A 46,527-nucleotide genomic window follows, 5' to 3' on the forward strand; every position below is an offset into this window, starting at 1 on the left:
TCAATGCTAGAAGCTGGACTCGAAACACTTAACAACTCAGCAACCTGCTTCGCTCGTTTCCGTGTATCTCGTCGGTATGGGGTGCATTCTAGAGCATTTCGAAATCATTGCAAGTGCTTTTAACCTCATGTTTTATTGAGTGTTCTATTTTTATGCACCATTATGATTCATTAATAATCACATTTACACTTAACCCTATAATATTGAAGCAAAAATATTAATTTAATATTTCTGCTTCTTTTTTTAATCACTATTTCGCTTTTGAAGGTTTTATATTCACACTTAAAATTTTAATAGGATTTTTTGGCACATCTTGATGCATACCAAATCTACCAGTAGGCACTTTTGCAATTTTATCGACAACGTCCATGCCTTTAGTTACCTGACCAAACACAGCATAACCAGGATTCATTGGCGCTTTATTTAGAAAATCATTATCCGCAATATTGATAAAAAATTGGCTTGTTGCTGAATCAGGCTGGTTTGTACGTGCCATGGCTAAAGTGCCACGGTTATTCTTTAAGCCATTATAAGACTCGTTCTTGATTGGAGGTCGATTCGCTTTTTCTTTCATCGATACATCTAATCCTCCACCTTGGATCATGAACCCTGGAATAACCCGATGGAAGATTGTGCCGTTATAAAAATTAGCTTTCGCATAAGTTTCAAAGTTCTTTACTGAAATCGGAGCTTTATCATTAAATAACTCGATTTCGATATCTCCTGCTGATGTTTTGATTTGCATATGCGTATTTGCTGCCAAAGACAAAGTACTCATTGCCGCAACAGAAGCACCTAACATCATTTTTTTTAACATACGCTATCCTCTTATTGATGTTTTATCTTATCTATTATTCACGAATCAATCGCCAGAAAAGATTCAATTTTTTGTTAAGCATCAAAGTATTTTTATTCGATTACTGTATATAAAGAAAAAATCCTGAGTTTCGTTTGAATCTCAGGATTTGAAAGTAAGCATCTATTAACTATTTTTATCCCAAAATCTTCTAAACTCTTTACTCATTTCAATCAACAATTTTTTAGAACGCCCTGAGACTAGCGTTAGATTAATAAATCCGTGTGTTTGATCTTCAAAATCTTGATACAACACTTTAGTGCCATTTTGACGTAATTTGTGGGCGTAAATTTTGCCTTCATCATGCAATACATCATGTCCCGCTGTAACAACATAAGCTGGTGCCAATTTTTTTAGATTACCGTATGTTGGGGAAATTAGTGGATTATCCAAAGCAACTTTATGTCTTGTCGCGTAGTATTCTGTCACATAGTCAATATCGCTGTTGGTTAATACTAAACCATCTTTATACGCAAAGAATGATGGATGACGACTTTTGAAATCTACCGCAGGATATATTAAAAATTGAGCTTGAGGCGCATAACTGGCATTCAATGCACGTTGAGCAACGACAGCACTAATATTACCGCCAGCACTATCTCCTGCTACAGCAATACGATTTTTTAAGATTTTAAAGTGACGACGATTTTGATATACCCATGCCAATGCATCTTCACATGATTGAATCAATGATTGTGGAGAAACTTCTGGTGCTAAAGGATAATCAATACTGATTACTTGTGCTTTTGCATAATTCGCAATGATTCGGCACGCTTCATCATGTGTATTCACACTTCCGACAACAAACCCACCACCATGATAAAATACAATCATTGGTAGTTTTTTATTCGGAGCAGGATGATAATGTCTGGCAAATACAGTACCACTTTGTAAAGGAAGACGAATATCTTCTACATATTGAACATGAGATGATTTATGTGTGATGGATTGGATTTGATTTTCAAATTCTTTTCTTGATTTATCAATATCAGCGCCAATAAAGCCTGATTTTCCTTGTTTCAACTGTGCAGCCATCAAGCATTTTGTAAAACTATCGAGTTGAGGATAGTCATAGGGATAGCCAAGTAACTTCACTAGAGATTCTTGAACGATCTTTGGGAGTCGATCTAATGCACGTCCTGCAGAACCCTGACCATTTTCAAGTAATTGTTGTATTTTTTGATTCACGATTCCGATCCTTTTAAAAATCCGTATTCTTCATAATTTCTACACGATCAGCCATTTCATGACTATTTTGTTAACTAAGTCTACTGATCAATATACAAACTTCAATTCCATTTACGCTAATCTGACTATAGCAGTCTTGTCATTGACTATTTAATCCAACATCAGGAATTTTTTGGTTGTCCTGATTCAACATATAAAGGTGAAAGCTATGGCAATAAAAGTAATGATAATGTCATTGGCCACAGCAGTTCTTGCAGTCGGTTGTGTGGCCTTCCCTGACGATGGCCCTTATTATAATGGTAATTATGACCATCGTTATGATCGTGATTATGATCGCAACTATGACCGTCAACGTTGGGAGAGAGAACGCGCACAACGTTTACATCAACAGCGCCTTGAACAAGAAAAGCGCAAACGTGAATATGAACGTCAACGCCAACAACGTGAATTAGCAGATCGACGTAATAAAGAACGTGCTGAGCATGATCGTCGTAAACAGATTGAACAACGTCAAAAGGAAATTTTAAAACAACGTCAAGCTGAACGTAATCGTTGGAATCAAGATAATCGTAAAAAAGCGATTGAAGAACAACGTAAGCGCTTAGAACAGAATCGCAAGAAGCGAGAACAAGAACGTCAACATGATCGCCGAGATCGTTAAGCTTTCTTGGACTCAACACAATTGATTTAAAGTTACCTCACAAACCTAACATTCACATTTGAATGTTAGGTTTTTTTAAGTGCTATGACTCTAAAAATAGACAGTAAAGGCATCCTATTTACTCTCTATTCTCTGCATTTTCATAAAATTTAACCCATTATAAGCAGTTTAAATGAATTAAATTTCATTGCATTTTACTCAACAACTTGAGGGGCTTCTGCACCTTCAGCTGGGACAGCTTGAACCGGTTCAGCAGACTCTACACTTGGGTCAGCTTGTACAGCCACACCATTTTGGGTATCCATTTCAGTAGTTGCCGCTTGCGCTATTGAAGCATCTGTTTGTGTGGTCGGTTGAGTCGCTTGAGCAGTTTCAGCAGATTGGTTTGAAGTACAACCTACAGTAGTAAAACCAATAGCTGCAAATGCCAGGGAAATGAGACCTAATTTTTTCATTGTTTAATTCCTTACTTGAAACATTCAAAGTCAGAGTTAACTTTGAAGGCTTATCATTCCTGACTTTTTTATTTCATGCGTCAGTTCTTGGTTCAAGTTTCGATGACTTCAGGTTGAACTTATGAAAAAAGTGTAAAGAAAATGCAATTCAACTTTTATAGTTGAATATATCTCCTAAGTCATTTATTTAATTTATTTTTTAGTGAATATGTGGTGCGATATAAACCCTTTTTGAAGGTGACTGAATCACAGTGTAGCTACACGGTATATCGGTTGCTTAACATTGTTACTCAGATCTCGACAAGCAAAAAAAAACTCATCCAAGGAGGTTGGATGAGCTATTAAAAAGCAAAAAAAATAAATAGAAACTACAGCGTTAGTATCTGGTTAAAGATAATACAGATTTGATTCTTTAAAAGGAAAGACTTGTTTTATCTGAATCTATATATTTTATATATAAAATATACACTAAATCATATTTTTATAATCTTTCTCCAGTTCATCTCCTCGTCTTATTCTAGACTTTAGATTTCTCTAAATGAATCGAAAAATTTTCATTCCTTGTTGTAAAGATGAATTTAGTAGAAATAAACATCGTTTAAGCTTGAATTATTTATAGTCGCCCACATTACCTTTGTATTGATGAATTACACACGCATGGCAGTTCAGATTAACGCAGTTAACACTGATGCCAAAGGACTGTACATGTTTAAAAACCCATTTAAGCGGAGATCTTCCATGGCAAATGAGCAAAACGAACAAACTCAGGACGTTCAAACGGAACAAACTGAACAGCAAGTTGAAAATCAACAAGCTGAAGTCGAAGTTTCTGTAGAAGACCTTCAAGCGCAAATCGCAACGCTGACTGAAAACTTAAAATATGAAAAAGCAGTTGCTGCAAATGCGAAGTATGAAGCAGAAAAAACTAAAGAACGTTTAGAGCGTGAAGCGGATACTGCGAAAAAATTTGCTTTAGAGAAATTTGCAAAAGAATTATTGGATTCAGTTGACAACCTTGAACGTGCAATTGCTGCTGCAGGTGATGAAAAAACTCCTTTATCAGAAGGTGTAGAACTCACACTGAAGTCATTATTAGCAACATTAGAAAAATTTGGTGTTGTGGCAGTTGACACTGAAAATGGTTTTAATGCTGATTTGCATCAAGCAGTAGGTATTGCTCCAGATGCAAAAGCGGGTGAGATTGGTACGGTACTTCAAAAAGGTTACACCCTTTCTGGCCGTTTACTTCGTCCTGCAATGGTCATGGTAGGCCAATAAGTCAAGAAATACGGGAGTTTGTAAAAATTTTTTAAGTTTTTAACTTGAAAAATAATGAATGGCTCTCATATCGGATAACAAGTGAAAGATCACAACAAAATTTTCGAGGAACACATCAATGGCTAAAATTATTGGTATTGACTTAGGTACTACAAACTCATGTGTTGCAGTACTTGAAGGCGATAAAGTTAAGGTAATCGACAACGCTGAAGGCGCTCGTACAACTCCGTCTATTATTGCGTATAAAGATGGTGAGATCCTTGTTGGTCAATCAGCTAAACGTCAAGCAGTAACAAACCCGAAAAATACATTATTCGCGATTAAACGTTTGATCGGTCGTCGTTACGAAGATCAAGCAGTTCAAAAAGATATTGGTCTTGTACCTTACAAAATCATCAAAGCTGACAATGGCGATGCTTGGGTTGATGTGAACGACAAGAAACTAGCACCACAACAAATCTCTGCAGAAGTTCTTAAGAAAATGAAGAAAACTGCGGAAGATTACTTAGGTGAAACAGTTACTGAAGCGGTAGTTACTGTTCCTGCATACTTCAACGATGCTCAACGTCAAGCAACGAAAGATGCTGGTAAAATTGCTGGTTTAGATGTTAAACGTATCATCAACGAACCAACAGCTGCAGCGCTTGCGTTCGGTATGGATAAGAAAGAAGGCGATCGTAAAATCGCGGTTTACGACTTAGGTGGTGGTACTTTCGACGTATCAATCATTGAAATCGCTGACCTTGATGGCGACCAACAAATCGAAGTGTTGTCTACAAATGGTGACACATTCCTTGGTGGTGAAGACTTTGACAACGCGTTGATCGATTACTTGGTTGAAGAGTTTAAGAAAGAACAAAATGTGAATCTGAAAAATGATCCACTTGCGCTACAACGTTTGAAAGAAGCTGCTGAGAAAGCGAAGATTGAACTTTCTTCTTCGAATGCAACTGAAATCAACCTTCCATACATCACTGCTGATGCGACTGGTCCTAAACACTTAGTGATCAACGTAACACGTGCGAAATTAGAAGGTTTAGTTGCTGACTTAGTAGCACGTACAATCGAGCCATGTAAGATTGCACTTAAAGATGCTGGACTTTCAACATCTGACATCTCTGACGTAATCTTGGTGGGTGGTCAGTCTCGTATGCCACTTGTACAACAAAAAGTACAAGAATTCTTCGGTAAAGAGCCACGTAAAGACGTGAACCCTGACGAAGCTGTGGCAATGGGTGCTGCGATCCAAGGTGCTGTACTTTCAGGTGACAAGAACGACGTTCTTTTACTTGACGTAACACCGTTGACACTTGGTATTGAAACAATGGGTGGCGTGTTAACTCCAATCATCGAGAAAAACACAACAATCCCTGCGAAAAAATCACAAGTGTTCTCTACAGCTGCCGATAACCAGCCTGCAGTAGACATTTCGGTTTACCAAGGTGAACGTAAAATGGCTCAACAAAACAAATTGTTGGGTAACTTCCAATTGGGCGATATCCCACCTGCTCCACGTGGCGTGCCGCAAATTGAAGTATCGTTCGACATCAACGCTGATGGTATCTTGAAAGTATCTGCGAAAGACAAGAGCACTGGTAAAGAGCAATCAATTCAAATTAAAGCAAACTCAGGTTTGAGCGATGCTGAAATTGAAGCGATGATCAAAGATGCTGAAGCGAATGCTGAAGAAGATCGTAAGTTTGAAGAACTTGCTAAAGCACGTAACGAAGCTGATGCATTAGTTTCTTCTGCTCAAAAAGCAGTAAAAGACCTTGGTGAACAAGTGACTGCTGATGAAAAAACTGCGGTTGAAACTGCTGTTTCAGAACTAGAAGCTGCAACCAAAGAAAATGATGTTGACGCGATCAAAGCGAAAACTGAAGCACTTCAAAACATCATCATGCCGATCACTCAACGTGCTTATGAAGCTGCGCAGGGTGCTCAAGGTGGTGCGCAAGGTTTTGATCCAAATGCATTCCAAGGTGATGCTGCTGGTCAACAACAAAAAGCGGACGACGGCGTTGTAGATGCTGAGTTCACTGAAGTGAAAGATGACAAAAAATAATTTGTCCTCTTAAATAAAAAACCGCGCGAAAGCGCGGTTTTTTTCGCTAGTGAAAAATTACCTAGGAATATAAGTTGATACTATTGAGAACAATAGACTACTAAATGAGATCCAAAGATTTGGATCTTTAAATTTATCTTTTATGCCTGATTTCACCAATTCTTGATGAAATTCTTCTGTATTTTTTGAGTTCAAAAGTACTTCAATTATTGATTTTAATTCTTGAGGTTCAATCGTTTCAGGTAGTTTTGGAGATAATTGATTTAAAATAGTTTCTAAAGGAGTGGTACGAGGTGAGCCTATTGTAATTCCATTTCCTTTATTATTTGAAAAAACTCCGTTAGAAATGTTAATACTGCGAAAGTTTGCAGCATCATTTATTCTCAGCCCATCTCCATCATTAAATGAAGAGTTAATTCCATCCAAATTTAAATCTTGTTTAGGTTTTATATCACTCATTTAGTTCCCCTATTAATTTTCTATTATGATTTAAAACATTATAAAACATAACATCAAGTTATAGTCTGAAAATAGAGCTCAATAAAAAAGCCCAATTTCCATTGGGCTTTTTTATTGACATCATTTACTCATCAAACGAACTTTCTAACTCTTCAAGTTCCATCATGAGTTCAAGCATTTTTTCTTCTGCTTGTGCTAATTTTCCTTTAAGCTCAGTTTGTTCATTCATCAATTTTAAAAGATCATCTTTCCGAGATGCATCATAAAGTGAAGCATCCCCTAAAGCATCCTCAATTTGAACTAAACGTGGTTGGATTTTCGCAATCTCAGCTTCCAGTTTTTCAATATTTTTACGAATTGGTCGGCTCATTTCACGGCGACGCGCAGCTTCTTTACGCTGTGCTTCTTTATCTACTTTAGAAACTACAGGCTTATCAATCACTTGAGATTTTACTGGCTCAGGTGCTTGCTGCCCTTGCTTCATCAACTCTGCACGTGCTTGACGTAACCAGTCTGCATAAGCGACCAGATCACCTTCAAACTCACGACATTTACCGTTATGCACTAGGAGTAATTCATCACAGACACTTGCAATCAATTGACGTTCATGTGACACCAGCACCACTGCCCCTTCAAAGTCTTGTAATGCCATAGTCAATGCATGACGCATATCCAAGTCTAAATGGTTGGTCGGTTCATCTAAAATTAAAACATTTGGACGCTGCCAGACAATCAAAGCCAATGCTAAACGTGCACGCTCACCCCCAGAGAAGCTTTCACACGGCGTATCCATACGCTCACCAGAGAAACCAAAACTCCCTAAGAAGGCGCGTAAAGTCGCTTCACTAATCTTCTTATCTGCAATACGAGACAACTGCAACATTGGACTCGCATTACCATCTAATGCATCCATTTGATGTTGGGCGAAATAACCAATATTAAGTAATTCGGATGCTTTGCGTTGACCTTGAATTAAAGGTAAATCACCCACCAATGATTTAATTAATGTGGACTTACCTGCACCATTCATTCCCAGTAAACCGATACGGCTGGTTGGCGTGATTTGTAGTTTCACATTGGTCACAATCAGTTTGTCACCATAACCAATATCAGCACTATCCAGTTGTAACAACGGAGAACTCATTTTGGTCGGCTCACGGAAGCTAAAGGTAAAAGGCGTATCGACATGCGCAGCAGAAAGCTCTTGCATTCGTTCAAGCTGTTTAATACGACTTTGTGCCTGTTTCGCTTTGGTTGCCTTAGCTTTAAAACGATCAATATATTTTTGCAGATGTGCACGTAGCTCGAGCTGTTTCTCATAGGCTTGTTGTTGCTGAGCTAAACGTTCACTTCGGGTACGTTCAAATGTTGAATAGTTGCCGGTATAAAGCATTAATTCTTGGTTTTCGATATGCAAAATATGGTCGGTAATGGCATCCAAGAAATCACGGTCATGCGAAATCAGTACCAATGTGCCTTCATATGCTTTTAACCAATCTTCTAACCATAAAATAGCATCTAAATCTAAATGGTTCGTCGGTTCATCAAGTAAGAGTAAATCTGAACGACTCATCAAAGTACGTGCAAGATTTAAACGCATACGCCATCCACCAGAGAAACTTTTTACACTAAGTTCTGACTGATGTTCAAAGAAGCCTAGCCCAGCCATCAGTTGTGATGCTTTAGACGGCGCTGAGTAGCCACTAATTTCATCAAAACGACCATATAGATTTGCCAAATCTTGATCAGATAATCCCTCAGGATGCTCAAGTTTGTGTTGGATATCCCAATACTCTTCATCACCGGATAGAACGAAATCAATCGCTTTCATATCCAGCGCTTTAATCTCTTGCGCCATATGCGCCACTGTCCAAACCGATGGTCGTGTTAATGAGCCACCATCTGATTCCATGCCTCCAAGTAATGCTGAAAACAACGTCGATTTTCCTGCACCATTGACACCTGTTAAACCAATCTTCCAACCAGGGTGAAGTTGCATAGACGCTTTTTCAAATAAAATGCGACCGCCGCGGCGAATGGTAAGTTGGTCTAACTGAATCATAGATATTCAAACAAATAAGTATTGGATGGCGCATTTTAATGGATTTCAACCAGAACAACCAAAAATTAATCCATCTTTCATCTTCATTTCATTCTTGACATAAAAAAGCCATCACTTAGGATGGCTTTTGAATCATTCAAAACTTTATGATTTAGTCAGTAAAAGTTACTTTAGCAATGGCCTTTTTACCTGCTTGAACAATCACTGTTTTATTTTCGTTAATTGAGAATGATGCATCCACCACCTCCCAATCGACTTTAACGGCTCCACGTGAAACAGCATCTTTGGCTTGCGCTGCATTTTTGGTTAAGCCCGCTGCACGAACAATAGAAGCAATAAACATTTCACCACCGAATTCACCACGTGAAATCGTCACTTCTGGCGTTCCTTCAGGAAGCTCACCTTCTGTGATGATATTCCCTGCACCTTTATGTGCATTCGCAGCAGCTTCGCTTCCATGGAAACGCTCCACTAACTCGAGCGCTAAGATACGTTTAATTTCTTGAGGGTTACGACCTTCAGCCATTTCTTTCAATAAGCCTTCGATCTCTTCCATTGACTTGAAGCTCAGCAGTTCGAAATATCGCTCAATTAAGCTGTCTGGCATTGAAAGTACTTTTTGGTACATCGCACCAGGTGCATCAAATACACCAATGTAGTTACCTAAAGATTTAGACATTTTGTTGACGCCATCTAAACCTTCAAGAATTGGTACAGTGATACACACTTGTGGCTCTTGATTATAACGACCTTGTAAAGTACGCCCCATCAACAAGTTAAAGGTCTGATCCGTACCACCTAACTCAACATCTGCCTCGAGCGCGATAGAGTCATAGCCTTGCACCAATGGATATAAAAACTCGTGAATCGCAATCGGCTGTTGGTTGTTATAGCGTTTAGTAAAGTCATCACGTTCAAGCATACGTGCAACCGTTTGCTGTGAAGCCAATTGGATCAGATCAGCAGCAGTTTTTTGAGCAAACCATTCTGAGTTAAACACCACCTTAGTTTTATTTGGATCAAGAATTTTGAACACTTGTTCCTGATAGGTTTTCGCGTTTTCTAAGACTTGCTCACGTGACAATGGTGGACGAGTTGCACTTTTACCTGTTGGGTCACCAATCATCGCAGTGTAATCACCAATCAAGAAGAATACTTCATGACCTAAGTCTTGGAACACTTTAAGCTTGTTAATTAATACCGTATGACCTAAGTGTAAGTCTGGTGCTGTAGGATCAAAACCCGCCTTAATTTTCAAAGGACGATTCAATTTTAATTTCTTCAGAAGATCTTCTTCTGAAATAATTTCATGTGTGCCTCGTTGAATGAGGGCAAGTTGTTCTTCAGCAGGCAGGAAATTTGACATCACAAAACCCAAATACATCTGTTGTTCAATTTGTGCGATATACTAACACTTTTTCAGCACAATGCAGGCTTAAGAATAATCATGACCACAATCTACATTGGTGTAATGACTGGCACGAGTATGGACGGCGTCGATTTTGTAGCCGCTTCTTTTGATCCATTACAGATCCATGCAACGCTGACATTAGCCTTTGATCCAGATTTACGTGATGAACTGATGGCACTTACTTTGCCAGACGATAATGAAATTGACCGCATGGGTAAAGCTGATGTCGCTTTAGCACAGATGATCGGTCATGGAATCAATCAACTTATACAAGAAAATAATCTCGATAGAACTCAAATAAAAGCTATTGGATCTCATGGTCAAACGATTCGTCATCGTCCCGAACATGGATTTACCCTGCAAATTGGTGATCCCAATATTATTACTGAAATCACTCAAATTCCTGTGGTATCAGATTTTAGACGCCGTGATATGGCTGCTGGTGGTCAAGGTGCACCTCTAGTGCCAGCATTCCATCAAGCCTTATTTCAGCATCCGACGATACACCGTGTGATCTTAAATCTCGGTGGAATTGCCAATGTCAGTATGTTACCTGCGGGTGATCCTAAAGGCGTATATGGCTTCGATACTGGACCAGCCAATATTTTGATGGATGCTTGGTGTGAACGTTACACAGGGCAGCCTTATGATGAAAATGGCAATTGGGCTGCTTATGGTACGCCTATTCGTGCTTTGCTTGATCGTTTGCAATCACATGACTTTTTCTCGAAAGAGCCGCCAAAAAGTACTGGTCGTGAAGACTTTAATTTGGAATGGTTGGATGAACAAATTGCGGATTGGCGTAGCGATGTTGAATACGATGAACTTGAAGATACGCCTGAAAATGTTCAAGCAACGCTGATGAAACTCACGACACGTGCCATTAAGAAAGCCATTTATCGCTCCCCTATGAACACAGGTGAAGTTTATGTCTGTGGGGGTGGTGCATACAACTCACAATTATTAGAACAATTACGTTGGCGTTTACGTAAACATGAGTGGAGTGTTCAAACCACAGCAGATTTGGGATTAGCACCGACTTGGGTGGAGGCGACCGCTTTTGCGTGGTTGGCTATGCGATTTGTAAACCAACTTGCTGGTAATTTACCTGAAGTGACAGGAGCTCAAGGAGATCGAGTTTTAGGAACGATCACTGCTGTTTAAATGAAGAATCGATGTATCCACTATCCTGAGTTGATACATCGATTTACCTAAACAGGTGCAAAATTCAATTTTGAAAGTGGCGAGTTTACAGCAAAAATTCGATGTCTACATTCAGTAAAGCCATTTTCCCTTAAACGCTGAAGATGCATATCTAGATAATCCTCTGCATCTGATTGGCTTTCAAATAAGTAAATTCCACCTGCTTCTTTGGACGCTTCATTTTCAGTCCAAATTTTCCAAATCAAGCCTTTCTCATTTGCTATTGAATCCGCGAGTGTTTTGAAACTTTCAAACATTTCATGACCCCAAGGTCCATCATAGGGAAAATCAATTTGTAGAATAATTGCCATTCAACTTTTCCTTATATACGCGCATCTTTGATTAAGTCATCAATAGCTTGTGTTAATTTTTCCAATGCCACATAACCAGAGCCTATGATTTTGACATTGTCTCCATGACGTATCACAAAACTTGGGAACCCTTTTATGCCCCAACTTCGGTTAAGCTTGAACTCTTCATAGGTCGCTGTTTGGGTCTCAGGTAATTCAAACAACGTTGAGAATACGTCAAAATCTAGCTCAAATGTTTCACATATACTTCGATAATATTCAAGCTCGTTCGGATCTTCACCATCCACATAAAATTTATATTGGATTGCTGAAAAAAATGCCAAAAGTTTTTCATCATGATGATCATGGTCTTGCCAAAGTTGTCGAGCAACGTAAATAGCACGTGCTGAAGGCTCAGTATCATAATTAAAATGTGCTCTTTCTAACAATTTTTCAGTGAAAGGTTGTTGAGTCAGTCTCTGAATATTTTTCCATTCGGTGCGTAAAAAATTCTTGAAAGTATCAGTCCAAGCATCACCTCCACCAGGTCTTAAACCACCGCTAATCACTTGAAAGCCAACACCATGCTGAATTGCATATTCACGCGCTTGTTTAATGATATTTGAACTTCCCCAACACCATGAGCACATTGGGTCACCCACATAAATCAGGCTGAGGTCAGATGCTACATTGACCACTGCATTTTGGCCTTTTTCCAATTCGGCTACTGAACAAGTACCAGTTTCTAAATCACAATTCATTGTCATTGCTATGTCCTCAATTTGCTAAATCAGATCATTTGCTACATCTGATCAATTGACTTAACTTAGCGGTTCTATAATGATGTGAATAGACAATAAAAATGAAAGGTGGTGTTCGATTTTATGAACAGCTTACCCTACTCAATCGATGACCTATATTGGTTCGTACTGATTGCAGATGCTGGAAGTTTATCCGCGGCAGCAAGACGTTATGATATTGCTAAATCCACGTTATCTAATCGACTTTCAAGACTTGAAGAATCCTTAAATATTAGATTATTAAATCGAAATACCAATTCAAGCTCACTAACTGATGCTGGTAAGATTTTCTTAAAAGAAATCTCCCCCCTATTTCATCAGATTGAATCGCTGACGAACGACCTCACACAATTAGAAATACAACCCAAAGGTCGAATTCGAATAGCTGCTTCGGGAACTTTTGGAAAATTGGTGGTATTGCCTTTAATCTCTCAATTTTTAATTGAATATCCACACATTGATATTGAAATTGATTTGAATGACACTAAAGTTGATTTGATTTCTGGAGGATATGACTTAGCCATCAGACTTGGTGATTTAGCAGACTCTACACTCCATGCTCAAAAGGTTGGACAAGTTCGAAGAATTTTATGCGCCAGTCCAACCTATCAAATGCGTTGTGGCATTCCTGAACACCCAGAGCAACTGTGTGATCATCATTTTATCTCACATAACCGCGAGCTGTCCAAAATCAAACTTTTCAAAAACGGTACGATAAAAAAAATTAAAATTTATACACATCTGATGGTGACACCATCCGAACATGCTCTTGCTGCTGTAGAAGCACATTTAGGTATTGCCGCCGTTGCAGAAATCCAAGTGGCCCATCAATTAGTCAACTCAACGTTGATTCATATTTTACCTGAATGGTCTCTAATCCCTGAAGATGTCCACTTGGTTACTCCGAGCTTAAGCTATCGGACCTTAGCTTTGAGACTTTGCTTAACGTTCTTACAAAAACAAATCCCAATACAAATACACCGTTTAATCAACCCATAATATTGTCAGACAATGAACGACCTTCTTTCACCTAGAACTGACCCGTTCAGCCCTAGTTCTATCATCCAAATTTGATAAAGATATGTAAAGGAAAGAGGATATTGATTATGGAAAAACAACAACGAATCACTGAGTTTCAAAAAGGTAATCTTATTTTTGATGTAATAGATAGCGGTCCAATTGATGGCACTCCAATTGTGCTATTACATGGTTTTCCTGAAACATCAAAAATTTGGCAGCATAGTGCCGAAATACTAAACCAACATGGTTTTCGCACCTATGCGTTAAACCAACGTGGATATAGCTTAAGGGCTCAACCAAAGAAACGTGCAGATTATGCCATTCAACATTTAGCAGATGATGTAAATGTTTTACTCGACTTAATTGGAGAGCCTTCATATATCGTAGGACACGACTGGGGCGCAGTCGTTGCTTGGGAAGTTGCTCTACGTTATCCTAATAAAATTAAACATTTGACCGCGATCTCCGTCCCTCACAAAGCAGCATTTATGCGGGCTTTTTACAGCAGTACACAACTTTTTAAATCCTATTATATGGGACTATTTCAGCTTCCATGGATACCTGAGTTGCTCTTTAATAAAACACCTCAAATTGGCGAGGCTTTATTAAAAAATTCTGGAATGACAGTTGAACAATTAAATGACTTTAAACAAGAAATGATTATAGAAAAACGGCTCAGCCCATCACTCAATTGGTATCGAGGTTTACCTTTTAGCTCTAATAAAACGCTATTCAATAAAGTCAAAGTTCCCACTTTATTTATTTGGGGCAAAGATGACGTTGCAATTGATGCTAAAGGTGTTCAGTTCAATCAAAATTATGTTGAAGGTCCATATACGGAAATTCATTTAGAGGCGAATCATTGGATTCCAGTTCAAAATTATCATGAGCTGACTGATTTAATTCTGAAAGAACAGCAAAAATTATCATAAAAAAAGCCCGCTTAGCGGGCTTTTTTTGCTGCATATTAAATTGAGAATGAAGATCCACAACCACATGTCGTTGTCGCATTAGGATTTTGCACGATAAAGCGTGATCCTTCCAAACCTTCAACATAATCCACAACTGAACCAACGAGATATTGATAACTCAGTGAGTCAACAAGCATCTTCACATCACCATTCACAAATTCAGCATCGTCTTCATTTTGAGATTCAGCAAAATTGAATCCGTAAGAAAAACCAGAGCAACCACCACCTGTCACATATACACGTAACATCAAATCTTGATTTCCTTCGCTCTCACGAAGTTGACGAACTTTATTCGCAGCATTGTCAGTCAGCTCAAGTGCTTGGGCAGTCATGATGGATTCCTCAAAAAATTAAATAGGCTTTGAAATTAAAAGACCATATATCAAGTATAACATACTCAATATATGGTCATAACTCGAACTTTAAAGTTTATTCAGAGTAAATTTATCGGATTTAAATGTAACGTCCTATGAACTTATTTGTAGTTCTCATCCTGCAAGCTACATTCGAAGTTTGTCGGTTCATTCTTACAACGGAACTGCCAAAGTAGTTTCATCATTTGTTTGTTGTAAACACCTTGTTTAGTAAGTGCAATACGAGATTCACGCATTAATTTTTGATAACCAGGTTTATCTCCAGCTGGAACATTCATCCAATATTTAGCCGGAATATCCGCTTTCATTTTGCCTAAAATTTGATTCGCACGTGGTAATTGTGTTTTCACCCAATCACGCGATTTCTGACCGAAACCTTCAGGGAATTTATCATGACGAATGATGATATTACCGGTCACTTGAAGAATTGGATAATTCACAATTGCACCTTTCGTTCCTAGCCCTTTATGAAGTTCTAAAGGACGGAATACCGCTGCTGGTGCACCAATAATATCAACTTGGCCATTATTGAATTTACTCCCAAAATTAGTGACATCAGAACTCACTGCTTGCGCACCAATTTGCTGTACCATAATTTTTTGTGCCTGATCATAATCAAGTACGGCGATCTTTTTACCCGCAGCTTTAGCAACCGTATTAATACTACGATCACGCACCATTAAATAAGCATCGCCAACAGGAATCACTCCTGCAACTTCATAGTTGCCATTTTTCATATGCTTTGCAAAGGTTGGACTTGCTAAACCTTGCATAACTTTGACAGCTAAATTGAGATTAGTAATCGCACCAATGGCATCTAAAGAGCCAGTGAAATTATTAAACTGACGACCGCGCATCCCTGTGATACTGACACCGTCACATTTACCTGCTTTGAAATCTTCAGCAATTACGCCTTCATTTTGTCCGACTTTAAGCTCAATATCAGCTCCCCACTGCTTAGCAGCAAGTTGATAATCTTTCATTAACGCATAGACATCGCCGTTTTTCCCGACGAGATCAAACACGCAGACGACTTGCTTTGCTTGTGAAGCCGTTGCAGCAGTCATTAAACCTGCTGATAATAATAATGTTTTGGTTAAATTCATTTTATTGTTTCCTATTCCTTCTTTCTTATAGTCTCGAATATCCCATATCGAACACCTTAAACTTCAGTGTCAGTGTGTTGAACTAAAATGAGATTACACGATCCAATTGTGTAGATACTGATCCTGAGATGCTGTATGTATATGGTTTTTAGATACAGATCATTTAAATACTACTTATTGTGATTAAAGCATACTTTTTTCTTATAAATGTGCATTGGCGAAAATGACATAAAATGAATAAAAAAAATCCTAGACCAGGTCTAGGATTTTTTCTTTAGAAATCAGAATTATTCACCACCAAGTGAACATTCGAAGTTGGATTTATCGACAGAGCAACGTGCTTTCTTAAGAACAGACATCATCTCTTTGTCATAAATACCTTGTTTAGTGAGATCCATACGACCATCACGAAGTAGTTTTTGATATTTCAGCTTTTCTTCAGCTGAGAATTGCATTTTGTACTTAGCAGGAATTTCACCCTCTAAACGCTTGATCATTGCGTAGCTTTTCGGCAAGTTTTTAACAAACCAATCACGTGATTTTTGACCAAACCCTTCAGGGAATTTTTCAGGCTTCATCACAAAGTTTGCTGTAATGTGTACCACAGGGAAATCAAACATTGCCCCTGTATTGCCTAAACCTTTATAAATTTCAAGAGGCTTATAGGCATATGCTGGTGCACCCACCATATCCACCTGACCATTATTGAACTTCGCAACAAAGTTCGAAACATCAGATCCTACTGCTTGAGCACCTACACGTTGCACCATAATTTTTTGTGCTGGATCATAGCTTAATACTGCGAATTTCTTACCAGCAGCTTTTTCGATTGAATCAATTTTTTTATCACGCACGAAAATATATGCTGCCCCTAGTGGTGCAATACCAGCAACTTCATATTTTTTCCCACCGAGATTTGTGACCATCTTTGCAGCATTACGTTTGTCTAAAGCAAAAGTAATCGCACGTTGTGCAATTGCATTTGATGGTGCGCCACCTAAAGAGTCAATCGAACCCACAAACTTGTTATATTGACGAGCACGCATCGCTGTTAAGAAAACAGCATCACACTTACCTGCTTTAAAATCATTATCGGCTACAGCCTCATCTTGACGTGGAACCAGATTGATATCTGCACCCCAGCCCTTTGCTGCCAATGCCCATTCTTGAGCCATTTGAAACGATTCACCAGACTTACCGAGTAAATCAAATACACACACATCAACCTTTGCTTGAGCAGTTGAAACCATACCCATGGTTGAAGCCGCCAATAAAGCCAGAGTTGTTTTTTTCATTCTTAGTTCCTTTTAAGCATTTAAATGGATTCTTTTCCATGACAAAAATTTTAATCACTCTCTATTTAAAAAAATAGAGCTATTGCTCTATTTTTTATTATCTAATTATAAACTATTGAATTTTATAGTTTTAATTATTTATTAATTTCGTAAATTCTTATTTAATTATCTTTATATTTCATATAATAAATAAAATATGTGACTTCAAGCACATCATTTTATTGAAATTAATTCCAAAAAAATGACTTAAGATTTTAGATAGATACAAAAAAAGCACTCCTAAGAGTGCTTTTTTTAACTTATTGCATTAAGCATCAATATCTGCATTCAATGCATTCTCTTCAATAAATGCACGACGTGGTTCAACATCATCACCCATGAGACAAGAGAACATGCGATCTGCTTCAATTGCATCATCAATTGTCACTTGAAGCATATTACGATTTTCAGGATCCATCGTGGTTTCCCAAAGCTGCTCTGCATTCATCTCGCCCAAGCCTTTATAGCGTTGGATCATCATGCCACGGCGTGAATCTGCCAATACTTGTTGCCATACTTGATGGAAGTTAGCAACATTGACTTTACGCTCACCTTTTTGCAAATAAGCCCCGTCTTCAAGTAACGTAAACCAACTCTTTGAGTTTTGAAGTAAACGTTTATATTCACCTGAACCCAATAAACCAGCATCTAATAAATAGTGATGAGGAAGGTTGTGTACATACACTGTTAAACGTGGCCAATAATGTGTTTCACGTGAACCATCTGCGAGTTCTTTTTCGAATGCTTCGAGCGTGAATTCAGGTCTTAAGCTTGGCTGTTGTGTTTCAATTGCTTGACGCAATTGCTCAGCCCAAGACGTCACATAAGCTTCATCTTGATTTTGATCTAATTTAAATGCATCTAAACCAAGTAAAGCATCTAACAAAGTTGCAGGATAACGAATCGTTAATCGCTGTAAGCTTTTTTGTGATGTCTGATAATCAGCAATGACTTTTGCAAGCGCTTCACCACGAATCGCAGGTGCGTCAGCACTGATATGTAATGCCAACTCATCAATTGCATTAGAAATTAAATATGTTTCAAGCGCATCATTATCTTTAATATACTGCTCTTGCTTACCTTTCTTTAATTTATAAAGTGGTGGCTGAGCAATATAAATATGACCACGTTCCACTAATTCCGGCATTTGACGGAAGAAGAACGTTAATAACAGCGTACGAATATGTGAACCATCCACGTCCGCATCGGTCATAATAATAATTTTGTGGTAACGTAATTTGTCTGGATTATATTCTTCACGACCGATACCACAACCTAATGCTGTAATCAGTGTTCCGACCTCAGCAGAAGAAATCATCTTGTCAAAACGAGCACGTTCCACGTTTAAGATTTTACCTTTGAGCGGTAAAATCGCTTGCATTTTACGGTTACGACCTTGTTTCGCTGAACCACCTGCTGAATCACCCTCGACAAGATATAGTTCAGATAAAGCTGGATCTTTTTCTTGACAGTCCGCCAATTTACCAGGAAGACCTGCTATATCAAGCGCACTCTTACGGCGAGTCATTTCACGTGCTTTACGCGCCGCATCGCGTGCACGTGCGGCATCAATAATTTTACCCGCAATTGATTTAGCTGCAGCTGGATTTTCAAGAAGATACTCTGAAAAAGCTTTATTCATTGCTTGTTCAACAGCAGGTTTTACCTCGCTCGATACCAATTTTTCTTTGGTTTGAGAAGAGAATTTTGGATCAGGAACTTTCACTGAAACAATTGCTGTTAAACCTTCACGTGCATCATCACCAGAAACTGCAACCTTCTCTTTTTTGAGTAAGTTTTCGTTTTCCATGTAGTTATTAAGGCCACGAGTTAAAGCAGCTCGGAAACCAGCTAAGTGAGTACCACCATCTTTTTGAGGAATGTTATTGGTAAAGCAACGTACGTTTTCTTGGTACGTATCATTCCATTGCAATGCAACTTCAACACCAATGCCATTATCAGCTTGCGTGGTAAAGTGAAAAATATCGTTAAGATGCGTTTTTCCTTCGTTAATGTATTTAACGAATTCTGATAAACCACCCTCATAATCAAATACATGTTCTAAACCAACACGTTCGTCACGTAGAACAATTCGGACGCCCGCATTTAAAAATGACAGTTCACGTAAACGACGAGCTAAAATATCGACATTGAAAATGGTCTGACTGAATGTTTCAGCACTTGGATAAAAACGTACACGAGTACCTGAACGATCTGTATCGCCCACCACCTTTAAAGGGTATTGAGGGTCACCATGGCGGTATTCTTGTTCATGAATTTTACCAGCACGATGAATTGTGAGTTCCAGTTTACTAGACAAAGCGTTTACAACTGAAACACCTACACCGTGTAAGCCACCAGAAACCTTATAGCTGTTGTCATCAAACTTACCACCCGCATGAAGAATCGTTAAGATGACTTCAGCAGCAGATACACCTTCTTCAGGGTGAATATCTGTGGGAATACCACGACCGTTATCTGCGACAGAAACAGATTCGTCTTCGTGAATGGTAACCAGAATTTCATCACAGTGACCAGCAAGGGCTTCATCAATCGAGTTGTCCACCACTTCAAACACCATATGGTGTAAACCAGTACCATCATCCGTATCACCAATATACATGCCTGGACGCTTACGTACTGCATCTAAACCACGTAATACCTTGATGCTAGAGGAATCATAAGCCTTTTCAATGGTTTGTTCTGTTTGAGAAGCAGCTTGATCTTCTGAACTCATGGTTACTCCCTAGTGAAAAAAAGGTCTATCCAAAGATGGAGAAAACTTCAAAAAATTATTGCACAACAACTTGAACAGAACCGTTTTCAACATTGAATAATTGATAGGAAATAGACAAATCATGTAAATGCTTTTGTACAGATTCATGGTCTAAAGTGGTAATGAAAACTTGACTACCAAGTTGGCTCAATCGCTCAATTAAACGTTGTTGTGCGGTTATATCTAATTCTGCTGTCACATCATCTAATAATACCACAGTTTCCTTATTAGACGCATGCAACATTGCGATCTGTGACAATTTTAAAGCCATGATTAATAATTTTTTTTGCCCCCGTGACAGTACGGCATCTGCATCTCCTGTTGGGGTTTTTAACTTTAAATCTGCACGGTGTGGACCATATTCTGTATAGCGTCTTTCGCAGTCTTTTTGATGATACAAAATCAAGTCTTCAGCCAAGCCATGTTCCACATGAAAGCCTGCTGCATACTCCATATGGATCTCGATATCTGGTAATAGTGTTTTAAGATCTTGCTGAAAAAATATCTGCCACTGTTCAACAATAGCCTGACGTTGTAAATGTAATATTTCACCGTACTCACTAAGCATTTTGTTCCATGCTTCTAAATCTTGCACCGTCAGATTACGTTTTGATTTTAATAAGCTATTTCGTTGTTTTAATGCTCTAGAATAAAATTGCCATGCATAGTAAAAATCTGGTTCCACGTGAAACATTAACCAATCAAGCAATTGTCGTCTTGGTTTAGCTCCGTGATCAATAATATCTGTACTCAGAGGGTCAATAAGCTGTAATGGTAAAATTTTGGCTAGCTGTCCTTGCGTGGCAATACTATCCCCATTCACTTTAATATTTTGCTCACCTGTAATGAGCTTTTGCATACCAATCTTTTCAGTAGCAGACTGTGCAAATACAATCGCATCCTGCATTTGATTTTGAATGTAATGTTTAGGAATATGTGTACGAAAAGATCGACCAGTGGCCAATAAGTGAATTGCTTCTAATATAGACGTTTTTCCTGAACCATTTTGTCCATAAAAAACATTAAACGGTTGCAACTCTTGGAGTGCAACCGCTTTTAAATTTCTCACACGCTGGATATTTAAACGCGTAATGAACATGACCAGATTAAACTAAATCAAAAACAACATTAAACACGCATCGGCATGACGACATAAGTTTGATCTTGATGAGCAGGATCTTGAACCAATACAGATTGGTTTGCCTCAGTCATTGTCATTAATACATCATCACCATCCAACACATTCAATACATCCAAAATGTATTGTGCGTTGAATGACATTTCCATAGGTGCATTATTGTATTGAATCGCAAGATCTTCAACTGCCTCATCTTGCTCAGGGTTATTGGCACGAAGTTGCAGTGAATCTGGATTGAAGTTTAAAAATACACCACGTAATTTTTCGTTACTCAGAATAGCAACTCGCTGTAATGATTGTTTGAAAATATCATGTGCAATCGTAACTGTTTTATCACCGCCACGAGGAATAACACGTCGATAATCAGGGAATTTACCATCAATTAATTTTGTAGTAATACGAACAGTAATATCACCCTGCTCTTTATCACGGCTTGGAATTGTCAAAGTAACATTCAGCAGTTCACGACCAATTAACAACGAGAGTTGATTATCTTCGATACTCAATAGACGCTGTAATTCACCGACCGCTTTACGAGGCACAATTGCTTGCACTAACTGCGAAGCATTCGAACTGGCCAATGTTTCACAAAGAGCAAGACGATGTCCATCTGTCGTCACTGCACGAAGCTGATTTTTATCAATTTCAAGTAAAGTACCTGTAAGATAAAAACGGACATCCTGAACAGCCATCGCAAAAGAGGTTTTTTCAAATAAACGTTTTAGTTCACGTTCAGTGACCTGAACTTGAGTCCCTTGACTATTTTCAGTCGTTAATAAAGGGTAATCCTCAGCAGATAATGTTCCTAATACAAAGCGGCTATTACCAGATTTCAAAATACAACGCTGGTCTTCTGTGATTTGTAAATCAATCAGTGCTGCTGTCGGTAAAGATTTACAGATATCCATCAATTTACGTGCGGGTACTGTGGTTTGACCTGCTTGTAAACATGCTCCCTCTAAAAGCGTTGTACTCGCAACAAGTTCAACTTCAAGATCGGAACCTGTAATCGTCAGTGCATCTTGAGTAACCTGAACTTTGACGTTTGAAAGAATATTTAACGTATGGCGACGTTCTACAGCACCTACAACATGAGACAAAACATTGAGTAAGCTTTCTTTCGCGATCTTCAAACGCACGATGGATTTCCTCTAAAAACAGTATATCGACGACAGACTAAAACACTTTTAATCATGTACTATGCGGCAGAATATGCCGCATTGCAAGAATAGAATTTAAACAGATTTAGCTTTGTAATAAGCGCATTAAATTTTTGTAATCTTCATTAAAGATGGGATCTTCAGCACACAAACTCTGCACTTTTTCACAGGCATGCATGACTGTACTGTGATCACGACCACCAAATGCCATGCCAATTTCAGGAAAACTGTCGCCCGTTAATTCTCTCGCAAGCCCCATTGCTAATTGACGTGGTCGAGCATAAATACGAGTTCGTTTAGGTCCAACCAACTCTTTCAATGGGATACGAAAATATTCACTGACTACACGCTGAATATTTTCGGTGCTAATAGTACGAGCACGAATCGCAAGAACATCTTTCAGTGATTCTCGCACCACATCTAAGTCGATTGGTGTCCCTTTAAAACGAGAAATCGCGACGACTTTATTTAATGCACCCTCAAGTTCACGTACGTTTGCCACAACTTGCTGTGCAATAAAGAGCGCACAGTTACGAGGCAAATCGATACCATTACTTTCAGCTTTTTTAAGTAAAATCTCAATTCGAGTTTCAATATCAGGCGGTTCTACCCCTACCGATAATCCCCATGAAAAGCGAGATACCAAACGAGGATCTAACTCGGTCAACTCTTTAGGATAGCGATCTGAGGTCAAAATAATTTGTTTAGATTCATCTAATAAGGCATTAAACGTGTAAAAAAACTCAACTAAGCTGGCTTCTTTACCTGCAAGTAAATGGATATCATCCACTAAAAGTAAGTCCAGTGAACGGCAATTTTTTTTAAATTCTTCGACTTTACCTTGTTGAAGTGAACTCACAAAATCCTGAACAAAACTTTCAGCAGTCATGTACATCACACGAGCATTTGGTTTAGCTTGTAATAAAGCATTACCCACTGCTTGCATCAAGTGGGTCTTACCTAAACCAGTCGGACCGTATAAAAATAACGGGTTATGTTGAGGTTCGCCTAACTGAGTTAACACTTTACGGCAGGTTTCTGCCGCCATTTGATTTGAACGCCCTTCGACGAACAATGCAAAATTAAACAGCGGATTTAATAATCGTTTTTTTGATGTTTTTGTATTTTGCTGCTCATTGCTTTCTTTTTTTGCTCTGACTACAGGTGCTGCTGCTGAAGACTCAAGCGCTGCAGTTGTTGTCGCAGGTTGCTCTGAAGCAGATAAAATCGCGCCTGGTCGTGAGTCGACTAAAATTTCAACTTTACAAACACGTCCTTCAGACATTTGTTCTGCAAGAATGCTAATTAATTCTAAATGATGTTCTTGAATATAGCGTGTCCAGTAAGGATTAGGTGCATAAAGCTTTAAAACACCATCTACCTCTTCGGCAACCAATGGACGTATCCACATTGCAAAGACATTATCTGAGAGCTCTTGTCGCAAGCGATTTAAGCAGTCTGTCCACAGCATGTGAAACCCCTCATTCCATTTAAATTTAAAAACAACCCCATGAGATTGGGGAGGCAATCATACCCAAGTTATCCACATATGTCATGAGTAATTTTGAACTTTAAACACAAATAATCAAATTTAAAAGTCTAAATTTAAATTTAAAATAGGGTGTGGATAAGGTTTTCCACAAACTGTGGATAAATAAAAGCAATAACTTATCCACAATCTATAAAAAATATGAAAACATAGTTATCAACAACCTAAGTATATATATTTAAAAAAAAATAATGCCTTATCCATAGAAAATTACAACCCTAATAGTAATAAATTTAAATTTATAAATTTGAATTTATTTAATAAGATTCGGTTTTCTGTGGATAATCATTCCTTGTGTTTAAATTTGAATTCAAATTTAAAAATCAGTCATAATTAAATTTCATCTTGTGTATAAGTTTATGGATATTTCTGTGGTTAACTTAAATACTATAATAAAAACATATATTTATTTTGTGTATAAATAGACTATTTAACAAATTTGTATCTTTCTCAGACTCAAGCAACTTTCATCAAAAGTGTTACACAATACTGTTTAATATTGACAGAACAAACAATGCACAATACAATCGCGAACCTTTATAGAACACCAACTTTGGAGTTTCGATATGAAACGTACTTTCCAACCATCTGAATTAAAGCGTAAACGCGTTCATGGTTTCCGTGCTCGTATGGCGACTAAAGCTGGCCGTCAAGTATTAGCTCGTCGTCGTGCAAAAGGTCGTCACAGCTTAACTGTTTAATACCAGTTTAGTTTATCGACGATTTGGGTGTTATGACACTTTATAGTTTCAGTCCAGAGGTGAGAATCCGCTGTGCTGCAGATTACAAAGGTGTATTTGATGGTGCGCTTTTTAAAGTGCATCAACCCCATTTCTTATTTTTAGCTACACCAACTAAACAGCCTAAAAGCCGTTTAGGTATTGTTGTTGCTAAAAAGAAAGTGCGCCGTGCACATGAAAGAAATCGAATAAAACGTATTGCTCGCGAAAGTTTTCGCTTAAATCAGCAAGATATAGATTTATTGGATATTGTGGTCATGCCTAAGGTAGGTATTGAGTCGATTCCGAATGCTGAATTGCATAAGCAATTACAATTTGCATGGCAGAAGCTACAGCGTCTTGTAAAAAAACATCATAAAATATCAGTTACCTCTCCTCAAAGTTAGAGGTGGCCAATGGTCCGTATATTGCATTGGTTGATTCGTTTCTATCAAATTGCGATTAGTCCGCTCCTTGGACCTCGTTGCCGTTATTTCCCAACTTGTTCTCAATACTCGTTAGAAGCTATTCATATACATGGCCCGATTAAAGGTGTCTGGTATGCAACGCGACGGATTTGTCGTTGCCATCCGTGGGGTGGAAGTGGATATGATCCTGTTCCCAAAAAAGCAATTCGTTTTATTTCATTTCAGCAAATAGATTCTCAAATGACTCACGTTACTGTACCCTTGCGTGAGCGTTTATTGAACCAAAAATCACTCTAACCAATTGGGGTAATCGATATGCAACAATGGGCCAGGTTTGCAATTCTCGGGGCCATGTTTGTCACCGCATATTTGCTTATTCTTGCTTGGCAAAAAGACTATGGTCAAACTGAAACAACTGCTGCGACAGCACCTGCTGCCGTCGTTGCCCAAGATGTTTCTGCTGATCTGCCAACGAGCCAAACGACAGCGGGTTTAACTGATATACCGCAAGCAAATATTGCAGCTGAACAACAAGACACAACTACACCTGCAACAGCAAATCAACAATTAGTTGCTGTTCAAACTGATTTATATCATCTTTGGATTAACCCTAAAGGTGGTGACATTGTCCGTGTTGAACTACTCAATCATGATAAAAGTAAAAATAGTGAACAACCGTTCGTTATGCTTGAAAATGATGAGAAACGTACTTATGTCGCTCAATCAGGTTTAATTGGTTTAAATGGACCTGACAGTAGCCGAAGTGGACGTCCAACATTTGAGTTTGAAAAGTCGACTTATACTTTAGCTGATGCTCAAGCAACCACCAATAAAGATGGTGAAGCTGAGAAAGTGTTAAAAGTACCAATGGTATTAAAAACGGCTGATGGTGTTGAAATCATCAAAACGTTCACTTTCCAAGAAGGTGCATATCCAGTTAACGTAAGTTATCAAGTGATTAACCGTAGTCAGCAAAACTGGCAAGGTCAAATGTTTGGTCAGATCAAACGTGACAATTCTGAAGATCCAGGTAAAACTGATCAAGGAATCTTTACGCTGGGCACTTATTTAGGTGGTGCTTGGGGTACACCTGATGAGCACTATAACAAATTAAAATTTGATAATTTTAATGAAGAAAAGTTAAGTGTTGAGGCTCAAGGTGGTTGGGTTGCAATGGTTCAGCATTACTTTGTAAGTGCTTGGGTGCCTGGTAACTTCGGTAACCAGCCGTATTCTTCAAAAATGGAGTCACGTAAATCTGCTGATGGTATGAATATCATTGGCTTTACTTCGCCTACCATTAATGTACCAGCTGGCAAAACAATGACTGTTGATGCAACATTCTACTCAGGTCCAAAAATTCAATCTGAATTAAAAGACTTGGCAACTGGTTTAAATCAAACGGTTGATTATGGTTGGTTATGGCCAATTGCGAAATTGCTATTCTTAGGTTTGCAATTCTTCCATGGCATTGTTGGAAACTGGGGTTGGTCAATTATTCTGTTGACAATTCTTGTGAAACTTATTCTTTGGCCTCTTTCATCTAAGAGCTATCGCTCTATGGCGAAAATGCGTGTGATTGCACCAGAAATGCAACGCATGAAAGAAGAGTTTGGCGAAGACCGTATGCGTTTCTCACAAGAAATGATGGCACTTTATAAGCGTGAACAAGTCAATCCATTATCTGGCTGTTTACCTTTACTTCTTCAAATGCCAATCTTCTTGGCTTTGTATTGGGTGCTCATGGAGTCTGTTGAGTTACGCCACGCTCCTTGGTTAGGTTGGATTCAAGATTTATCTGCAATGGACCCATGGTTTATCCTACCATTGTTGATGGGGGTGACGATGTATGTTCAACAAATGTTGAACCCACAGCCGACAGATCCAATGCAAGCAAAAGTCTTTAAGTTTATGCCGATTATTTTCACGGTGTTCTTATTGTTCTTCCCTGCTGGTCTTGTGCTTTACTGGATTGTCAACAACTTGATCACGATTCTTCAGCAAGGTCTGATCAATAAGAGTGTTGAGAAAGCTCGCTTAGCAAAAGAAGATACAGCATCTACGAACTAAGTTTTGTTAGTAGCTGAATCGATCCGCTTAAGGTGATATCCTTAGGCGGATTTTTTTTGCCTAGCTTTGAGATCAATTCAATGACGAACCTACAACATCAAACCACTATTGCTGCGATTGCAACACCGCCAGGTCGTGGAGGTGTAGGTGTAATTCGACTGTCTGGTCCTAAGGCATATGCCATAGCAGAGGCTTTAACTGGTAAGGCACTCGGTCCTGCTCGTTATGCTGCATTTCGTCAATTTCTTGATGCGAATGGGCAAGTCATGGATGAAGGGTTGGTCATTTGTTTTCCAAATCCGAATTCATTTACGGGTGAAGATGTAGTTGAGTTACAAGGTCATGGTGGACCAGTGATTCAAAATACATTATTGGGCCGACTGTTAGAGCTAGGTGCAATTGCAGCAAAAGCGGGTGAGTTTTCAATGCGCGCTTTTGAAAATGGAAAAATGGATTTAGTCCAAGCTGAAGCAATTGCTGATTTAATTGATGCTACTTCACAAGCAGCTGCCCGTTCTGCAGTACGTTCATTGCAAGGCGCATTTTCGGCCAAAGTAAATACAGTATTAGAAAAACTCATTCATTTGCGATTGCATGTTGAGGCGGCGATTGATTTTCCGGAAGAGGAAATTGATTTTCTTGCAGATGGAAAAATTTTAGCGTTATTGGAAGATGTGCAAGCATCAGTGGGTGCAGTACAACAATCAGCACGCCAAGGTCAACTTCTGCGTGAAGGTTTACAAGTGGTGATTGCAGGGAAACCCAATGCAGGTAAATCGAGCTTATTGAATGCATTGGCTGGTGTTGAACGCGCGATTGTAACGGACATAGCAGGTACTACACGTGATGTACTACATGAGAAAATAAGCCTAAATGGTTTGCCAATTACCCTGACGGATACAGCAGGTCTGCGTGAAACGGGAGATATTGTTGAGAAGGAAGGTATTCGTCGAGCGATTAAAGAAATAGAAAATGCTGATCTCCTACTCTTGGTTTACGATTTGAGTCAAGGTGAAGATCCGATGCATTTAGCAGATACTTACTTTGCTAATTATATCGATCCTAAACGCTTAATTTTAATCGCTAACAAATGTGATTTAGTAGATAGTGAAGCTAAAGTTGCTGATCTCCAAGGCTTTAGACACATTACGGTCTCAGCCAAGCAAGAAATGGGTGTTCAATCGCTTGTAGATGCGATTACAGCACATGCAGGCTTTCAGCCTGAAGAAGATACCTTTATTGCAAGAACACGCCACCTAGACGCAATGAAGCGCACTCAATCTTATCTTGCGGAAGCTCGTGAACAACTTGTTGTTTACCATGCAGGAGAGCTTGTCGCAGAATCGTTACGTCTCGCACAGAATGCATTAGGTGAAATTACTGGTGATTTTAGTGCGGATGATTTACTCGGAAAAATCTTTGGCTCTTTCTGTATCGGGAAGTAAACGAGTTTTTATCTGTGGTTTAAAAAGCCCAGTAATGGGCTTTTTGGTTAATTGGCTAAAGGTAACTTGCTTGGCTTAACCATCATCTGCTTTATGAATAAAACAATCAGTAAGATTGAAATTGCAATACAGAACCAAATCACTGCATTTGTAAGCCCAAAATGGTCAGCTAAATATCCTACTGCTAGGATGGGTAGAATCGTTCCGAGATAGCCGATAAAGAGATAAGTAGACATGACGGCGGCTCGATTGTGAGGTGTGGTCATGTGATGAATAAGTCCGAAAGCCCCAAGTAAAGCTAAGCCATGTCCAATCCCAAACAGACCATCGCTTAGGAAAAATAACCAGCTGATTTTAAACTCCATGCAGAGGAATAAAGCGATCACGCTCATGAAGCAAGTCATGATACCGAGTAATAGGCTGGATTGCGGTTTGATTGATCTTGAAAAAAATTGTGTCGCAGCTGAAATCAGTAAAATGACAGTAATGGCAGAACCACTAATCAGTGGACCGTGCCAAGGCAAAATGTCTTTAACAAATGAAGGAGATAGTGAGGCGTATAAACTAAATCCTGCAAAAACAGCAAATGCAGTCAAGCTCAGTATAAAAAATTGAGTGCGATCATGTGATTGTGGTGTTAATAATTTGGGAGCAAAATTAAATTTTTGCACAGCAAAAGGTATAGGTTTGAGTGTAAATAGACTAAAGAAGCAAAATATTGAACCTATCACAATGGGTACATAAGGTATTACCAAAGGATATGCAAAGAATTCAGCAAAAAATCCCCCAAATAAAGGACCTAACCCAAATCCAACAGCAGTAATGATTGAGCTTAATTGTGGTGCAATTTGTTTATGGGAAGTTGGAACAGTTTGAATAAGCCCAATAAGAGCAGATGTTGTCATCAATCCAGATGCGATACCAATGATAAATCTTCCCCATGAGAGAGACATGACATCGCTCGCAAAGATAGACATTAACAAGCCAATGGTGATAAAAATGAGCCCAAGTTGCATAGTTTTTACATAACCAATGGTATTACTGGTTCTGCCAAAAAACAGTAAAGTGGTCAGGCACCCTAGCATGTAGGAAACGAAAATAAAGGTGATATCGCTCGGGTTTAACCTCCATAATTCTTGGTAAATTGGATAAAGTGGGCTAGCAAGCGCTGTTCCAATGGTGCCGATACAGAGTGCGATACTTACGAGAATAAAATCTCGCCACGATTGGTTTTCATTCATTATTTGTCTTATAGAACAGCAATGCTGATACGATGATTCATTAGTCTATGTCGACTGTTAAGCATGAGTCAATTATCTTCAATCAGTTAAAATTCAACTGTCATATATGGTTTCACGTGAAACAATTTATGAGGTTTAAAATTACATAAAAACTGATCTTTGTAGAAAGTAGAAGATTAGAATAAGCAATAATATCCATCAAACATATGCTCAACTTATGTATAAAAAAATTTTAATCAGTGCTTTACTTGCACTGTCTACAAGTTCTAGCTTTGCGAATATTGAATTGCTTCAGCAGAAAATTAAAACGCAACATCCAAAATTGAATATTCAAAATTTACAAAAAACTGAGATGAAAGGTTTCTATAGCGGATCTTTAGACAATCAGATTATTTATATTGATGAAGAAGCTAAGCATTTATTCTTTGGATCAATGATTCGTATCGAAGATCAAAAAAATCTAACACGTGATTTGGTGCTGAAACATAATTCAGTAGACTTTAAACAACTTCCACTTCAAGATGCCATTAAGACTGTAAGGGGGAATGGTAAGCGTCAGCTCGCGATCTTTTCTGACCCAAATTGCCCATATTGTAAGACGCTTGAAAATAATTTAAGCCAGTTAAAAGATGTGACAATTTATACGTTTATGTATCCAATTAAATCTCAATCGATCCAGCCCTCTAAACAAGTTTGGTGCTCCGCAAACCGTGAGTTTGCATGGAATGCCCTTTTAAAAAAGAATCAACAACCAACAGCCCAAGCTGATTGTTCAAACCCTATTGAACGAAATTTGGAACTTGGACGTCGTCTAGGTGTTCAAGGAACGCCAGCAATTATTTTTGAAAATGGATTTAAGGTAACAGGCGCTTATCCAGCTTCAGAAATTGAAAAAATTTGGAAAGAGCTGAACTTATAAAATCTAGTTCATAGAAATGAAAAAAAGCACCTTAACAAGGTGCTTTTTTTGATTAAGATTTTTTTGTAACGAGGTTATAAATAAACAGAACGATAATTGCACCTATGACTGAAGCAATAAAACCTGCCGATGAACCTTCGGGATAAATATTAAGAAGGCGTCCACCATATGTAGCAAGTAATGAACCAGCAATACCTAATAACGTCGTGACGATGAAGCCTGCTTTATCGTCACCAGGATGAATTGCGCGAGCAATTAAACCTGCTATAAAACCGATAAGAATAGCTCCAATAAGTGAAAACATACTTGTTCTCCTTTTTATCATGAATTTTTATTGTGTCGCTCAAATATAGTTGATTATGTATTGATGTTTGAAAAGAAGAATCACGCTACATGTTGTTGTTATTTTGTTGTTTATAAAAAAAGTGGCATATGCCACTTCCTTAAAAAAACATTACAGACCGATTTCACCAATGAATGGAATATGACGGTATTTTTGATCGTAATCTAGTCCATAACCTACGATAAATTTATCTTCAACTTCAAATCCTAGAAACTCTACTTCCAAGTCGATTTCTCTTCGAGAAGGCTTACTGATCAGCGTGCAAAGTTTGATAGAGTTTGGCTCACGAGTTTCAAGGATTTCTACCACTTTACTCAGCGTATTGCCAGAATCGATGATGTCCTCTACGACAAGAACATCTTTACCACGAATTTCACCATCAAGGTCTTTTAGAATTTTAACATCACGACTAGAAGTCGTTCCACTGCCGTAACTTGAAACTGTCATAAAGTCGAGTTCGTGTGGTTTTTCAATGGTGCGGCATAGGTCTGCCATGAAAATCACTGAACCGCGAAGTAAGCCTACAAGAACCAATTCTCGATCACTATTTGCATAGTGAGCATTAATTTGATTACCAAGTTCATTAACTTTCGCTTGAATTTCTTCAGCGGAAATCAACACTTTCATGTCAATGGTCATGGGTAGATACCTAAAACAACAATTCTAAAATTAAAAAAGGTGTTGACCTGCAACACCTGAAATATGCTTCGATTTTAAAACATATCCCAGAATGTTGCACCCTTTTTAAAAAAACGAAATGTAACCTAATGGTTTATTAATGCGCATCGCGTTTAAGCACGACAGCACAAACTAAGAATACAGCACCAATCAACACATATTTTTTAATTGGGTGTTGTGGTTGAGTCTGATTATTAGGATGCTGATTGTTGATATGCTTTTTGTCCATAAATATAAGTCGCCTCAATATTTCGATCATCACCCATGGTAAACAATGCGAAAAGTGCATCTTCAATATTTTTAGCGCGTTGTTGTCTTAATGTTTGTAATGCAGTTGCATTCAAATTTAATACAACAAAATCCGCTTCTTTTCCAATATTAAAGTTACCAAGTTTATCCTCGAGCGCTAATGCTTTTGCTCCACCTACGGTCGCATGATAAAGCGATTCAAATGCAGATAATTTGTCGCCTTGGAGTTGTTGAACTTTATAGGCTTCATTCAACGTTTGAAGCTGATTAAATGAAGTCCCCGCACCGATGTCTGTGCCAAGACCGACTTTGACTTGTTTATCCCAGGTTTTTTTCAATGGAAACAATCCACTTCCTAGAAAGAGGTTTGAAGTCGGGCAGAAGGCGATTGCAGAGTTTGTTTGATGCATACAATCCCATTCATGCTCTTCTAAATGAACGCAGTGAGCGAAAACAGATTTATTGCCTGTTAATCCATAGTGGTGATACACATCTAAATAGCCATTTTGCTCAGGAAAAAGCTCTTTCACCCAAGCGATTTCATTGGTGTTTTCACTCAAATGAGTATGAATATATACATCAGGATATTCAGTTTTTAACTGCCCTGCTCTTTTTAATTGTTCTGGTGTAGAGGTAGGCGCAAAGCGAGGCGTAATGGCATAAAGGTTTCGACCTTTACCATGCCATTTCTCAATCAATTCTTTGCTATCTGTATAAGCATTTTCAGCGGTGTCTGTCAGTGCTTCAGGTGCATGACGATCCATCAATACTTTGCCTGCAATCAAACGCATCTGGTATTGTTCTGCCGCTTCAAATAGTGCATCAACAGATTCTTTATGAACTGTACAAAAAACCAATGCAGTCGTTGTGCCATTTTTCAGCAGCTCATTGACAAAAAAGTGTGCAATTTGGTCTGCATAAGCTTTGTCTTGAAATTGGATTTCTGTAGGAAAGGTATAAGTGTTCAGCCATTCGAGTAATTGTTCGCCATACGCACCTACCATTTCAGTTTGAGGAAAGTGAATATGCGTATCGATAAAACCAGGAACAATCAGTTGATCTGGGTAATGCTCAACTTGGATAGAGGATTCAAGCTGACGGAGCTGTTGTTGCCCATCTTCCCAACGACCAAACCATTGAATTTTACCCGCTTGAGTAATCAATAAACCATCTTCTACGTAACGCACTTGGTCGTGAATTTCACGCGCTTGGGCAACCGTATTCTGAATATCTAGGAAGCGACCGCGAATCGCCGTCGATGCAACTACAGAAGACATTTAAAACCTACACTTTTAATTTTTTCGGTTGATTGTAACTGATCTATCTTAATTAAACTGTATATCGTTTGCTGAGCCCCCACTCTGCGAGAATACGACGATAAGTAGTCGAAGATCGATCAGCCTCAAAATGCGCTTCCATCATTAAATCAAGTGGTAATTCTTCAGGTTTTTGCGATTCTACGATATCTTGGTCTTCGGCAAAAATTTGGGCATTAAAATCATAGACTGCTTGTAAATCTCCAGTCTGATCAAAATTACGCGTCAAAGGAACAAATAATCTGGTTTGATTGACAGATACAGGACAACACGCATTCAAGATTTTTAAAATCCCATTGTCTGGAAAATCTACAGTTAATATTGCTGAAAATGGTGGGTAAATATCAAAAGTTCTTTTCCACTCAAAACCTTCAGGCTCTAGGTGATTCAAAGCATGCGGGTAATTACTGACACCACTAATATAAATTGTTTTTAAACCATAGTCTGTTCTCTCAGTATGGTATTTCGGTACAACTGGGTTGTTTCGATCTGCAAAAGCTTCGTGATGCACCCATGCAAAGTGAGCTACATCAATGAATCCTTCGAGTTGACGACCTGCTGAGCCTGCAATATCAACATATGGAGGTAAAATAGACTGATGATCAGGATGATCCCAAGTGTCAAGTTGGGGAATATTATTGTGTTGAAAATCACGTCCATGCAAGCTAGTCCAGACCAGTCCATATCTCAAAATTACTGGAAATTGGGTTAAACTAAAACGGTCAGATATCTTAGTTAAATCAGGTTGAGCAGGAATTTTCGTACATTTCCCTGCAAGGTCGAATCTTAGACCGTGATATCGGCAAATAATTTCTTCACCCTCTACCCATCCTTTACTTAGAGGTACACCACGATGAGGGCAGATATCACGCACTAATCGAATTTCCCCATTGTCAGTTTGGTAAATCGCCATTTTTACATCAAGTAAAGTGACCTGATGTGGTGTGGTTGAAACATCTTGAATACGAGCCACTGGATACCAATATTGCGCGAGAATTTCCCAATCTTGTAAGTCGAAACTACATTGGCAAGGTGCACTGAGTGGATTTAATGCGGGAATCATATTCATCGTCATTTCCTAAAAAAAGAGCTCCGAAGAGCTGCGCTAAATTTACTGAGCTTTTTTCTTTGGAGATGATGCAAGATCTTTGCCAACCGTCTCTTAACATTTAAAATTGGAGAGCTGAGTGGAAATATTAAATTCTAATCAAAATATATAAAGTGAATTCACCCATGGACTTATATGAGAAGTTAAGCCATTTAATACGATCTAATGCAGATATCTATGAACTTTTACAGTGTTTACGGCAGATTGATAGTGCGGCCTATTTTAGTGCGGGCTTGATTCGAAATTGGATCTGGTCTTATTTACATAATCAAAATTATTCCATTTTTGAAACTGAAATCGATGTCATTTATTTTGATCCTTCAGAAAAAATGGATGAGAGACGAAATTATTTAAAGGGTGCACTTCAACATAGATATCCTAATATTCATTGGGACATTACAAATCAAGCTCTGGTACATCATTGGTACAGAACTGATGAAGGTGCTCAAATTGATCCATATACTTCAGTACATCATGCTATGAGTTTTTGGCCAGAAACGGCAACCGCAATCGCTATCAAATTAATGGAGAATAATCATATTGAAATTCTCGCCCCTTTGGGGCTTGAAGATTTATTTACTTTAAAATTAAGGTGGAATAATCGTTTGGTTTCACGTGGAGTCTTTGAACATAGGGTTAAGTCAAAATGTTTTTTGGAACGATGGCCTAAGTTAAGCATTGTGAATTAGATGGCTCATCTAATGATATAAATAAAGCCTTCAGATGAAGGCTTTATTGAATCCAACAAAGTTTGACCTTATAAGGTCGTTTGATGATGTTTTTTACTATAACGAATTGAAAGCCATGCTGTAATTGAAAGGACAATCACGATAAAACTTAATGAGATCCAAATTGGCATATGGAATACGTCAAGCATAAGCATTTTGAAACCGATAAAAATTAAAATAGCCCCAAGTCCATAAGGCAAATAATGCATTTTTGAAGCGGCTCCAGACAGTAAGAAAAACATAGCCCGTAGACCGAGGATAGCCATCAAGTTAGCTGTAAGGACGATAAAAGGATCAGTGGTGACCGCAAAAATCGCTGGAATAGAATCGACTGCAAAAATAACATCAGATGCCTCGACTAAAATTAGCACTAAAAATAATGGGGTTGCCCATAGAACGCCATTTTGCCTTACGAAAAACTTATTTCCTTCCAACTGTGGAGTAATTCGCATGTGTTTACGTAGCCATTTCAGAATGGCCATATCTTCAATATTTGGATCATCCTCTTGTCCTTTAAGGAATTTAAATCCAGTGTATACAAGGAAAGCACCGAAGATATAGAGGATCCACGAAAATTCCTGAACGAACCACGCACCGATAAAAATAAAAATTGTTCTGAGAATAATAGCGCCCAATACACCATAAAGGAGTAATTGACGTTGAAGTGCAGGAGGTATAGCGAATGCAGCAAAAATCATTAGCCACACAAAGACGTTATCAATTGCGAGTGACTTTTCCAGTAAATAGCCGGCAAAATATTCCATAACTTTCGTATTAGCTACGTTTATACCAGCGGTATTTTCTAGATATAGCCATAGTCCACCACCAAAAAGTGTTGCGACAGTGACCCATGCAATACTCCAATAAGCAGCAGTTTTAACTTTAACTTCTTGACCTTCTTTTTGTTTAAAACCTAGAAAGTCAATTAAGAGCATAATCGTGACGATGCCAAAAAAAATGACATAAAGCCAAATATTGCCTATGGTTTCCATAGTGATCTCCAATACTGGCAATTGATTTTGGCATAAAAAAACCTCGACCAGTTGCCAGATAATAATTCTGAAACAACATGATCAAGGTCTTGCCTACACCATTTTGATTATGCATTTTAGATAATCGAAATGATGCTCAGATACCGACTTCTTTCAAAGTGTAATGACGATATTCTGACACAGTATTTAAGCACTGTTGGAGGAGGCTACTCCCCTTGTTCAAATTTGATAATAAATTACGTTGAAATCGTTTCATTTGATTTCGAGTGCACAAAGGATGACACACTTATAAGTTGTGTGCAAATTATTTAAATGGGTTATTAAATTTGTCTTTAAAAATTGAAATTAATAAGATTATTGCAATGATGATCAATACTACAATTGATATTAAATAGATATCCATTTCATTTACTCATTAATTTTTTAACAATAATAATACATTTATATGTTAAAAAATAACATTTAATGATTATGACTGACAATATATATTTTTGTTTTTTATAATATTTCTTTTTTTAAAATAAATTAAAGTTTTGAATTTGTAATTGATAGACAAGTCTGTCCCATTTTTTCATAGTGTTATGTAAATATGTCGTTCTAATCTATATTTAATAATAAATGATAGGATAATGATAATGTTAGAAATTAAACATCAAGAAAATGGATCAAAAGGTGAGTTTTTTATTGGTGAAGATGGCCATCATTTAGCTGAAATGACTTATTCATGGGCAGGTGAAGATAAATTTATTATTGATCATACTTGGGTTGATGATTCATTAAGAGGGCAAAACGTGGGACGTCAACTTGTTGACCGTGCGGTGGAATTAGCACGTCAAAAGAATGTTAAAATCTTACCGCTTTGTCCATTTGCTAAATCTGTTTTCAACAAAGATGAAGCAATCCACGATGTTCTGTTTAAATAAAATCATACAGTGAGCAGTCATATGCAGTTTGAACATATCGATAGTGTGAAAGGCGGTGAGTTTTATCTCACGGACGCAGATCAATCAAGAATTGCAGAAATCAGCTATCGTTACCAAACTCCACAGATCATTATAGCGGATCATACTTGGGTCGATGATCGTTTACGTGGACAAGGAACTGCAAAGTTATTGTTAGATCGACTTGTAGAATTGGCTCGTACAGAAAAATTAAAAATTGTTCCAACTTGCTCTTATGTGGTTGTCATGTTTAAGCGTTTTCATAATGAATATCATGACGTTATCGCTTAAATATAAAAAAGCCCGCAGAGCGGGCTTTTTTATTTATTCTTTTGCTTTGAGTGCTTGAATGAGTTTTTGATGCAAACCACCAAATCCACCATTTGACATGATCACAACGGCATCCCCCTCGCCTGCTTCATTCACGACATTTCGAATGATCTCTTCTAAAGTACGCGCTACCACAGCTTTATTCGGAGCAGCTTCAACAACAGGTTGTAGATCCCAATCTAAACCCTCAGGTTGATACCAAATCACTTCATCTGCCAATCGAGCAGAATATGCTAAACCATCTTTGTGGCTTCCCATTCGCATCGTATTTGAGCGAGGCTCAATAATCGCCCATAGTTTACGTTCGCCTAGTCGTTTACGAGCACCATCCAGCGTTGTGTCAATTGCTGTTGGGTGATGAGCAAAATCATCAAAAACTTCAATGCCTCGAATGGTATCGAGGAGCTCCATACGGCGTTTTACACCACCAAAATTCGATAATGCTTCGCATGCGGTTTCAATGGAAACACCTATATGCTCTGCAGCTGCAATGGTTGCTAAAGCATTTGCAACGGAGTGTTGACCTGTCATCGACCATTGGACTGTACCTTTTACTTTGCCGTCTTTTAAGACTTGGAAGTGAGTACCATCTGCAGAAAGTTGGTTTGCAGAGATAGTTGCTTGATCATGAGATTCAAGCGATGTACGGACGATCGGTGTCCAACAGCCTTGTGACAAAACTTCATCAATATTTGATTCAGTGATTGGTGCGATGATACGGCCTTCACTTGGAATAGTACGAACCAAATGATGAAATTGTTTTTGAATGGCAGCGAGATCATCAAAGATATCTGCATGATCAAATTCAAGATTATTCAGAATAGCTGTCTTTGGATGGTAATGAACAAATTTAGATCGTTTATCAAAGAAGGCAGAGTCGTATTCATCTGCTTCTACACAGAAATATTGACCTCCGCCTAGACGAGCACTTTCTTTAAATCCAAGTGGTACACCACCAATTAAAAAGCCCGGTTCCAAGCCCGCTTGATCTAATACCCAAGCTAACATCGTGGTAGTGGTTGTTTTTCCGTGTGTACCAGCAACCCCTAATACATGTTTACCTTGTAGCACATGGTCGGCAAGGAACTGTGGTCCAGAGATATAGGGTAAACCCTGATTTAGCATGTATTCAACGGCGTCAATTCCACGTTTCATGGCATTACCAACGATCACTAAATCTGGGTGTGGTTGCAAATGACTACGGTCATAACCTTGCATTAAGGTAATACCCGCATTTTCAAGTTGTGTCGACATAGGTGGATACACATTTTGGTCCGAGCCTGTCACTGTGTGCCCTAGGTCTCGAGCTAACAGTGCTAACGATCCCATAAAGGTGCCACAGATTCCCAAAATATGCAGATGCATGATGATTTACTCCACTACTCTTTTCGACACAAACATCTTTTTGGTGCTGTTGTCATGTGTTATTTGATTTGATGTCAACGATAACAAGGGTCTTGGTGAAAAGATAGTGATTATTAGAAGGCATTCCGTAAAATTTTGCAGAAATAAATTTTTAAACTTATGAGCTAAAATATATGAATATTTTTAATCTAGTATGATGAAACGAAATGATTTAATCGTAGAATAACGCGGACGATTTAACTTGAGATTTAAATGATTTATTTACCTTTATTGCTTCTGATTTTAGCAAATTGCTTTATGACTTTGGCGTGGTATGGTCATTTAAAATTTTTGCCGCATGATGCCCCTTTATGGCAAGCCATCCTATTTAGTTGGATCATTGCATTATTCGAATACAGTTTGATGATTCCTGCAACCAAGATGCTGGCTCAAAATGGCTGGGCTGTGGGACAAATGAAAATCACTCAGGAGGTCGTTACGCTATTGGTGTTTGTTCCTTTCATGATTTTCATGTTTAAACAGCCTTTCAAATTGGATTATGTATGGGCTGCACTTTGCTTATGTGGTTGTGTGTATTTTGTGTTTAGAACACCATGATTCAAAAGGATAAAGATTAACTAAAGTTATTTTCATATTCCCGAATTAATCTTTGACGATCAGGCTCAAATTCAAAATGTTTTAAGCAGCGTGCCAAGATTTCATGTGCCATTTCATGAGCAGCTTCCCGTAGTTCCGGTTCAGATACATTTTTTTTAATCATGGATAAGCATTTAATTATTCTTTGATTTAATTCGATATTACTTATACAGTCCCGTGCCATCGGTGCAAAGCTACTGCTAACAAACTCACGAATATCAAACATATCGACACTGATATTCGAGAAATTAAAAGTTTTCTGTTCTGGATCTGGCTGACTATCAATAATAATCCGCGTTAAGGCATTGATCGCACTAATTGCTGAACCCACATCATTAATTGCAGCTGACATCGCTTTTTGTCCAACCTCACTCATGACCAATAAACCAAATCTTGGGTCTTGTAAAAAGCTTCGGTTCGTTTCGATAACCACGTATTCATGAATTTGATGTTCTAAATTTTTTAATTCTTCGTCATCTATTGGATTTTCCGTAAAGACTTCAATCAGAACCAGTGATGGGTCTACGAATTTCCCAGGAAGCAAAGCGAGATGAATATGTGCATTGTGGGTTTGAGCAAGAAGATTTAAGGACTCAATATCAAAATGAGTAAAATAACCTGTCTGTTTTGGGTGTATTTTGAGTTGGCTTCCGCCCAATGGTTTTTGTCCTGAAGCGCCAAAGTTGGGATGTGTACGGAATGTACTTAAAGCTTGAGATGCTGCTGTTTCAATTTTAGAAATAGCATTGGTTAGTGTGCCAAGCTGAGACAATGTTTGTACCCAGCGAATTAATGTCACAATCAAATAAATAAGAACCAAAATGGTACTTACGAATAAGACAAATCGACCCGAAACTCCATAATATTGTAAACCTAAAGCGATTTTTGCGATGACGGCATAGATAAATGCGGAAATAAAACTGGTAATTGCGAGACGAGTATTATCATCATTCATCATCAGCTTATAAGCACGTGGCGTACCACTCGATGAAGCTGAAGCAAATGCGGCGACCATAATCGAAAGTGAAAATGTAGTGACCGCCAGCATACTCGAAGCAATGATATCCAGTAGGCTACTTAGTGTTTCAATACTGATATTTGGAACCGCGTGTGATGGAATAAAATAACGACTTGCAGTTGCAAATAAAGAGAAAAAAATCGCTAATAAAGCTCCAAGTGCTGGTGTAAACCATAAATTTTCTGCAGGGTTATTCCACCATAATTTCAGTTTAAACCACATTCTATATTCTCCTTTTTATTTTTTAATTTGAATGGCTTAGTTCAGTTTAATCCAAATTCAATTTATCTTGAATGAGCCAGATGTTTAAGGTGGATGAGGCAGAACAATGACCAATCATAAAATTCATTTTTATGTCTATTAACAAGTATATATTTTTAATCCTTATTTTATCAGCTTAACTTTAGACCTATTCATTTTCAGTCTATAATAGTGAGTTCTTATTAAAGCTTGGCTCTCGTCGAGATTTATCTCTCTTACTTTAATCTCTGGAAACATTGCAATGAATGCGGCCGCTTCACAAGACACTCCTCTCGTTGGAATTATCATGGGCTCTCAGTCAGACTGGGCGACACTCGAACACACTGCCAATATGTTGAATCAGCTTGGTGTACCCTTTGAGGCGGAAGTTGTTTCAGCACACCGTACGCCAGATCGTTTGTTTGAATATGCTGAGCAAGCTCGTGATCGTGGTATCCAAGTGATTATTGCGGGTGCTGGTGGTGCAGCGCATTTACCGGGTATGTGCGCAGCGAAGACTGATCTTCCTGTTCTAGGTGTACCGGTTAAATCTTCGATCTTGAATGGTGTTGATTCATTGCTTTCAATTGTACAAATGCCAGCAGGTATTGCTGTCGGTACATTGGCAATTGGTCCTGCAGGTGCGACCAATGCTGCGATTATGGCGGCACAAATTTTAGGTTTAACTCGCCCAGATATTGCAAAGAATGTAGCCGATTTTCGTTTAGCGCAAACTGAGAAAGTTGCGAGTAAAAATATTCCTGGTCAAGCTTAATTCGAGAGAAATCTTATGGATAAAACCATCGGTATTTTTGGTGGCGGTCAATTGGGTCGAATGATGGCGCAGGCGGCACTTCCATTAAATATTCAATGTACTTTTTTTGAAGCAAGTACAGACTGCCCTTCTGCTGCTTTGGGTCCAGTGATCTCAACTCAAGCTAAAAATGGCTTACAGGATTTCATTAATAGTGCAGAAGTCTTTTCTTTAGAATTTGAAAATACGCCATTGTCAGATGTAGACATATTAACTGAAACCAAGCAACTGCATCCCCCGCGTCAGGCTTTAGCGATTGCTCAGCATCGCTTGTCTGAAAAAGCGTTATTTGATGAGTTGGACATTCCAGTAGCACCTTACAAAGCGGTGACATCACTAGAGAGTTTACAAAACGCAGTTGCTGAACTTGGTCTTCCAATCGTACTAAAAACTTCACGTGGTGGTTATGATGGTAAAGGTCAGTTTGTCTTACGCACAGCGGATCAAATTGATCAAGCATGGGCGGAACTTGGTCCTGCGGGTGAATTGATTGCTGAAAGTTTTGTGACTTTCTCGCGTGAAGTGTCAATCATTGCAGTACGTGGTCAGAATGGTGATGTGAAAACATGGCCATTGGCTGAGAACCACCATCACAATGGTATCTTATCGCACTCGATTGTCCCTGCACCGAACAGTGTAGATCTACAACCTGTAGCACAAGATTACATCACTCGCTTGCTTAACCATTTGAACTATGTCGGTGTGCTGACGCTTGAGCTATTTGTCACGGACAAAGGCTTGTATGCCAATGAGATGGCACCACGTGTACACAACTCAGGTCATTGGTCGATTGAAGGTGCTGTGTGCTCTCAGTTTGAAAACCATATCCGTGCTGTTGCAGGCTTACCTTTGGGTTCAACTGAGATGATTCGTCCAACGGTATTGGTGAACATTATTGGTCAGCATCCAAAGACTGAAGATGTGTTGGCTTTAGAGGGTGCACATTTGCACCTTTATAACAAGTCAGAACGTGAAGGTCGTAAAATTGGTCATATTACCTTAATGCCAATCGATAGCTCAGAATTGACTACACTCTGTCGCCAATTGTCGAAAATTTTACCAAACCCATTAGCATTAAGTGAAGATATGACCATCTAGACTTTAAGTTGCTGATAAAAAAAGCGATCACACGAGTGGTCGCTTTTTTATTTATCTTGTTTAAGGCATGATTGCGCCTCTTTAAAAATCACTTGCCATTGGTCGGATGAAATTTTAAAAAAATTGCATAATAATTATACTATTAGTTCTGATTAGAATACATATTTTGAACTGTGTATAAGTTTGATTATGGCTATGTGAGCCATCTTAATTTTGAATTCAAAGTGGGTTTAAATTCAAAATAATAGGCTTGCAGGATATTTTGAATTCAAAGTTACTATTGAGGTTTGAATTCAAAAATGTATTTAAAGATTTATATCTAAATTCTTATCTATTGAGTAAATTAAATTATTTTAACATTTATAATTTTCAATTATTTAGGTTGATTTGTAGTGTTGGATGACTGTGGATAAGTTTTTTGAATTTAAATGTTGTGTGGCGGTTTAAATTTAAATTCAATAACAAATGAATTTAAAACTAGGTTGTGGATAAGTTTTTAAATTTAAATTTTCAAAATAAATTTAAAAAAGTAGAATGTATGAATTTAAATTTACGATTCGATGCTTTAATTTTTAGAGTGAGCTGTTAAGGTAAAGACATAATTCCAACATTTTAGAATTACAGGGTCTTATGCAACGGCTTGCACTCACGATAGGTTCATTTTTTTTAGCGATGTCTCAAACTCATGCTGAGTTGATTATTAATGGTCAGTCTGTGACAGCCTCGCCATCCATGACGGCAACTGTGTCATCCGCTCCTAATTTTCAGCAATGCATCTCGAATTTAAAATCACAAGCGATCACTAGAGGGGTTAGCTCGGCGACGTATGATCGTTACACGCAGAATTTAACTCCTGACTATTCTGTGATTGAACGTTTAAATTATCAGCCTGAATTTTCGACGCCAATTTGGGATTATTTGTCAGGTTTAGTTGATGATGAACGTGTTCAATTGGGGCAACAGAAACTTCAACAGCATCGAGAAACACTTGACCGTGTAAGTGTGGCTTATGGCATTCCAGCTGAAATGGTGGTTGCAGTTTGGGGAGTTGAGAGTAACTATGGTGATATTTCTGGACGCTATCCATTGCTTCAAGCTTTGGGAACTTTAAGCTGTGAGGGGCGCCGTCAATCCTATTTTAGAGGTGAATTTTTTACCACCATGAAACTTTTACAGCGTGGTGATCTTCGGGAAGAACAATTGAGAGGATCGTGGGCAGGGGCTTTTGGTCATACTCAGTTTATGCCTTCAACCTATGATGAGCTTGCTGTAGATTTTGATGGTGATGGACGACGTGATCTAGTCTCGAGTATTCCAGATGCTTTGGCTTCAACAGCAAATTTTTTGAAGAAAAGAGGATGGCAAACTGGTCAACCTTGGGGATTTGAAGTGCAGATTCCTGCAGGAATGTCAGTTGTAGGTGAGGGGCGACGTAATAAGAAAGCATTGTCTTATTGGGTCAATCAAGGATTGAATAGAGTGGATGGCTCCCCTTTAATTCAGGGTAATCTTTCTGCATCTTCTCAAGCTGGGTTGCTTGCGCCTGCTGGCAGTGCTGGGCCGGTCTTTCTAGTATTTAAAAATTTTGATGCTATATATAGTTATAACGCAGCAGAAAGTTATGCGTTGGCAATCGCACATTTATCAGATCGATTGCAAGGAAAAGCTAAAATTGCAAAAGCTTGGCCGACTGATGATCCTGGTACATCAAGAGCAGAACGCCGAGAAATTCAACGCTATTTAATCCAGCGCGGTTACGATATTGGTGCGATTGATGGTTTAATTGGGGATAAAACTCGACAGGCAATTCGTCAAGAGCAAACCCGATTGGGCTTAAATCCTACAGGTCGAGCGGGACAGCAGATATTGAGTGCATTTAGAAATGAGCAGGCTCAGCTGATGATGCAATAAATAGGTTCTCGGATTAAAAAAGGTCAACATAGGTTGACCTTTTTTCTGATGAGGTATCTAGATAATAGAACGATCGATTTTAACAGCATCGAGTAAGTCAAAAATGACTAAGGTTACATCTTGACTTAATTCTCGATCATTAAAAATTTCATAAGCTGTAATGGTGACATCTGTATCGCTTGGAAGTTGGCGTTGTTCCTCTTCAATTAAATCTTGAATAGGTAATAGTGTTTGCTTAATTTGAATATGTAAGACGTCTTCGAATTTAATGTTCTCATCATCGAGTTCGATGAGTTGTTTATTGAAATATGGCAGTAAAATTGAGTAGAGATAAGGTTGAAGCTCGACAATATCAAATATTTTAATATCACGAGTTTCCTCGATCGTGCTGATATGATCATTTACCTCAAGAATAATATGATAATAACTCACGTCTCTCTCCTCTGATTAATTTTAAAATACCTTAACACGAATTCAAAACTATTCAATTAAATCCGTAATTTAATTATGGGATTGAGCTGTGGTGCTGATTTTATCGACTTTTTAGCAGTTCGAGGTCGGCAGCAGTCAATTTAAAATTGGAGAAATTCTGCTTTTCTAGAATTGGATACATTAAGGCATTAGGGTCGTTAGTATGCTGGAGACCTAATGCATGACCTAATTCGTGAGCCAATGTGATTCGAAGTTCATCTATAGATTGAAATTCATAAATATTGATTTCACGACCATTAAACTCGCCTTTATGGAACATTTTGGCTTGAAAAACTTGGTTGAATTCATCAATGGCTTTAAGTTGTTGGTGTTGGGATTGATTGAATTTTTCAACTTTATCGTTGAGTTCTGTTCGTAAGATGTTAAATCGTTCAATATTGCTTTCAATCTCAAGCTTTTGTTGTGTGAGTCGTGTCTTAGAGGTATTGATCTGCTGAAATTGTGAATCTGTAATAGATGTGTTTAAGCCATTAATATGGTGGACAAAATTATTATGTTGATCTAGATCATTACTATAGTTATGTTGCTTCTGTTCAATGTGCTGTTTTAAAAATTCAAGTTGTTGTGATTCTTGTTCTAGCTGTAATCGCATTTGGTCGGCTAATGATTTGCTATTTTCAAATTGCTTTAGCGTATGTTTTCTATAATTGGATTCATTTTGACGTTCATCAAAAATGAGATTAATTGTAAGACCAGCATTGGGGTCGTAAACGAAATACTTTTGTTGAGTTTGATTTTCCCAGATATTCGCTGCCTCTTGAGTTATTTGGCGTAATGCCTCTGTATCAAGTTGAAATCTTGGGTCAATAAACCCAATACGATATCTTAGGCGTTGATCAATGGGGTGTTGAAGCCGATCTAAAGTTGAATTGTGATTTAATTGAGGATGAATAAAACGTTGTACAGCAAAATATGCAACGCATAAAAAGGAAAAGATCAGAATAATGGAGCGCATCATGCGAGCAATTCAACTTAATTTTTATTCAATGTAGCCTAAAAAAACATTTTGGAAAATAAAACATCAAAATATATGAGCTCCAGTGTGTATAAAAATGAAAATTATTCGTAAAATTTAAATGAATGATGAAAATAAATATGAATAATGATTAAAAAATGAGTGAAAATTCATGTTTTTCATCTTTTTAGTCGAAAAAAGCAACACCCGTTGAAAATAAGTGAAATAAGGGGTTGCAAGGGAAGAAAAAATCTATAGAATGCACCCCATACCGACGAGATACACGGAAACGAGCGAAGCAGGTTGCTGAGTTGTTAAGTGTTTCGAGTCCAGCT

At 38.2% G+C, this 46,527-nt stretch carries 44 protein-coding genes and 1 pseudogene; 19 read left to right on the forward strand and 26 right to left on the reverse strand.

The features are described from left to right. Positions 1-250: 250 nt before the first annotated feature. Entirely contained in the window at positions 251-817 is a 567-nt protein-coding gene (locus tag AC1M9F_RS13875; RefSeq protein WP_481589581.1) for a peptidylprolyl isomerase, read from the reverse strand. Between the two features lie 165 nt (positions 818-982). Continuing rightward, positions 983-2,053 carry an alpha/beta hydrolase gene (locus tag AC1M9F_RS13880; RefSeq protein WP_035269477.1) on the reverse strand — a complete coding sequence of 357 codons (1,071 nt, stop codon included), beginning with the start codon at positions 2,051-2,053 and terminating at the stop codon, positions 983-985. Positions 2,054-2,252: 199 nt separating this feature from the next. On the opposite strand from AC1M9F_RS13880, the gene AC1M9F_RS13885 reads away from it, so the two are divergent. Then, the gene (locus AC1M9F_RS13885; RefSeq protein WP_481598057.1) at positions 2,253-2,705 is read left to right on the forward strand and encodes a hypothetical protein; all 453 of its coding nucleotides are present in this window, start codon (positions 2,253-2,255) and stop codon (positions 2,703-2,705) included. 194 nt (positions 2,706-2,899) lie between these two features. Here AC1M9F_RS13885 and AC1M9F_RS13890 read toward each other — a convergent pair whose 3' ends face one another. Then, positions 2,900-3,160, reverse strand: coding sequence for a molybdenum ABC transporter substrate-binding protein (locus AC1M9F_RS13890; RefSeq protein ID WP_481598058.1), 261 nt, complete (start codon positions 3,158-3,160; stop codon positions 2,900-2,902). A gap of 705 nt (positions 3,161-3,865) precedes the next feature. On the opposite strand from AC1M9F_RS13890, the gene grpE reads away from it, so the two are divergent. Beyond that, positions 3,866-4,438, forward strand: a complete 573-nt coding sequence (gene grpE / locus AC1M9F_RS13895) for a nucleotide exchange factor GrpE (protein ID WP_257219952.1) — start codon at positions 3,866-3,868, stop codon at positions 4,436-4,438. Positions 4,439-4,556: 118 nt separating this feature from the next. After that, complete coding sequence (gene dnaK, locus AC1M9F_RS13900) at positions 4,557-6,503, forward strand: molecular chaperone DnaK (RefSeq protein WP_481592405.1); 1,947 nt, start codon at positions 4,557-4,559, stop codon at positions 6,501-6,503. A gap of 57 nt (positions 6,504-6,560) precedes the next feature. On the opposite strand, the gene AC1M9F_RS13905 is transcribed toward dnaK, so the two are convergent. The 3 genes from AC1M9F_RS13905 to tyrS all read right to left on the reverse strand — a co-directional run bounded on the left by AC1M9F_RS13905 (position 6,561) and on the right by tyrS (position 10,408). Then, on the reverse strand, positions 6,561-6,962 hold the full coding sequence (locus AC1M9F_RS13905; RefSeq protein ID WP_481598059.1) for a hypothetical protein: 402 nt from the start codon (positions 6,960-6,962) through the stop codon (positions 6,561-6,563). 124 nt (positions 6,963-7,086) lie between these two features. Next, entirely contained in the window at positions 7,087-9,024 is a 1,938-nt protein-coding gene (locus AC1M9F_RS13910; protein ID WP_481598060.1) for an ATP-binding cassette domain-containing protein, read from the reverse strand. 151 nt (positions 9,025-9,175) lie between these two features. After that, positions 9,176-10,408 carry a tyrosine--tRNA ligase gene (gene tyrS, locus AC1M9F_RS13915; RefSeq protein WP_171076798.1) on the reverse strand — a complete coding sequence of 411 codons (1,233 nt, stop codon included), beginning with the start codon at positions 10,406-10,408 and terminating at the stop codon, positions 9,176-9,178. Positions 10,409-10,471: 63 nt separating this feature from the next. On the opposite strand from tyrS, the gene AC1M9F_RS13920 reads away from it, so the two are divergent. Next, entirely contained in the window at positions 10,472-11,599 is a 1,128-nt protein-coding gene (locus AC1M9F_RS13920; protein ID WP_481598061.1) for an anhydro-N-acetylmuramic acid kinase, read from the forward strand. A gap of 47 nt (positions 11,600-11,646) precedes the next feature. On the opposite strand, the gene AC1M9F_RS13925 is transcribed toward AC1M9F_RS13920, so the two are convergent. Both AC1M9F_RS13925 and AC1M9F_RS13930 read right to left on the reverse strand, forming a co-directional pair. Continuing rightward, positions 11,647-11,949 (reverse strand): monooxygenase, encoded by a 303-nt coding sequence (locus AC1M9F_RS13925; protein ID WP_481598062.1) that lies wholly within the window; start codon positions 11,947-11,949, stop codon positions 11,647-11,649. An 11-nt stretch (positions 11,950-11,960) separates the two neighbouring features. Next, positions 11,961-12,695 (reverse strand): DsbA family protein, encoded by a 735-nt coding sequence (locus AC1M9F_RS13930; RefSeq protein WP_035269450.1) that lies wholly within the window; start codon positions 12,693-12,695, stop codon positions 11,961-11,963. Between the two features lie 117 nt (positions 12,696-12,812). Between AC1M9F_RS13930 and AC1M9F_RS13935 the strand changes: the two genes are divergently transcribed. Together AC1M9F_RS13935 and AC1M9F_RS13940 are read left to right on the forward strand one after the other, a co-directional pair. After that, positions 12,813-13,727, forward strand: a complete 915-nt coding sequence (locus AC1M9F_RS13935; RefSeq protein ID WP_481598063.1) for a LysR family transcriptional regulator — start codon at positions 12,813-12,815, stop codon at positions 13,725-13,727. A gap of 107 nt (positions 13,728-13,834) precedes the next feature. After that, positions 13,835-14,680, forward strand: a complete 846-nt coding sequence (locus tag AC1M9F_RS13940) for an alpha/beta fold hydrolase (protein ID WP_481589589.1) — start codon at positions 13,835-13,837, stop codon at positions 14,678-14,680. Between the two features lie 35 nt (positions 14,681-14,715). Here the strand turns inward: AC1M9F_RS13940 and erpA are convergent, their stop codons facing one another. The 7 genes from erpA to dnaA all read right to left on the reverse strand — a co-directional run bounded on the left by erpA (position 14,716) and on the right by dnaA (position 24,078). Continuing rightward, positions 14,716-15,051: an iron-sulfur cluster insertion protein ErpA gene (erpA, locus tag AC1M9F_RS13945; RefSeq protein ID WP_035268624.1), complete on the reverse strand. Its 336-nt coding sequence runs from the start codon at positions 15,049-15,051 to the stop codon at positions 14,716-14,718. Between the two features lie 143 nt (positions 15,052-15,194). Next, entirely contained in the window at positions 15,195-16,199 is a 1,005-nt protein-coding gene (locus AC1M9F_RS13950; protein WP_035268621.1) for a putative solute-binding protein, read from the reverse strand. Positions 16,200-16,486: 287 nt separating this feature from the next. Beyond that, positions 16,487-17,494: a putative solute-binding protein gene (locus AC1M9F_RS13955; protein WP_481598064.1), complete on the reverse strand. Its 1,008-nt coding sequence runs from the start codon at positions 17,492-17,494 to the stop codon at positions 16,487-16,489. A gap of 307 nt (positions 17,495-17,801) precedes the next feature. Next, positions 17,802-20,270 carry a DNA topoisomerase (ATP-hydrolyzing) subunit B gene (gyrB, locus tag AC1M9F_RS13960; RefSeq protein WP_035268615.1) on the reverse strand — a complete coding sequence of 823 codons (2,469 nt, stop codon included), beginning with the start codon at positions 20,268-20,270 and terminating at the stop codon, positions 17,802-17,804. Between the two features lie 55 nt (positions 20,271-20,325). Beyond that, positions 20,326-21,408, reverse strand: a complete 1,083-nt coding sequence (recF, locus tag AC1M9F_RS13965; protein ID WP_035268612.1) for a DNA replication/repair protein RecF — start codon at positions 21,406-21,408, stop codon at positions 20,326-20,328. 29 nt (positions 21,409-21,437) lie between these two features. After that, on the reverse strand, positions 21,438-22,586 hold the full coding sequence (gene dnaN, locus AC1M9F_RS13970) for a DNA polymerase III subunit beta (RefSeq protein WP_035268609.1): 1,149 nt from the start codon (positions 22,584-22,586) through the stop codon (positions 21,438-21,440). A 106-nt stretch (positions 22,587-22,692) separates the two neighbouring features. Next, positions 22,693-24,078, reverse strand: coding sequence for a chromosomal replication initiator protein DnaA (gene dnaA / locus AC1M9F_RS13975; RefSeq protein ID WP_035268607.1), 1,386 nt, complete (start codon positions 24,076-24,078; stop codon positions 22,693-22,695). 644 nt (positions 24,079-24,722) lie between these two features. Between dnaA and rpmH the strand changes: the two genes are divergently transcribed. From rpmH to mnmE, 5 genes and pseudogenes are all read left to right on the forward strand, one after another. Then, positions 24,723-24,857, forward strand: a complete 135-nt coding sequence (rpmH, locus tag AC1M9F_RS13980) for a 50S ribosomal protein L34 (protein ID WP_000831329.1) — start codon at positions 24,723-24,725, stop codon at positions 24,855-24,857. Positions 24,858-24,889: 32 nt separating this feature from the next. Next, on the forward strand, positions 24,890-25,282 hold the full coding sequence (gene rnpA / locus AC1M9F_RS13985; protein WP_481598065.1) for a ribonuclease P protein component: 393 nt from the start codon (positions 24,890-24,892) through the stop codon (positions 25,280-25,282). 9 nt (positions 25,283-25,291) lie between these two features. Further along, a pseudogene (gene yidD, locus AC1M9F_RS13990) lies at positions 25,292-25,613 on the forward strand (membrane protein insertion efficiency factor YidD). A gap of 5 nt (positions 25,614-25,618) precedes the next feature. Next, positions 25,619-27,373: a membrane protein insertase YidC gene (gene yidC, locus AC1M9F_RS13995; RefSeq protein ID WP_481598066.1), complete on the forward strand. Its 1,755-nt coding sequence runs from the start codon at positions 25,619-25,621 to the stop codon at positions 27,371-27,373. A gap of 80 nt (positions 27,374-27,453) precedes the next feature. Further along, on the forward strand, positions 27,454-28,818 hold the full coding sequence (gene mnmE / locus AC1M9F_RS14000; protein ID WP_180028819.1) for a tRNA uridine-5-carboxymethylaminomethyl(34) synthesis GTPase MnmE: 1,365 nt from the start codon (positions 27,454-27,456) through the stop codon (positions 28,816-28,818). A 47-nt stretch (positions 28,819-28,865) separates the two neighbouring features. Here mnmE and AC1M9F_RS14005 read toward each other — a convergent pair whose 3' ends face one another. Beyond that, entirely contained in the window at positions 28,866-30,059 is a 1,194-nt protein-coding gene (locus AC1M9F_RS14005; RefSeq protein WP_481598067.1) for an MFS transporter, read from the reverse strand. 217 nt (positions 30,060-30,276) lie between these two features. Here AC1M9F_RS14005 and AC1M9F_RS14010 point away from each other — a divergent pair, with 217 nt between their 5' ends. Further along, on the forward strand, positions 30,277-30,978 hold the full coding sequence (locus tag AC1M9F_RS14010) for a DsbC family protein (protein ID WP_481598068.1): 702 nt from the start codon (positions 30,277-30,279) through the stop codon (positions 30,976-30,978). A 52-nt stretch (positions 30,979-31,030) separates the two neighbouring features. Here AC1M9F_RS14010 and AC1M9F_RS14015 read toward each other — a convergent pair whose 3' ends face one another. The 5 genes from AC1M9F_RS14015 to AC1M9F_RS14035 all read right to left on the reverse strand — a co-directional run bounded on the left by AC1M9F_RS14015 (position 31,031) and on the right by AC1M9F_RS14035 (position 34,633). Next, positions 31,031-31,282, reverse strand: coding sequence for a GlsB/YeaQ/YmgE family stress response membrane protein (locus tag AC1M9F_RS14015; protein ID WP_035268591.1), 252 nt, complete (start codon positions 31,280-31,282; stop codon positions 31,031-31,033). Positions 31,283-31,432: 150 nt separating this feature from the next. Further along, positions 31,433-31,960, reverse strand: coding sequence for a hypoxanthine phosphoribosyltransferase (hpt, locus tag AC1M9F_RS14020; protein WP_035268589.1), 528 nt, complete (start codon positions 31,958-31,960; stop codon positions 31,433-31,435). A 136-nt stretch (positions 31,961-32,096) separates the two neighbouring features. Continuing rightward, entirely contained in the window at positions 32,097-32,228 is a 132-nt protein-coding gene (locus AC1M9F_RS14025) for a hypothetical protein (protein WP_481598069.1), read from the reverse strand. Then, positions 32,194-33,525, reverse strand: coding sequence for a guanine deaminase (gene guaD, locus AC1M9F_RS14030; protein ID WP_481598070.1), 1,332 nt, complete (start codon positions 33,523-33,525; stop codon positions 32,194-32,196). Before guaD ends, AC1M9F_RS14025 begins: the two co-directional genes overlap by 35 nt. 52 nt (positions 33,526-33,577) lie before the next feature. Then, positions 33,578-34,633, reverse strand: coding sequence for an aromatic ring-hydroxylating oxygenase subunit alpha (locus AC1M9F_RS14035; protein WP_180028804.1), 1,056 nt, complete (start codon positions 34,631-34,633; stop codon positions 33,578-33,580). Positions 34,634-34,797: 164 nt separating this feature from the next. On the opposite strand from AC1M9F_RS14035, the gene AC1M9F_RS14040 reads away from it, so the two are divergent. Next, positions 34,798-35,361, forward strand: coding sequence for a nucleotidyltransferase family protein (locus tag AC1M9F_RS14040; protein WP_180028803.1), 564 nt, complete (start codon positions 34,798-34,800; stop codon positions 35,359-35,361). A gap of 68 nt (positions 35,362-35,429) precedes the next feature. Here AC1M9F_RS14040 and AC1M9F_RS14045 read toward each other — a convergent pair whose 3' ends face one another. Further along, the gene (locus tag AC1M9F_RS14045; protein ID WP_180000112.1) at positions 35,430-36,392 is read right to left on the reverse strand and encodes a TerC family protein; all 963 of its coding nucleotides are present in this window, start codon (positions 36,390-36,392) and stop codon (positions 35,430-35,432) included. 635 nt (positions 36,393-37,027) lie between these two features. Here AC1M9F_RS14045 and AC1M9F_RS14050 point away from each other — a divergent pair. Together AC1M9F_RS14050 and AC1M9F_RS14055 are read left to right on the forward strand one after the other, a co-directional pair. After that, entirely contained in the window at positions 37,028-37,315 is a 288-nt protein-coding gene (locus tag AC1M9F_RS14050) for a GNAT family N-acetyltransferase (RefSeq protein ID WP_035268578.1), read from the forward strand. Between the two features lie 21 nt (positions 37,316-37,336). After that, entirely contained in the window at positions 37,337-37,624 is a 288-nt protein-coding gene (locus tag AC1M9F_RS14055) for a GNAT family N-acetyltransferase (RefSeq protein WP_180028802.1), read from the forward strand. Between the two features lie 33 nt (positions 37,625-37,657). Here the strand turns inward: AC1M9F_RS14055 and mpl are convergent, their stop codons facing one another. Beyond that, a complete protein-coding gene (gene mpl, locus AC1M9F_RS14060) occupies positions 37,658-39,028 on the reverse strand; it encodes a UDP-N-acetylmuramate:L-alanyl-gamma-D-glutamyl-meso-diaminopimelate ligase (RefSeq protein ID WP_180028801.1) in 1,371 nt (456 codons plus the stop codon). A 252-nt stretch (positions 39,029-39,280) separates the two neighbouring features. On the opposite strand from mpl, the gene AC1M9F_RS14065 reads away from it, so the two are divergent. Next, positions 39,281-39,625 carry a DMT family protein gene (locus AC1M9F_RS14065; protein ID WP_035270328.1) on the forward strand — a complete coding sequence of 115 codons (345 nt, stop codon included), beginning with the start codon at positions 39,281-39,283 and terminating at the stop codon, positions 39,623-39,625. A 16-nt stretch (positions 39,626-39,641) separates the two neighbouring features. Here the strand turns inward: AC1M9F_RS14065 and AC1M9F_RS14070 are convergent, their stop codons facing one another. After that, a complete protein-coding gene (locus tag AC1M9F_RS14070; RefSeq protein ID WP_481598071.1) occupies positions 39,642-40,904 on the reverse strand; it encodes a DUF2254 domain-containing protein in 1,263 nt (420 codons plus the stop codon). A gap of 280 nt (positions 40,905-41,184) precedes the next feature. Here AC1M9F_RS14070 and purE point away from each other — a divergent pair, with 280 nt between their 5' ends. The 3 genes from purE to AC1M9F_RS14085 all read left to right on the forward strand — a co-directional run bounded on the left by purE (position 41,185) and on the right by AC1M9F_RS14085 (position 44,745). After that, positions 41,185-41,697, forward strand: coding sequence for a 5-(carboxyamino)imidazole ribonucleotide mutase (gene purE, locus AC1M9F_RS14075; RefSeq protein ID WP_035270333.1), 513 nt, complete (start codon positions 41,185-41,187; stop codon positions 41,695-41,697). 15 nt (positions 41,698-41,712) lie between these two features. After that, the gene (locus AC1M9F_RS14080; RefSeq protein ID WP_481598072.1) at positions 41,713-42,834 is read left to right on the forward strand and encodes a 5-(carboxyamino)imidazole ribonucleotide synthase; all 1,122 of its coding nucleotides are present in this window, start codon (positions 41,713-41,715) and stop codon (positions 42,832-42,834) included. 630 nt (positions 42,835-43,464) lie between these two features. Continuing rightward, the gene (locus AC1M9F_RS14085; RefSeq protein ID WP_481598073.1) at positions 43,465-44,745 is read left to right on the forward strand and encodes a lytic murein transglycosylase; all 1,281 of its coding nucleotides are present in this window, start codon (positions 43,465-43,467) and stop codon (positions 44,743-44,745) included. A 57-nt stretch (positions 44,746-44,802) separates the two neighbouring features. Here the strand turns inward: AC1M9F_RS14085 and AC1M9F_RS14090 are convergent, their stop codons facing one another. Together AC1M9F_RS14090 and AC1M9F_RS14095 are read right to left on the reverse strand one after the other, a co-directional pair. After that, entirely contained in the window at positions 44,803-45,177 is a 375-nt protein-coding gene (locus tag AC1M9F_RS14090) for a hypothetical protein (protein WP_481598074.1), read from the reverse strand. 100 nt (positions 45,178-45,277) lie between these two features. After that, positions 45,278-46,195 carry a matrixin family metalloprotease gene (locus AC1M9F_RS14095; protein WP_481598075.1) on the reverse strand — a complete coding sequence of 306 codons (918 nt, stop codon included), beginning with the start codon at positions 46,193-46,195 and terminating at the stop codon, positions 45,278-45,280. Between the last annotated feature and the right edge of the window lie 332 nt (positions 46,196-46,527).

The organism is Acinetobacter sp. ANC_7504, assembly GCF_056779995.1.

Coding starts and splice junctions, on each gene's coding strand:
- AC1M9F_RS13875 (WP_481589581.1), bottom strand. CDS start 817: ATGTTAAAAAAAATGATGTTAGGTGCTTCTGTTGCGGCAATGAGTACT.
- AC1M9F_RS13885 (WP_481598057.1), top strand. CDS start 2,253: ATGGCAATAAAAGTAATGATAATGTCATTGGCCACAGCAGTTCTTGCA.
- AC1M9F_RS13890 (WP_481598058.1), bottom strand. CDS start 3,160: ATGAAAAAATTAGGTCTCATTTCCCTGGCATTTGCAGCTATTGGTTTT.
- grpE (WP_257219952.1), top strand. CDS start 3,866: ATGTTTAAAAACCCATTTAAGCGGAGATCTTCCATGGCAAATGAGCAA.
- dnaK (WP_481592405.1), top strand. CDS start 4,557: ATGGCTAAAATTATTGGTATTGACTTAGGTACTACAAACTCATGTGTT.
- AC1M9F_RS13905 (WP_481598059.1), bottom strand. CDS start 6,962: ATGAGTGATATAAAACCTAAACAAGATTTAAATTTGGATGGAATTAAC.
- AC1M9F_RS13910 (WP_481598060.1), bottom strand. CDS start 9,024: ATGATTCAGTTAGACCAACTTACCATTCGCCGCGGCGGTCGCATTTTA.
- tyrS (WP_171076798.1), bottom strand. CDS start 10,408: ATGTATTTGGGTTTTGTGATGTCAAATTTCCTGCCTGCTGAAGAACAA.
- AC1M9F_RS13920 (WP_481598061.1), top strand. CDS start 10,472: ATGACCACAATCTACATTGGTGTAATGACTGGCACGAGTATGGACGGC.
- AC1M9F_RS13925 (WP_481598062.1), bottom strand. CDS start 11,949: ATGGCAATTATTCTACAAATTGATTTTCCCTATGATGGACCTTGGGGT.
- AC1M9F_RS13930 (WP_035269450.1), bottom strand. CDS start 12,695: ATGACAATGAATTGTGATTTAGAAACTGGTACTTGTTCAGTAGCCGAA.
- AC1M9F_RS13935 (WP_481598063.1), top strand. CDS start 12,813: ATGAACAGCTTACCCTACTCAATCGATGACCTATATTGGTTCGTACTG.
- AC1M9F_RS13940 (WP_481589589.1), top strand. CDS start 13,835: ATGGAAAAACAACAACGAATCACTGAGTTTCAAAAAGGTAATCTTATT.
- erpA (WP_035268624.1), bottom strand. CDS start 15,051: ATGACTGCCCAAGCACTTGAGCTGACTGACAATGCTGCGAATAAAGTT.
- AC1M9F_RS13950 (WP_035268621.1), bottom strand. CDS start 16,199: ATGAATTTAACCAAAACATTATTATTATCAGCAGGTTTAATGACTGCT.
- AC1M9F_RS13955 (WP_481598064.1), bottom strand. CDS start 17,494: ATGAAAAAAACAACTCTGGCTTTATTGGCGGCTTCAACCATGGGTATG.
- gyrB (WP_035268615.1), bottom strand. CDS start 20,270: ATGAGTTCAGAAGATCAAGCTGCTTCTCAAACAGAACAAACCATTGAA.
- recF (WP_035268612.1), bottom strand. CDS start 21,408: ATGTTCATTACGCGTTTAAATATCCAGCGTGTGAGAAATTTAAAAGCG.
- dnaA (WP_035268607.1), bottom strand. CDS start 24,078: ATGCTGTGGACAGACTGCTTAAATCGCTTGCGACAAGAGCTCTCAGAT.
- rpmH (WP_000831329.1), top strand. CDS start 24,723: ATGAAACGTACTTTCCAACCATCTGAATTAAAGCGTAAACGCGTTCAT.
- rnpA (WP_481598065.1), top strand. CDS start 24,890: ATGACACTTTATAGTTTCAGTCCAGAGGTGAGAATCCGCTGTGCTGCA.
- yidC (WP_481598066.1), top strand. CDS start 25,619: ATGCAACAATGGGCCAGGTTTGCAATTCTCGGGGCCATGTTTGTCACC.
- mnmE (WP_180028819.1), top strand. CDS start 27,454: ATGACGAACCTACAACATCAAACCACTATTGCTGCGATTGCAACACCG.
- AC1M9F_RS14005 (WP_481598067.1), bottom strand. CDS start 30,059: ATGAATGAAAACCAATCGTGGCGAGATTTTATTCTCGTAAGTATCGCA.
- AC1M9F_RS14010 (WP_481598068.1), top strand. CDS start 30,277: ATGTATAAAAAAATTTTAATCAGTGCTTTACTTGCACTGTCTACAAGT.
- AC1M9F_RS14015 (WP_035268591.1), bottom strand. CDS start 31,282: ATGTTTTCACTTATTGGAGCTATTCTTATCGGTTTTATAGCAGGTTTA.
- hpt (WP_035268589.1), bottom strand. CDS start 31,960: ATGACCATTGACATGAAAGTGTTGATTTCCGCTGAAGAAATTCAAGCG.
- AC1M9F_RS14025 (WP_481598069.1), bottom strand. CDS start 32,228: ATGGACAAAAAGCATATCAACAATCAGCATCCTAATAATCAGACTCAA.
- guaD (WP_481598070.1), bottom strand. CDS start 33,525: ATGTCTTCTGTAGTTGCATCGACGGCGATTCGCGGTCGCTTCCTAGAT.
- AC1M9F_RS14035 (WP_180028804.1), bottom strand. CDS start 34,633: ATGAATATGATTCCCGCATTAAATCCACTCAGTGCACCTTGCCAATGT.
- AC1M9F_RS14040 (WP_180028803.1), top strand. CDS start 34,798: ATGGACTTATATGAGAAGTTAAGCCATTTAATACGATCTAATGCAGAT.
- AC1M9F_RS14045 (WP_180000112.1), bottom strand. CDS start 36,392: ATGGAAACCATAGGCAATATTTGGCTTTATGTCATTTTTTTTGGCATC.
- AC1M9F_RS14050 (WP_035268578.1), top strand. CDS start 37,028: ATGTTAGAAATTAAACATCAAGAAAATGGATCAAAAGGTGAGTTTTTT.
- AC1M9F_RS14055 (WP_180028802.1), top strand. CDS start 37,337: ATGCAGTTTGAACATATCGATAGTGTGAAAGGCGGTGAGTTTTATCTC.
- mpl (WP_180028801.1), bottom strand. CDS start 39,028: ATGCATCTGCATATTTTGGGAATCTGTGGCACCTTTATGGGATCGTTA.
- AC1M9F_RS14065 (WP_035270328.1), top strand. CDS start 39,281: ATGATTTATTTACCTTTATTGCTTCTGATTTTAGCAAATTGCTTTATG.
- AC1M9F_RS14070 (WP_481598071.1), bottom strand. CDS start 40,904: ATGTGGTTTAAACTGAAATTATGGTGGAATAACCCTGCAGAAAATTTA.
- purE (WP_035270333.1), top strand. CDS start 41,185: ATGAATGCGGCCGCTTCACAAGACACTCCTCTCGTTGGAATTATCATG.
- AC1M9F_RS14080 (WP_481598072.1), top strand. CDS start 41,713: ATGGATAAAACCATCGGTATTTTTGGTGGCGGTCAATTGGGTCGAATG.
- AC1M9F_RS14085 (WP_481598073.1), top strand. CDS start 43,465: ATGCAACGGCTTGCACTCACGATAGGTTCATTTTTTTTAGCGATGTCT.
- AC1M9F_RS14095 (WP_481598075.1), bottom strand. CDS start 46,195: ATGATGCGCTCCATTATTCTGATCTTTTCCTTTTTATGCGTTGCATAT.